The organism is Vibrio sp. SCSIO 43133, from assembly GCF_023716845.1.
Lineage (GTDB): Bacteria > Pseudomonadota > Gammaproteobacteria > Enterobacterales > Vibrionaceae > Vibrio > Vibrio mediterranei.
The window spans coordinates 690,501-748,171 of sequence record NZ_CP068025.1 but is presented as its reverse complement, the minus strand read 5'-3'; the positions used below and the strand labels follow the sequence as shown (position 1 = coordinate 748,171).

General features: G+C 44.1%; 50 protein-coding genes (1 of these 50 only partly in view). 30 read left to right on the top strand and 20 right to left on the bottom strand.

The window, feature by feature from the left end; translation table 11 throughout:
- Positions 1-252: 252 nt before the first annotated feature.
- Complete coding sequence (locus tag JKJ11_RS20210; protein WP_198559035.1) at positions 253-732, bottom strand: YehS family protein; 480 nt, start codon at positions 730-732, stop codon at positions 253-255.
- Positions 733-1,294: 562 nt separating this feature from the next.
- On the opposite strand from JKJ11_RS20210, the gene JKJ11_RS20205 reads away from it, so the two are divergent.
- Positions 1,295-1,564: a hypothetical protein gene (locus tag JKJ11_RS20205; RefSeq protein WP_006069509.1), complete on the top strand. Its 270-nt coding sequence runs from the start codon at positions 1,295-1,297 to the stop codon at positions 1,562-1,564.
- 84 nt (positions 1,565-1,648) lie between these two features.
- Here JKJ11_RS20205 and JKJ11_RS20200 read toward each other — a convergent pair whose 3' ends face one another.
- Positions 1,649-3,430 (bottom strand): ABC transporter ATP-binding protein/permease, encoded by a 1,782-nt coding sequence (locus JKJ11_RS20200; RefSeq protein WP_252039882.1) that lies wholly within the window; start codon positions 3,428-3,430, stop codon positions 1,649-1,651.
- Positions 3,431-3,785: 355 nt separating this feature from the next.
- Between JKJ11_RS20200 and JKJ11_RS20195 the strand changes: the two genes are divergently transcribed.
- From JKJ11_RS20195 to JKJ11_RS20170, 6 genes are all read left to right on the top strand, one after another.
- Positions 3,786-5,441 (top strand): ABC transporter substrate-binding protein, encoded by a 1,656-nt coding sequence (locus JKJ11_RS20195; protein WP_062461093.1) that lies wholly within the window; start codon positions 3,786-3,788, stop codon positions 5,439-5,441.
- Positions 5,442-5,557: 116 nt separating this feature from the next.
- Positions 5,558-6,547: an ABC transporter permease gene (locus JKJ11_RS20190; RefSeq protein ID WP_063606824.1), complete on the top strand. Its 990-nt coding sequence runs from the start codon at positions 5,558-5,560 to the stop codon at positions 6,545-6,547.
- A gap of 13 nt (positions 6,548-6,560) precedes the next feature.
- Positions 6,561-7,499 (top strand): ABC transporter permease, encoded by a 939-nt coding sequence (locus JKJ11_RS20185; RefSeq protein WP_063606825.1) that lies wholly within the window; start codon positions 6,561-6,563, stop codon positions 7,497-7,499.
- Entirely contained in the window at positions 7,492-8,499 is a 1,008-nt protein-coding gene (locus tag JKJ11_RS20180; RefSeq protein WP_062461101.1) for an ABC transporter ATP-binding protein, read from the top strand. Before JKJ11_RS20185 ends, JKJ11_RS20180 begins: the two co-directional genes overlap by 8 nt.
- Positions 8,500-8,501: 2 nt before the next feature.
- A complete protein-coding gene (locus JKJ11_RS20175; RefSeq protein ID WP_006069516.1) occupies positions 8,502-9,530 on the top strand; it encodes an ABC transporter ATP-binding protein in 1,029 nt (342 codons plus the stop codon).
- Between the two features lie 21 nt (positions 9,531-9,551).
- Positions 9,552-12,119 (top strand): glycoside hydrolase family 3 protein, encoded by a 2,568-nt coding sequence (locus JKJ11_RS20170; RefSeq protein ID WP_252039881.1) that lies wholly within the window; start codon positions 9,552-9,554, stop codon positions 12,117-12,119.
- 71 nt (positions 12,120-12,190) lie between these two features.
- Here the strand turns inward: JKJ11_RS20170 and JKJ11_RS20165 are convergent, their stop codons facing one another.
- The gene (locus tag JKJ11_RS20165) at positions 12,191-13,090 is read right to left on the bottom strand and encodes a LysR family transcriptional regulator (protein ID WP_252040017.1); all 900 of its coding nucleotides are present in this window, start codon (positions 13,088-13,090) and stop codon (positions 12,191-12,193) included.
- Positions 13,091-13,232: 142 nt separating this feature from the next.
- Here JKJ11_RS20165 and JKJ11_RS20160 point away from each other — a divergent pair, with 142 nt between their 5' ends.
- Complete coding sequence (locus tag JKJ11_RS20160) at positions 13,233-13,871, top strand: NAD(P)-dependent oxidoreductase (RefSeq protein WP_252039880.1); 639 nt, start codon at positions 13,233-13,235, stop codon at positions 13,869-13,871.
- Between the two features lie 68 nt (positions 13,872-13,939).
- Here JKJ11_RS20160 and JKJ11_RS20155 read toward each other — a convergent pair whose 3' ends face one another.
- Complete coding sequence (locus JKJ11_RS20155) at positions 13,940-14,836, bottom strand: LysR family transcriptional regulator (protein ID WP_171392289.1); 897 nt, start codon at positions 14,834-14,836, stop codon at positions 13,940-13,942.
- Between the two features lie 135 nt (positions 14,837-14,971).
- Here JKJ11_RS20155 and JKJ11_RS20150 point away from each other — a divergent pair, with 135 nt between their 5' ends.
- From JKJ11_RS20150 to JKJ11_RS20125, 6 genes are all read left to right on the top strand, one after another.
- A complete protein-coding gene (locus JKJ11_RS20150) occupies positions 14,972-15,400 on the top strand; it encodes a PACE efflux transporter (protein ID WP_006069521.1) in 429 nt (142 codons plus the stop codon).
- Between the two features lie 234 nt (positions 15,401-15,634).
- Complete coding sequence (locus tag JKJ11_RS20145) at positions 15,635-16,591, top strand: sensor domain-containing diguanylate cyclase (protein ID WP_252039878.1); 957 nt, start codon at positions 15,635-15,637, stop codon at positions 16,589-16,591.
- Positions 16,592-16,788: 197 nt separating this feature from the next.
- On the top strand, positions 16,789-18,585 hold the full coding sequence (locus tag JKJ11_RS20140; RefSeq protein ID WP_252040016.1) for an extracellular solute-binding protein: 1,797 nt from the start codon (positions 16,789-16,791) through the stop codon (positions 18,583-18,585).
- Between the two features lie 9 nt (positions 18,586-18,594).
- Positions 18,595-19,683, top strand: a complete 1,089-nt coding sequence (locus JKJ11_RS20135) for a microcin C ABC transporter permease YejB (RefSeq protein ID WP_006069524.1) — start codon at positions 18,595-18,597, stop codon at positions 19,681-19,683.
- Positions 19,684-20,706, top strand: coding sequence for an ABC transporter permease (locus JKJ11_RS20130; protein ID WP_006069525.1), 1,023 nt, complete (start codon positions 19,684-19,686; stop codon positions 20,704-20,706).
- Positions 20,707-20,716: 10 nt separating this feature from the next.
- The gene (locus tag JKJ11_RS20125; protein WP_252039876.1) at positions 20,717-22,321 is read left to right on the top strand and encodes an ABC transporter ATP-binding protein; all 1,605 of its coding nucleotides are present in this window, start codon (positions 20,717-20,719) and stop codon (positions 22,319-22,321) included.
- 72 nt (positions 22,322-22,393) lie between these two features.
- Here JKJ11_RS20125 and JKJ11_RS20120 read toward each other — a convergent pair whose 3' ends face one another.
- Together JKJ11_RS20120 and JKJ11_RS20115 are read right to left on the bottom strand one after the other, a co-directional pair.
- Positions 22,394-22,933 (bottom strand): hypothetical protein, encoded by a 540-nt coding sequence (locus JKJ11_RS20120; RefSeq protein WP_252039875.1) that lies wholly within the window; start codon positions 22,931-22,933, stop codon positions 22,394-22,396.
- A 363-nt stretch (positions 22,934-23,296) separates the two neighbouring features.
- Positions 23,297-24,214 (bottom strand): LysR family transcriptional regulator, encoded by a 918-nt coding sequence (locus JKJ11_RS20115; protein ID WP_006069528.1) that lies wholly within the window; start codon positions 24,212-24,214, stop codon positions 23,297-23,299.
- Between the two features lie 157 nt (positions 24,215-24,371).
- Here JKJ11_RS20115 and JKJ11_RS20110 point away from each other — a divergent pair, with 157 nt between their 5' ends.
- Complete coding sequence (locus tag JKJ11_RS20110) at positions 24,372-26,369, top strand: methyl-accepting chemotaxis protein (protein ID WP_252039874.1); 1,998 nt, start codon at positions 24,372-24,374, stop codon at positions 26,367-26,369.
- 61 nt (positions 26,370-26,430) lie between these two features.
- Here the strand turns inward: JKJ11_RS20110 and JKJ11_RS20105 are convergent, their stop codons facing one another.
- The gene (locus JKJ11_RS20105) at positions 26,431-26,898 is read right to left on the bottom strand and encodes a YjiG family protein (protein WP_006069530.1); all 468 of its coding nucleotides are present in this window, start codon (positions 26,896-26,898) and stop codon (positions 26,431-26,433) included.
- The gene (locus tag JKJ11_RS20100) at positions 26,895-27,632 is read right to left on the bottom strand and encodes a nucleoside recognition domain-containing protein (protein ID WP_006069531.1); all 738 of its coding nucleotides are present in this window, start codon (positions 27,630-27,632) and stop codon (positions 26,895-26,897) included. Before JKJ11_RS20100 ends, JKJ11_RS20105 begins: the two co-directional genes overlap by 4 nt.
- Positions 27,633-27,957: 325 nt before the next feature.
- On the opposite strand from JKJ11_RS20100, the gene JKJ11_RS20095 reads away from it, so the two are divergent.
- Positions 27,958-29,133 carry an MFS transporter gene (locus JKJ11_RS20095; protein ID WP_252039872.1) on the top strand — a complete coding sequence of 392 codons (1,176 nt, stop codon included), beginning with the start codon at positions 27,958-27,960 and terminating at the stop codon, positions 29,131-29,133.
- 49 nt (positions 29,134-29,182) lie between these two features.
- On the opposite strand, the gene JKJ11_RS20090 is transcribed toward JKJ11_RS20095, so the two are convergent.
- On the bottom strand, positions 29,183-30,328 hold the full coding sequence (locus tag JKJ11_RS20090) for a ribosomal protein uL16 3-hydroxylase (RefSeq protein ID WP_252039871.1): 1,146 nt from the start codon (positions 30,326-30,328) through the stop codon (positions 29,183-29,185).
- A 158-nt stretch (positions 30,329-30,486) separates the two neighbouring features.
- Here JKJ11_RS20090 and JKJ11_RS20085 point away from each other — a divergent pair, with 158 nt between their 5' ends.
- Positions 30,487-31,146 carry a DUF3313 family protein gene (locus tag JKJ11_RS20085; protein ID WP_252039870.1) on the top strand — a complete coding sequence of 220 codons (660 nt, stop codon included), beginning with the start codon at positions 30,487-30,489 and terminating at the stop codon, positions 31,144-31,146.
- Positions 31,147-31,195: 49 nt separating this feature from the next.
- On the opposite strand, the gene pstB is transcribed toward JKJ11_RS20085, so the two are convergent.
- The 4 genes from pstB to pstS form a co-directional block, all read right to left on the bottom strand.
- Positions 31,196-31,942: a phosphate ABC transporter ATP-binding protein PstB gene (gene pstB, locus JKJ11_RS20080; protein WP_327196417.1), complete on the bottom strand. Its 747-nt coding sequence runs from the start codon at positions 31,940-31,942 to the stop codon at positions 31,196-31,198.
- 116 nt (positions 31,943-32,058) lie between these two features.
- Positions 32,059-32,895 carry a phosphate ABC transporter permease PstA gene (gene pstA / locus JKJ11_RS20075; protein WP_062461158.1) on the bottom strand — a complete coding sequence of 279 codons (837 nt, stop codon included), beginning with the start codon at positions 32,893-32,895 and terminating at the stop codon, positions 32,059-32,061.
- Positions 32,892-33,821: a phosphate ABC transporter permease subunit PstC gene (gene pstC / locus JKJ11_RS20070; RefSeq protein ID WP_252039868.1), complete on the bottom strand. Its 930-nt coding sequence runs from the start codon at positions 33,819-33,821 to the stop codon at positions 32,892-32,894. The genes pstA and pstC overlap by 4 nt, the downstream gene beginning before the upstream one ends.
- 53 nt (positions 33,822-33,874) lie before the next feature.
- A complete protein-coding gene (gene pstS / locus JKJ11_RS20065) occupies positions 33,875-34,918 on the bottom strand; it encodes a phosphate ABC transporter substrate-binding protein PstS (RefSeq protein ID WP_236110220.1) in 1,044 nt (347 codons plus the stop codon).
- A 332-nt stretch (positions 34,919-35,250) separates the two neighbouring features.
- Here pstS and JKJ11_RS20060 point away from each other — a divergent pair, with 332 nt between their 5' ends.
- Positions 35,251-36,630: a sensor histidine kinase gene (locus JKJ11_RS20060; protein ID WP_252039866.1), complete on the top strand. Its 1,380-nt coding sequence runs from the start codon at positions 35,251-35,253 to the stop codon at positions 36,628-36,630.
- Positions 36,627-37,259 (top strand): response regulator, encoded by a 633-nt coding sequence (locus tag JKJ11_RS20055; protein ID WP_031496042.1) that lies wholly within the window; start codon positions 36,627-36,629, stop codon positions 37,257-37,259. Before JKJ11_RS20060 ends, JKJ11_RS20055 begins: the two co-directional genes overlap by 4 nt.
- A 159-nt stretch (positions 37,260-37,418) precedes the next feature.
- On the opposite strand, the gene JKJ11_RS20050 is transcribed toward JKJ11_RS20055, so the two are convergent.
- The gene (locus tag JKJ11_RS20050; RefSeq protein ID WP_252039865.1) at positions 37,419-38,696 is read right to left on the bottom strand and encodes an NAD(P)/FAD-dependent oxidoreductase; all 1,278 of its coding nucleotides are present in this window, start codon (positions 38,694-38,696) and stop codon (positions 37,419-37,421) included.
- 13 nt (positions 38,697-38,709) lie between these two features.
- Positions 38,710-40,122, bottom strand: a complete 1,413-nt coding sequence (locus JKJ11_RS20045; RefSeq protein WP_503061276.1) for a glutamine synthetase family protein — start codon at positions 40,120-40,122, stop codon at positions 38,710-38,712.
- A gap of 236 nt (positions 40,123-40,358) precedes the next feature.
- Between JKJ11_RS20045 and JKJ11_RS20040 the strand changes: the two genes are divergently transcribed.
- Genes JKJ11_RS20040 through JKJ11_RS20010 form a run of 7 tightly spaced genes read left to right on the top strand, consistent with a single transcriptional unit; the run spans position 40,359 to position 47,827 of the window.
- Positions 40,359-41,690 (top strand): glutamine synthetase family protein, encoded by a 1,332-nt coding sequence (locus JKJ11_RS20040; protein WP_006069543.1) that lies wholly within the window; start codon positions 40,359-40,361, stop codon positions 41,688-41,690.
- Positions 41,691-41,750: 60 nt separating this feature from the next.
- Positions 41,751-43,115, top strand: coding sequence for an aspartate aminotransferase family protein (locus tag JKJ11_RS20035; RefSeq protein ID WP_006069544.1), 1,365 nt, complete (start codon positions 41,751-41,753; stop codon positions 43,113-43,115).
- Positions 43,116-43,173: 58 nt separating this feature from the next.
- Complete coding sequence (locus JKJ11_RS20030) at positions 43,174-44,283, top strand: polyamine ABC transporter substrate-binding protein (RefSeq protein WP_006069545.1); 1,110 nt, start codon at positions 43,174-43,176, stop codon at positions 44,281-44,283.
- Between the two features lie 55 nt (positions 44,284-44,338).
- Entirely contained in the window at positions 44,339-45,481 is a 1,143-nt protein-coding gene (gene potG, locus JKJ11_RS20025) for a putrescine ABC transporter ATP-binding subunit PotG (RefSeq protein WP_031494535.1), read from the top strand.
- Positions 45,478-46,395 carry a putrescine ABC transporter permease PotH gene (potH, locus tag JKJ11_RS20020; RefSeq protein ID WP_006069547.1) on the top strand — a complete coding sequence of 306 codons (918 nt, stop codon included), beginning with the start codon at positions 45,478-45,480 and terminating at the stop codon, positions 46,393-46,395. The genes potG and potH overlap by 4 nt, the downstream gene beginning before the upstream one ends.
- Complete coding sequence (locus tag JKJ11_RS20015) at positions 46,392-47,234, top strand: ABC transporter permease subunit (protein ID WP_006069548.1); 843 nt, start codon at positions 46,392-46,394, stop codon at positions 47,232-47,234. The genes potH and JKJ11_RS20015 overlap by 4 nt, the downstream gene beginning before the upstream one ends.
- Before the next feature lie 50 nt (positions 47,235-47,284).
- The gene (locus JKJ11_RS20010) at positions 47,285-47,827 is read left to right on the top strand and encodes a cupin domain-containing protein (RefSeq protein WP_006069549.1); all 543 of its coding nucleotides are present in this window, start codon (positions 47,285-47,287) and stop codon (positions 47,825-47,827) included.
- A 64-nt stretch (positions 47,828-47,891) separates the two neighbouring features.
- On the opposite strand, the gene JKJ11_RS20005 is transcribed toward JKJ11_RS20010, so the two are convergent.
- Together JKJ11_RS20005 and JKJ11_RS20000 are read right to left on the bottom strand one after the other, a co-directional pair.
- The gene (locus tag JKJ11_RS20005) at positions 47,892-49,379 is read right to left on the bottom strand and encodes an aldehyde dehydrogenase (protein WP_252039861.1); all 1,488 of its coding nucleotides are present in this window, start codon (positions 49,377-49,379) and stop codon (positions 47,892-47,894) included.
- Positions 49,380-49,396: 17 nt separating this feature from the next.
- Positions 49,397-49,945, bottom strand: coding sequence for a cupin domain-containing protein (locus tag JKJ11_RS20000; RefSeq protein ID WP_038227041.1), 549 nt, complete (start codon positions 49,943-49,945; stop codon positions 49,397-49,399).
- Between the two features lie 237 nt (positions 49,946-50,182).
- Between JKJ11_RS20000 and aptA the strand changes: the two genes are divergently transcribed.
- The 3 genes from aptA to JKJ11_RS19985 are packed head-to-tail and all read left to right on the top strand — an operon-like array spanning position 50,183 to position 53,778.
- Positions 50,183-51,529 (top strand): omega-aminotransferase AptA, encoded by a 1,347-nt coding sequence (gene aptA, locus JKJ11_RS19995; protein WP_006069552.1) that lies wholly within the window; start codon positions 50,183-50,185, stop codon positions 51,527-51,529.
- Positions 51,530-51,533: 4 nt separating this feature from the next.
- Positions 51,534-53,030, top strand: a complete 1,497-nt coding sequence (locus tag JKJ11_RS19990; RefSeq protein ID WP_252039860.1) for a CoA-acylating methylmalonate-semialdehyde dehydrogenase — start codon at positions 51,534-51,536, stop codon at positions 53,028-53,030.
- A gap of 7 nt (positions 53,031-53,037) precedes the next feature.
- Positions 53,038-53,778, top strand: a complete 741-nt coding sequence (locus JKJ11_RS19985; protein ID WP_038227038.1) for a type 1 glutamine amidotransferase — start codon at positions 53,038-53,040, stop codon at positions 53,776-53,778.
- A gap of 194 nt (positions 53,779-53,972) precedes the next feature.
- Here JKJ11_RS19985 and JKJ11_RS19980 read toward each other — a convergent pair whose 3' ends face one another.
- A complete protein-coding gene (locus JKJ11_RS19980; RefSeq protein ID WP_088878657.1) occupies positions 53,973-54,332 on the bottom strand; it encodes a glutaredoxin family protein in 360 nt (119 codons plus the stop codon).
- Positions 54,333-54,439: 107 nt separating this feature from the next.
- Positions 54,440-56,023: a nitric oxide reductase transcriptional regulator NorR gene (gene norR, locus JKJ11_RS19975; RefSeq protein WP_006069556.1), complete on the bottom strand. Its 1,584-nt coding sequence runs from the start codon at positions 56,021-56,023 to the stop codon at positions 54,440-54,442.
- A 303-nt stretch (positions 56,024-56,326) separates the two neighbouring features.
- Here norR and hmpA point away from each other — a divergent pair, with 303 nt between their 5' ends.
- The gene (gene hmpA, locus JKJ11_RS19970) at positions 56,327-57,526 is read left to right on the top strand and encodes an NO-inducible flavohemoprotein (RefSeq protein ID WP_171390959.1); all 1,200 of its coding nucleotides are present in this window, start codon (positions 56,327-56,329) and stop codon (positions 57,524-57,526) included.
- A gap of 27 nt (positions 57,527-57,553) precedes the next feature.
- On the opposite strand, the gene JKJ11_RS19965 is transcribed toward hmpA, so the two are convergent.
- Positions 57,554-57,671 carry the end of a hypothetical protein gene (locus tag JKJ11_RS19965; protein WP_252039859.1) on the bottom strand. The gene runs 422 nt beyond the window's last position, so 118 of the gene's 540 nt are visible here — the last part of the coding sequence; its start codon lies off the right edge, out of view — the gene reads right to left on this strand; it ends in the stop codon at positions 57,554-57,556.

The window sequence follows — 57,671 nt, the reverse complement described above, 5'->3', positions numbered from 1 at the left end:
ATAGAGGCCCCTAACTGGCTTAAGGTTTTAGCTTGGGTTTATCTTGGTAGGGTCATAGGGGTCGGTGTGTGTCTTGATTCTAAAAGCTGACCAGATTTCAGCGTGGTTTGATAGGTATCTACTGAAGAAAGACAAGGAGTAGACGTTATTGTGAAGCTCTAGTATTGGTCCTTAACATGATAAAAGCGAGTAGCCAAAATGAAATGGTTCTCGCTTTTTGAATCAATTACCGCGTTCGATTCGAGATAAAAATTACCCAGTAAACTCTTCAGAATCGGGACGATTGGTAAACTGCACACCATTTAAGAAGTCGCACAGCAATTGGTCTTCACACTGTTTGTAGTTTTTGTTGTTTGGCTTGCGGAAATACGCACCAATTTCGTATTTACTTAAACTAATACCAACCACTTCTAACACGTCCAACACATCTTCTGCTTTCATGTCTAGCGCAATGCGCAGCTTCATGAGAATCATGTTGTTGGTCAACGCGACTTCTGGCTTAGGTTGCTCGCCGTCTTTTTTTCCTCGCTTGAGGTTAATAAAGCCATTTAAGAATACCGCCAACTCTTGATCCTTCATCTTAACGCAAGATTTGTCGCTTTCATCTCTTAACCAGTTTGCCACTTTATCGTGAGCCACAGTGACTTCGGCCTGCCCGAAAGCTTTCATTATCTGTGCGTTTTTAAGGTTTAACGCGTGTTGGATACGACGTAAAATTTCGTTGTTAGTCACTAGGGATTCCTAAAATGAGTTCTAAGGGTGAATAAAAATCCATCAATTACATGCGATCTGTGGGTGTCTTTATTCAATAGCGTAGTTGACGGTGACTCTAACAGAGAACACGTTTCTTCGGTAGGTTAAAAAATGGAAATAAGACGGCCTATTCGAACTAGTTGGCTAAGTTGGTAAGAGCCCATTTTCATAGACACTATGCTGATTAGAAGAAGTTGGTCAAACCACCTCACAGTGATTTGTGAGGTTGATGTTACTGGCAAGGAATAGGGTAATAATAAGCTAGCCTCGTCACTCAGTTTGCGAAGTGGACCATACGATTCAGTGGTGCTGTCAGTAGATTCCTGCCTTCGCAGGAATGACAGGGTTTGAGTTTGGGTATTTTTCTTTGGAAATTTGCCCATCCTGAAATGCGCAGGGGAGTCGAAGAGTTACAGTGACGGGTGTTGTAAATGTCAGCGTATTAATGAGTGATCACTCAAGATTTGACAGTTTGTGTTGGCGAAATGACCAGACTTGGCTAGCTTCATAGAGTGACTACATTAACGACAAGGAGAATGCGATGGATTGTAGCTCGCTTGCGGTTTGCATGAATATTAACGGAACGGATTTGACGTTAGCATGGGGACCTAACAAAACTAAACAGCAGTGTCTTGACGAATACCACAGTATAACGGCCGACCTTAATGCTAAAACCTATACGCTCAACCTGAAAGATCATGCTGGCTCAACGCTGGTTAAACCGATTTCACACCGAAAAGCCTCTGAGTTAATGGACGAGTGGGGTGATATACAAAACAACTTGAACCAAGATCTAGATATCCACTGGTAGCGGCTCGAATAGAAACTTCTATGCCCTTGTTTGGATTTGACCAAACAAGGGCTTTTACATTAATGATTTGTACAACTGCCGCTATTATCTCACGACAGGCTGTTTAAACTGTAACTCCACCAAACGCTTATATAGTTCGCAATTTTCTAGCAACGAATGATGATCGCCAATATCGACCAAACGACCATGGTCTAACACCGCAATTTGGTCTGCGTGCTGAATGGTTGAAAGACGGTGCGCGATGATGATAGTGGTTCTTCCGACCATTAACTCTTCTAATGCTTGTTGTACATGATGTTCACTCTCGCTATCGAGGGCGCTTGTGGCTTCATCAAGCAGAAGGATTTTTGGATCTTTGAGGATAGCGCGCGCAATAGCGATGCGTTGGCGTTGCCCTCCAGAAAGTCGCACGCCCCTTTCTCCTAAGAAGCTGTGGTAGCCATCTGGCAACTGCATGATGAAATCATGGGCATGGGCTTTTTTCGCCGCTTCAATCACTTGCTCATCGGTCGCTTCTGGATTGCCGTAACGGATATTGTGAAAGACGTCGTGACTAAACAAAGCGGGTTGTTGTGGAACTAGGGCCATTTGCTTGCGAAGTTCGTGAGGGTCAAACTCTCGAATATCGACGTTACCTAACTTCACTTGTCCGGCTTGAGGGTCGTAGAAACGCTGCAAAAGCTCAAATACCGTTGTTTTACCTGCTCCAGACGGCCCAACGAGTGCAAGTACTTTACCTTCGTCTGCTTTGAGGGTTAACCGTTCAGTGGCAGATTGAGAAGGTCGGGAAGGGTAGTGGAAGGTTACATCGTCAAACGTAACTTCAGATCGCAGCGTATTGGTAGCATTGAAAATGCTATCAGGCGCCTTGATATGGCTGTCAACTTGCAGGATTTCTACCAAGCGCTCGGTTGCGCCAGCAGCGCGTTGCAACTCACCTAAGACTTCTGAAATGGTCGCTAAAGAAGAAGCCACCATAATTGCGTAGAATACAAAAGCACCAAGGTCACCGGCTGACATGGTGCCGTGGATCACGTCGCTGCCCCCAACCCAAAGCATGCCAGCAATGGCAGTAAAAACAATGACGATAACGCCAGAAATCAAGATAGCGCGCTGCTTAACGCGCCTACGTCCAATATCATAAGCTCGTTCTACTTCCTCAGCAAAAGCCGCACGCTCTTGCGCCTCAAAACTGTAACTTTGGACCGTTTTGATATGTTCAATCGCTTCGCCTGCGTAGCTGCCTACGTCCGCCATAGAGTCTTGGCTTTGACGTGAGAGTGCTCTTACACGACGCCCGTAGAACAAGATGGGAATCAAAATAAACGGAACCGATGCTAACACAATGAGCGTCAACTTAATGTTGGTGGCAAACAGCATGATAATCGCACCAATACACATTAGCGCACTGCGCATTGCCATAGAAAAAGAAGAACCAATGATACTTTGCAATAGCGTCGTATCCGTGGTGATTCGAGACATGATATCGCCGCTGCCGTTGGTCTCAAAATAACTCGGATGCAGGGTAATGATGTGATTGAATACCGCGAGGCGAATATCTGCGCTGACGCGTTCACCAACAGAAGAAACTAAATAGAATCTAAAAAAGGTGCCAATGGAAATGCACACGGTGACCAACATGATAAATTGAATCGCATTACCCAAGTCTTGCAGTGATTGCTGAGCAAAGCCTTGGTCAATTAAGATTCGAACCCCATGACCAACAGACAGAGTGAGGCCTGCGGTGAAGATGAGTGCTACCAGAGCGGCAAATACTTTGGCTTGGTAAGGGCGAATGAAGTTAACCAGTTCTAATAGAATACCTAAGTTTTTGCTCTTAGCTCTGGATTGATCTTGTTGTTGCATTGATGTGCCTAATCGTTCGCTTTATTACTTAAGGTTATGGGGGTGGATTAACAAATAGCAACACTATTGCCTATTTCTGATCCCAAAAGCGTGAGCTTGAATAGCCAGAGAATGAATTTTCATGAAATATTTCAACCTAAGTCAATGATTAATATAAGTTAAATTATGCAAATTATAGAAAAGTTTCATGAGTGAGAAGGTTTCTGTGCAACGCTTTTTAGTTTTAACAAATAGGCAACCCATTGCCGATCCAATGTGGTTTTAGTCACGTTTATAAACCGAATTCCTCGCTAGTATCCTTGAAAAACAACGATAACGAACTTCGCCTACACAGTTCATAAACAAGGATAGATAGATGAAAAAAACGCTGCTTCTTACTTCTGCAATTGCTGCATCAATGGTTATCCCCGCTCACGCTGAAGAATCGTCTTCCATGCCGAACTTGAAGATTCTCAATGAATTCTCAACTGGCTGGGTGCGTAACTTTAACCCTTGGTTTGGTGGTCGTTCAGACTTTGCTTATGAATCGCTATACATCTTCGATATCTTAGACTCGAAAAACGTCCATCCTTGGCTCGCAACAGGTTATGAACTGAGCGATGATTTGACGGTACTGACTGTCGATCTTCGTGAGGGTGTTCTTTGGTCTGATGGGAAACCGTTCACGGCTGATGATGTTGTGTTTACTTACGAGTATCCGAAAGCACATCCAGAGATCGATACCGGCGGTGTCAGCGGTAAAGTCGACAAAGTCGAGAAGGTTAATGACCTGCAAGTTAAAATCTATCTAAAAGAACCGAATGCGTTTGCAGCGCGCGATGTTCTTGGTGAAACGGTTCGTATCGTCCCTAAACATATTTGGGAAGGTAATGATTCGCCAGCCCAAAGCACGAATGATAACCCAGTGGGCACGGGCCCATTCACAGAAATCCAGCGTTTTACACCACAAGTTTATGTTCAGTGTCGTAACCCAAATTATTGGAATAAAGACCTCAAAATTGACTGTTTGGAGTTCCCGCAATTCTCAAGTAACGATGCAGCGCTAGAGATGCTTTCAAAAGGAATCGTGGACTGGGCAGGTATCTTTATTCCTGATATCGAGCGTACGTTTGTTTCTAAACATCCAAATAACAAGTACTGGTTCCCATCAAACGATGGTGTTCGAATCACATTCAACTACAAAACAGAGAATGAAGGCGCAAATAAAGCCTTCCATGATGTGAACTTCCGTAAAGCTGTAAGCCTATCAATGGACCGTGAAGCCATGATGATGATTGGTTCTTATGGTTACGTTGTCGGTGGAAACCCAGCAACAAACTTACCAAAAGGTATGTGGAATTGGCGTGACGAACAAGCCGACAAAACTTGGGCTGAAGTGAACCAGTACGACATTAACAAAGCTAAGCAGTTATTAGCAGACGGCGGTTACAAAGATACTAATGGAGACGGCTTTGTTGAGAACCCAGATGGCAGCAAGTTAACCTTTAAGATCCAGGTACCAAGTGGTTGGAGTGATTGGGTAAACAACACTTCTATTGCGGTAGAAGGTCTGCGCATGGCAGGTATCGATGCAACGGTAATTACTCCAGAAGCTAATGCGTATGCGAAAAACTGGGAAACAGCGAACTTCGATGCCACATTCGGTGCTGGTTCGATGCAATCTTCAGTATGGAAGTTCTACGATTTCACTATGGGTTCTGAATACGTACAAAGTCCAGTGTGGTGGTCTACTACCGTTAGTAACTATGTTGACCCACAACTTGACCAGTGGATCTCAGAGCTAGGTTTGACTAAAGACGAAGATCAACAGAAGAAAATTGCGGCTAACGTAGAACGTTACTTTGCCGAAAATGTGATTCAAATTCCTCTTTACTACAACGGTATCTGGTACGCATATAACGACTCTCGCTTCGAAGGTTGGGCTAATGAAGATAATCAAATTGGTCACCCTGCACCTTGGAATGGCATGAGCCGTCTCGTTCACCTAATGAACCTAAAACCGAAAGGTTAATCCAGTTTAGCGTGGTCTCTTGAGCGAGGGAGGCTGCGCTTTTTTCTCTCACTTCTCTTACTTGTCGGCTCCCCATAAGGTGGAGCTGAGGGGAAAGTCTAATTGGAATTTAGGTTATGAGATATTTATTAAGCCGATTTGGCTTCTATTTGTTGGCTTTTGTCGCCGCAGTAACCATTAACTTTTTCTTGCCAAGATTAATGCCTGGTGACCCAATTCAATCATTTTTGGGGCGTCTTGCACAAAATGGCGGGCAAATTACGCCAGAGACCATCGCTTCTCTTGAAGCTCTTTACGGTTATTCCACCAATACACCTCTGTTTCAACAGTTTTTAACTTACCTACAAAGTATCATGACGGGTGAGTGGGGAACATCGACACGTTTCTTCCAACCTGTATTTGATGTTCTTGGCCGTGGCATGTTGTGGACGTTGTTGTTGGTTGGTTCTTACCTTGTCGTGTCTTATACCATCACAACGTTGCTCGGTATTTGGGTGGCTTGGAAGCGAGGCACGTGGGTCGATTCTGTCATCACTGTGGGTTCGGTAGTGATATCGTCGATTCCTGCCGTAGTAATGGCTCTACTTATGTACTTTATCTTTGCATCAGATCTCGGCTGGTTTCCGACGAGTTATGCTTACGACCCATCGCTCGATCCTGCAATGAGTTTTGAATTTGTCAGCAGCGTGGCTTATCACTTAGCACTGCCATTGCTCAGCATGGTACTGCTTGGAATGGGCAACGTTATGGGCATGCGTTCCAACATGATCAACCAGCTTGGTGAAGACTTTATTGTCATGGGCTGGGCTAAAGGTGTGAAAGACAAAAAAGTGATGCTGCAATACGGTGCGCGCAACGCAGTGCTACCAATGATCACTACATTTGCTATGTCGGTTGGTGCCATCTTTGCGGGCTCGCTGATTATCGAAATCATATTCAATTACCCGGGATTAGGACAGGTCATGTTCCAAGCCATGCTTGCGCGTGATTACCCGTTGATTCAAGGCTACCTGCTTATCATGACCATCATGGTATTAGGCGCTAACTTTATCGCAGATTTACTGCTGTTCGTGCTTGACCCACGTCTTCGCACTGAGTTGGGTTAAAGGAGTTAAGAGCATGAAATACTTTAAAATGGCTAAACAATTTTTCTTGGATAACCCCAAAGCTGCGGTTGGGATCTTCTTAGTCGCAACAGTGGTGTTGATGTGTGTTTTTGCACCGCTGCTTACTGATGTATTGCCGGGAGCCCGTGTTGGTCGACCACATCAAGCTCCAAACCCAGACAATATTCTAGGTACGACGCGTATGGGGCGTGATGTCTGGTCTCAGCTTCTTTATGGTGGTCGCGTTTCGCTTATGGTTGGCTTCGTCGCTGGCACGTTTGTGATTGTAATGGCGATGGTGATAGGTATTGCTTCTGGTTACTTCGGTGGTGTGATTGATAACGTATTGTCATTCTTTACTAACTTAGTGATGGTTATTCCAAGCCTACCGTTAATGCTGGTATTGGCTGCGTTCTTGGATCAAGTGTCGCCTCTGGTTATCGCGATAATAATTGGTGCAACGTCATGGCCGTGGGGAGCTCGCGTACTACGTGCTCAGACCTTAGCGATTCGAAATAAGGACTTTGTTCACGCCGCTGAAGTGATGGGTGAAACCAAACCGAGAATGCTGTTTGCTGAAATTATGCCAAATATGATGTCGATACTGGCGAGTAGTTTTATTGGTACGGTCATCTACGCCATTATGACGCAAGCGACCTTAGAGTTTATTGGGTTGGGCGACCCTCTTGCGGTGACGTGGGGCGGCATGTTGTACAACGCCGACCAAACTTCTGCGATACGTATCGGTGCGTGGTGGGAAATTATGGCTCCTTCTGTTGCGTTAGCGTCGGTTGCCATTGGTCTAGCGCTTATCAACTTCTCGATTGATGAAATATCAAACCCGAAACTGAAAGCTCAACGAATCATGGCCCGTTATCGTCGTGAAGAGAAGAAAGCAGCGAAACAAGCTGCGAAGCAACAGCGCTTAGAAATGGAGAGTGCCAATGGTTAATTTCACACATACAGAAACGTCTAAGTTGGTGGATGTCCGAAATCTCTGCGTCGACTACGTGACTTTTGATGGCAAAGTTCGTGCAGTGAATAACGTCAGCTTTCACATTAACCGTGGCGAGATTTTAGGGCTAGCGGGCGAGTCAGGTTGCGGTAAGTCAACTATTGCTTACTCGCTAATGCGTTTGCACAGACCGCCTGCATTGATCTCTGAAGGTGAAATCCTATTCGAAGGTCAAGATGTACTGAAAATGGACGACGATGAGTTAAGAAACTTCCGCTGGAAGGATACGTCGATGGTTTTCCAAAGCGCAATGAACTGTTTAAACCCAGTGAAAACCATTGAATATCAGTTCTTTGATATTTTCGATGCTCATGGTTTGGTATCTAGCCGAGAGGAATCCATTGAGAAAGCGAAAGAGTTGCTCCGTATCGTAGATATTCCAACAGAGCGTCTGTTTGACTACCCACACCAGTTTTCTGGTGGTATGAGACAACGAGTTGTCATTGCTATGGCGTTAGCTCTAAATCCAAAGCTACTTATTATGGATGAACCTACTACTGCACTTGATGTGGTGGTACAACGCGAAATTCTGCAAAAAGTGTATGAGCTTAAAGAGCGTTTTGGTTTCTCTATTTTGTTTATTACCCATGACCTCAGTTTGATGGTGGAGCTATGTGACCGTATTGGCATCATGTACTCAGGTCAACTGGTGGAACTCGCACCATCGAAGATCATTTTGCAGCAACCAAACCATCCTTATGCACATGGCTTGGGTGACTCATTCCCGACGTTAAAAGGTGAGTTACAAGAGATGAAAGGAATTCCAGGTTCGCCTCTCGATCTAAAAAATGTGCCTTCAGGCTGTCGTTTTGCGCCTCGCTGTTTTAAAGCTACTGCACAGTGCCGAACACAAGAACCCAATTTGGTCAGCTTAGGAGAGTCGCGTTGGGTGGCTTGTCATACTCCACTACAACTTGAAGCCGAAGGAGTGGCGTAATTATGAATGCAAGAAGTCCTCATATTGAACAAGCGGCATTGGATGCAAAGCATCCGGTTATTTTGGAAGCCAAAGACCTTTGCATCGACTTTCGCAAAAAAGGTGACTCTATTTTTTCACCAAAGCAGTACTTACGTGCTGTTAATGGACTCAATTTCCAACTACGTGAAGCGCGTTGTGTAGCAGTGGTTGGGGAGTCTGGGTGTGGCAAAAGTACCAGTGCAAAAATAGCGACTAAGATTCACAAGGCCACAGAAGGTGGTATCTATTATCACGGCACCAACATCGATGAATTCACCTCTGGAGAAGAGCTAGATGCATATCGACGCGATGTACAGATGGTATTCCAAGACCCGTTCAGTTCGTTAAATCCGCTGCATACGATTCGCTATCACCTGATGCGTCCAATGCAGATTTACCACGGATTAAAACCGGGTAAAGAAATGGAATATCGCCTAATAAAAATCCTAACCCAAGTGGGTTTAACACCGCCGCAAGAAGTGTTGGATAAGTTTCCACATCAGTTGTCAGGCGGTCAACGTCAGCGTGTTTTCTTGGCAAAAACACTGGCTATAGGTGCGAAAGTGATTCTGGCGGATGAGCCAACGTCAATGTTGGATGTCTCGATTCGAATTGGTGTGCTTAACTTAATGAATCGCATGAAGCATGAGATGGGCAAGTCATTTATGTATATCACCCATGATATTGCTACGGCACGCTATTTTGCAGAAGACACCATAGTGTTGTACTGCGGTCATATGGTCGAGTGGGGAGACACAGAGCAAATCACGCAAAACCCACAACACCCGTATACCCAGTTATTGCTTGCGGCGGTGCCGGATCCGAGCCGCAGCATTCACGAGAAACTACCAACGCACCGCTCGATGGAAACACCAATGTGGTCACCTGAAAAGAAAGGTTGCCCGTACGCAGGGCGTTGCCCACAGGCGAAAGCGGAATGTTCGCAGTATTTGCCTGAACCGGTAGAAATTTCAGCTAATCACTTTACTCGTTGTCATTTATTCACATAGTTTTGTATTTAGGAATTCAAGATGTCTTATCAAACACCTTACTTTAAAGAATGGCCACAAATTAAATCTGCAATCGCTAAAGACGCTGCAATAGAAAACGAAGTCGCAAGCATTGTGGCTCAGATGACTACCGAAGAGAAACTGGGTCAGATGATTCAGCCGGATCTTCGCGGTGTAAGCCCAGAAGAGGCTAAGCAATACAAGCTAGGCTCAATATTGAATGGCGGCGGAGCATGGCCAAACGAGAATAAGCACTCTAGCGCTCAAGATTGGAGCGATAAAGCGGATGAGTTCTGGCATGCGATTGAAGAAGCCTATGCAGATAGGCCATTCCGTATTCCATTTATGTGGGCGACTGATGCAGTGCATGGTCACAACAATGTATTTAGCGCGACAGTCTTCCCGCACAACATTGGTTTAGGCGCAGCACGCGACCCTGAGTTGATTCAACGAATTGGCAAAATTACGGCGGTTGAAGTTGCAGCAACAGGATTAGACTGGACCTTTGCTCCAACAGTAGCAACGCCACGTGATTTACGTTGGGGACGTGTTTACGAGGGTTACTCTGAAGATCCTGAAATCACCTTCGCTTATGCCGCTAAAATGGTCACGGGCCTTCAAGGTACGGCGGATGATCTGAAAGGTGAGCATCATGTTATTTCTAACGTGAAACACTGGGTTGGAGATGGCGGTACGCTCACTGGGGTAGACAGAGGTAAAAATGGCTACTCAGAAGATCTACTCAGAAATATCCATGCAATGGGCTATTTCAGCGGTCTAGAGGCCGGTGCTCAAGTAGTCATGTCTTCATTCAATACATGGGAAAATGAAGCGAATTATGACCACAATCCCGAAGTGGGTGAACGCTATAACTATAAGATTCATGGTAGTAAATATCTTCTAAATGATGTGCTCAAAGGCAAAATGGGCTTCGATGGTCTTATTGTCACGGATTGGCATGGGCATGCGGAAGTTAGCAAATGTACCGACGGCGATGCAACGTATGCGATTAATGCAGGCAACGATGTGTTAATGGTTCCGGTGCATGAGCACTGGATAGCGGTGTACCACAAAGCGCTAGAAGACATTAAGTCAGGTGTAATTCCAATGGAGCGTATCGACGATGCGGTTACTCGTATTCTCCGCGTCAAAATGCGTGCTGGTTTATGGGATAAGCCTTCACCGAAAAAGAGAGCGCTAGCAGGCAAGCAATCTTTATTGGGTGCGCCAGAGCATCGAGAAGTAGCACGAGAAGCGGTACGCAAATCTTTGGTGTTATTAAAAAACAAAGATCAGTTATTACCTCTGAATCCAAATCAAAAAGTATTGCTTACGGGTAGTGCTGCAGACGACCTACAAAAGCAGTCTGGTGGTTGGAACTTAACGTGGCAGGGTGATGAGAATACACTTGATGATTTCCCGGGAGCAACGACGTTCAAAATGGCTCTTGTCAATGAACTGGGTTGTGACAATGTCACTTACGATCCGCAACTAGAGTCGACTATTCAAGCAGGCGATGTTGCAATTGTAGTCATTGGTGAAGATCCTTACGCTGAAATGATGGGTGATATCAAGGCCTGGCAAACACTTGAGTTTGGCAAGCTTAAACGTAGCTACAAGGCTGATGTAGAGAAAATTCACAAGTTACACAAGCTGGGTGCTAAAGTGATTACCGTATTCTACAGCGGTCGTCCTTTGTACTTAAATGAAGAGATAGCTAAGTCGAATGCCTTTGTCGCTGCTTGGCTTCCAGGAAGTGAAGGTGAGGGCATCACAGATGTGTTGATTGCTGACGCTCAAGGTAACGCTCGTTATGACTTCCAAGGTAAGCTGTCATACAGTTGGCCAAATAAAAAACGAAGTGCAACGGTCAGCCGTATTCCGCCACATATTCCAGATTATCAGGTGCCTGAGTTGGAGCAATCTCCATTGGGTGAGAACGCTCCGTTATTTGAATACGGCTACGGACTCAACTATTCAGATACGCTTCAACAGGCCGACCTTGACCAGATCGAGTTGGATGAGGCTGGTACTCAGGGCGAAGGTGTCGCCGATAGTGCGACAGAGATATACGGTATCAAATCGACAATTGGTGATTTCCAACTGAAAGTCGCCGATTTTGTTCATTGGATCGGCAGCGATGTATCGCGCAACAATCCTATGTCTCTGAGAACGATAGATACCAAACCGTATAACTATCAGCAGCAGCAAGATGCGGTAGAGTTGACGTTCAAAGGTGGGTTTGCTGCTGCGTACATCCAAACTGGTGATGGCGGTATCGAGAACTTATCAGGTTATAACTCTGCCAAGGGAATGCTGAGTTTTGAGGTTAAGGTTTCTAAAGCACCTAAGCAGCCAGTTTATTTGTCTCTGCAAAAGTGGACGGAGAATAAGCTTCCAGATGACGTAGCTAAAATTGATATTGCCGATAAGCTGCAGTCTATTGACGAGTTTGTGACTATTGATATTCCAGTCTCACTTTTTGTCGCTCAAGATGTGGACCTCGCATTTTTGGATACGCCGTTCATGCTATTTAGTGAAGGAGAGTTCAAAACGGTACTCGCTAATATCCGTTGGCATAATGACTAACCAGTGACGTTCAAATTGTTTAATCAAAGGCTCCTAAATAAGGAGCCTTTTTTGTTTGTGTAACGGATGCACTAGTTAGAGGTATCCGCTTTAATATCAATACTCCAAAAATTGGCAAGAAAATCTATAAACTGTCGAACGATAGGTAATTGGTAACTCCTTGAGAGATATACTGCCCAAAGTGTACTGGTTGGAATAGCGTAGTCTTTTAGAATTGGGGTAAGTGAACCCGATTCGATTAGCGGATTTGCCAAGTCACAAGGCAGTAAGACGATTCCCTTATCTCTTTGCGCTGCTTTTACTAATACGCCTAGATCATTTGCCTTTATGTTTCCACTAACGTTAACTGACACTGTCTCACCACCTTTGACTCCCTCCCAAGAAGCACGCTCCAAATGGAGAAAGCAGTTGTGATTGCTAAGATCGTCAAACCGCGTTGGCTCGCCATGTTTTTCGATATAGTTTTTTGAGGCACATATCAGTGAGTCGATAGACATGAGTTTACGAGCAATAAGATTGTCTGCTGGTTTGTTGGTATAACGAAGTGCGATGTCGATACGCTCGTCAACTAATTCAGCAAAACTGTCCGAGGCAAAAAGCTGGATAACAACGTTGGGGTGCTGTTCTGTGAACTGCTCAACAGCATCCAGTAAGATGTTTTGTGTTAAGCCAATAGGCGCCGCAACACGAACCGTACCGGAGAGATAAGGGGTTTGTGGCTGAGATGACAGTTCTAACTGTGATGTTTCGTGCAAAATGCTTTCACATCGCGCCAGTGCTTGTTCACCAGCTGTCGTTAGACTGACTTTGCGTGTGGTTCGGTGAAGCAACCGTTGCTCCAACCACTGTTCTACTTCGTTAACGTGCCGAGAAACTTGTAAGCGACTTAAACCAAGGCGTTCGGAGGCCTTAGTGAAACTGGCACAGTGAGCTACCTCGACAAAACTGCGCATCGCTGTAAGTCTATCCATCATCGGCTCCTGTTAGATATGAAGCTAATTAGTAACTCAATTAGATACAAACTGCATCAATTTTATGAATTTATCTCGAAAAAAGGTTCTATTAGACTGTCGACGTCATCAAGAAAACACCAAACAAGACGGAGAGATAATTATGAAAGTAGCAGTAGTAGGCGCAACAGGTTGGATTGGTAGCCATATTTTAAACGAAGCTAAACAGCGTGGTCATGAAGTTGTAGCACTGGTTAGAGAAGTGAATCGAGTTGAAGATTCAGATATTGAAGCTAGAGCGTTTGACCTCACAGCGCCTATCGGCGAGATGGTCGACTCATTATCCGGTGTCGATGCCGTGATTGCTTCCATCGGCGGACGTGCGAAAGGTAATCACGATATTGTGAAACAGGCAGCTAAAAAGCTACTCACGTCAGTCTCGGAAGCGAAAATAGGGCGTTTGTTGTGGGTAGGTGGTGCTGGCTCTCTGGAAGTTGCACCGGGAGTGACTTTGATTTCAACTCCAGAGTTCCCTGAAGAATATAAAGCTGAAGCCATCGCACAGGGGGAAGCGCTTGATGTGTTCAAACATACAGCCAACGGCGTGAATTGGACATTTGTATCACCAGCTGCGGAGATTTTTCCGGGAGAAACGCTATCAAAATACCGTACTGGTAGTGAACAACTATTGCTTGATGAACAAGGCAACAGCCGAATTTCAGTAAGCGACTACGCTAAGGCTATGATTGATGAGTTAGAGTCTAATCAACACCCAAACCAGCGAATTGGTGTGGCTTATTAGTAATCTGATATTTATTAACAGGTGATTTGGCCAAAGATGACAAACCATCTTTGGCCCTGTTTTCAGTGTTACTGCCATTGATTATCAGCAAATTGATGTTGTTGTAATAGTTCAATAAGAGCGTTTAGTACCGGGCCATTAGTACGACTTCGTGACACAAGACAACCAACCGTCGTCACCCAGCCACTTTTTTCATGAGCCACAGGTAATGCAACCATTCTCCCTTCAGCCATAGGCTTCTTAACTAACATTTCAGGTAAGTTAGACCACCCCAATCCTTCTGAGACCATATCAACGAGCGTTTTGTGGTCGTTTGCGTACCAAATATTAGAGCTAATGCCGTAGGTAAACCATAGCTCCTGTTTTTCAACACTTCGGTGGACACATTGCCGAAAATGCTTTAAGTCGGAGTCCTTGACCACTGGCAATCGTGTGAGTTCGTGGTTTGGAGCGACGACGGTTAAGAAACGAGCTTGACCGAGGATGAAAATATCCATGTCTACTTTTAACTCTCCGTCGGCATAAACAATACCTATCTGTGCTTTGTCTTGCCGAATGAGTTCTTCGATATCAAACGTTGAGGCGCAGATAAGCTCGAAGTTAGTAATAGGGAACTGAGCCGCCAATGGGGACAATAGTTTAATAAACTCCTGACTCATCAAGCTATCGTCGACAGCGATGGTCAGTTCGTGTTCTGAGTCATTGGAAAGAGCTTCGATCTTTTGGTCGAAGTATTTTTGCTGATGCAATATAGAGCGAGCAATAGGAAGAAGTGCTTTGCCATTTTCGGTGAGCTCGGGTGTGTTTTTTTCTCGACTAAATAAGGTTTGATCAATGGCGATCTCCAAATTAGAAATGGCTTGGCTTACCCCTGATTGGGCTCTTTTAAGCTTACGGGCTGCGGCGGAAAATGAACCGTGCTCGCAAACCGCTACAAACACTTTAAGCTGCTCAAAACTGTACATTGTGATACCCCAAAAAGTCGAAATGCCAATTTAGGCTATCACGATGTGTGATGGTTGTTAACTTTCTATATTGCTGAGAATACCGATAATCACCGCATACGATGTCCCTAAACAAAAAATAGTGAGGAATTTATAATGGGAATAGTAGAGCGTGTCTTTCACTCAGTGCTTTTTGAAGCGTTGGCAGTGACGTTTTCAGTTATCGGATTAGCGTTGTTTACCAACCATGATGTTGCTGCATTATCAGGAACTATGATAGTTATTGCCACCATGGCGATGTGTTGGAATTATCTATTTAACATGATGTTTGACTCTTTTGTTCAAGGAGAAAAGACACTGCGTTCTTTGAAGACGAGGATAGTTCATGTTGTTCTTTTTGAAGCAGGTCTATTGCTGGTTACTATTCCTGCAATGGCTTACTTACTTAACGTTTCTTTACTAGAGGCGTTTGTGATGGATATTGGTGTCACGATTTTTATTACCATCTACGCTTTCTTGTTCAACCTGATCTATGACTATGCTCGTGTTTGGATAGTTACCAGCCGTATAGAAATGGCGAAATAACCTATGAAGACAAGACAGAGTGAACTTTAAAAACGCTCTGTCTGAAAACACGGATAGTCTGCACGAAAGTTGACCTGTGTAGCTCTAATCATGTGATGTTGGTTCAAAAATGTGGAGCGTCTACCAAATTTAAACTTTTGGCTTAAAAAAAGGGATATCGTCGAAGCAATATCGCTAACTAGGGTTTAGACTCTATTATTCGATATTCAACGTTATGCACTTTTTTTACGATTTATGCTTGAACTTATATTGTCAGCACATCAAGGTTCCTCCGAAGAATTACTAGGCTTATCCGAAGTCTTTGATGCGGTGGATGCTTATATCTTCATTAAAGACAATAAAGGGAAGTACCAGTATGTGAATCGTAAAGTACTCGACAACTTTGATGTCACAATGAAAGGGATAAAAGGCAAAACGGATTGGCACCTGTTCAACTTCAGTGTTGCCAAAAAAATGCGTATCAATGACAAAAAGGTGATTGCAACTAAGAAGCCGACGCAGCAAAAAATCCCTTTCAATATCGATAATCAGGAGTTGTACCACTTAACGGTTTCGTCACCCATTATCAAGAACGGCAAAGTGCTTGGAGTTATTGGGTTTGCTGTTGATGTCTCAAAGGATATGGAAGAACGTCAGACCCTGCTAGAAGAAGCTAACACCGACGGCCTTACCGGATGTTTCAATCGACGTTACCTGCATTTAGCCTTAGAACAGCAAAAACAGAACTTCGCTCAGAGCCAAACGCCAAGTTCACTGCTTATTATTGATGTAGATCGCTTTAAACCAATTAATGATAAATATGGGCACTCTATAGGAGATAGAGTATTAATTGATGTCGTTAAGGTTATTAAACGCTTTACGCGTGAAGAAGATATGCTGTGCCGATATGGCGGTGATGAGTTTGTACTTTTGTTACCGGGCAGCAATATCGATCAAGCCTATGCATTAGCGGTACGTTTGTCCGAAAAAATAGACAAGCTAACCTTTAAGAGCAGTGGCGGTAAGTCGTTCAATGTTTCTTGCTCCATCGGGGTAGCGACTCATACGGTCGACGATGCGAACATCATTGAGCTGGCTGATAAAGCTTTGTATGTCTCGAAGAAAGGCTGTTCAGAAAAAGTACATATGCATTGTCCTGAAACTCAACAAATCCTTCATTGTCACTATTGTGATGCAGAAGTGAGCGCCTAGCTCCAACTGTTGCAAAGATTAACCGTTTATTAGCACGCTAGAGCCTTCCTCCCCTTGAAAACCCCGTGAAATACAGCTATTTATATCAGTATAAATACGTTTAAGCATCACGATGATGATAAGAAGAGAAAGGACGTTTCAACTCGGCCTTTCTCTATTTTGGGGAGAAAGGAATGGCGCTATTGAAGAGAGCAGCAATGGCTGTGGGAGTTGGTTTATTCACGAGTAGCGTATGGGCTGCCAATGTAATAGAGACGACAACCTTGGTGGGTTTTGGAACCGCAAAATACCCCGCAGACTTTAAACACTTCGATTATGTCAATCCTGACGCACCCAAATACGGAAAAGTAACCTACGGCCAAAACGGCACGTTTGATAACTTCAACCGATACGCCTCTCGCGGACAACCTGCTGCCGCTACTGGTAACCTCTACGATACGCTTATGTTCTCTCCAAGCGATGAGATCGATGCATTTTATCCTCTGATTGCTGAGAAAGTGCGTTACTCAGACGATTATTCGTGGCTTGAAGTCGATATCAATCCTAAAGCGAAATTTAACGATGGTGTTCCTATTACCGCCAAAGACGTTGAGTTTACTTATGCCAAGTTTGTAAAAGAGGGGGTACCGCAATTTCGTGCATACTATAAAGACGTTAAAAGCGTAAAAGCAATTTCTGATCTCACTGTGCGTATCGAAATGTCGGTTCCAAATAAGGAAAAGTTATTCAGTTTAGCGCAAAGCACTCGTGTGTTGCCTGAGCACTACTGGAAAGATAAGAACTTTTCGGAGCCGTTAAATGAACCTCCTGTTGGCAGTGGTGCTTATAAGATCGTCGATTATAAGATGGGACAATCTCTAACTTACCAACTCGATGAAAACTATTGGGCAAAAGATCTTCCGGTGAATGTCGGACGCAATAACTTCAAAACGATTCAGTACGATTACTATCGTGATGACACTGTTATGTTAGAAGCATTCAAAGCAGGGGAGTTTGATTTTAGGGAAGAGTCCAGTGCTAAGTTTTGGGCTAGTTCCTATAACGGTGTGAATTTTGATAAAGGTTATATCAAGAAAGAAGAGATTGAGCACCACAAACCAATGGCTACTCAAGCATTTGTGTTTAACACAGAGCGTCCTGTATTTAGCGACCCCAAAGTGCGCGAAGCTCTAAACTACGCCATGGATTTTGAGTGGATGAACAAGAATATGTTCTATAACCAGTACACTCGAACTCGTAGTTATTTCCAAAACACCGACTATGAAGCGAAGGGTCTACCATCTGAAGCAGAACTTGAGGTCTTAAATAAATATAAAGGTAAGATCCCAGAGCGCGTCTTCACCGATGAATATAATCCACCGGTCACAGACGGATCAGGTCGCATCAGACCACAAATGCGCAAGGCCTTTGCACTGCTAAAAGAAGCCGGCTGGCAGTTAAAGAATAAAGTCATGACTAACGTGGAAACGGGTGAGCCGCTAAGCTTTGAACTATTGATTTATAGCCCAACTTCCGAACGATTCGCGATTCCGGTGCAAAAGAACATGCGTGCGATGGGTATCGATATGCGTATTCGTACTGTCGACACTACACAATACTTGAAACGTTGGCGTGATCGAGACTTTGACATGGTCTCATCTCGTTACACAGCACATCCATATCCAAGCTCTGACTTGAAGATTGTTTGGAACTCTAATTTCATCGATTCGACCTATAACCAAGCGGGCGTTAAGGATCCTGTTATTGATGATCTGACTGACTTGATTGAACAAAATCAGCAAAACCCTGAAAACTTATTAGCGTTGGGAAGGTCTTTAGATAGAGTACTTCAGTGGAACTTTTATATTATCCCTCAGTGGTATATTAAAAAATACCGCGTAGCCACTTGGGATAAATTTGAGCGCCCTGATGTCTTACCTACTTACGACTTAGGTGTCGATACTTGGTGGGTGTCTAAAGAGAAAGCTGAAAAGCTTCCTGCAAAACGTCGATAAGAGGGATAGATGGCGGCTTATATATTCCGGCGCTTGTTGCTGGTGATTCCAACACTTTGGGCAATTATAACCATTAACTTCTTCATTATTCAGATTGCACCTGGTGGGCCTGTAGAACAGGCTCTTGCTCAAATGCAAGGTCTGGAATCTGGAGTCATGGAGCGCTTTAGTGGCGGCGGGAGCGAGGTTGATCTTGATTCAGGCCCTAGTGATGAAGCAACGGGATACAAAGGTTCTCGTGGGCTGGATCCTGAAGTTGTAGAGGCAATTAAAAAGCAGTTTGGTTTTGATAAACCAATGCATGAACGCTATTTTGATATGCTCAAAAACTACGCGATGTTCAACTTTGGAGACAGTTTGTTTCGTGGCGGTAATGTCATAGATCTCATTAAAGAGCGGCTGCCAGTATCGATATCATTGGGGTTATGGAGTACCCTGATTATCTACTTGATATCGATACCATTAGGCATTCTTAAAGCGATACATCATGGATCTCGCTTCGATATTTGGTCGAGCGCCGTTGTCATTGTCGGTTATGCTATCCCGGGTTTTTTGTTCGCCATTATCCTAATCATCTTTTTTGCCAGCGGCAATTATTTCAGTTGGTTCCCATTAAGAGGTTTGGTGTCGAGCAACTTTGATCAATTGACTTGGTATCAGCAAATCGTTGACTATTTTTGGCATTTAACCTTGCCGATTCTTGCTATGGTTATTGGCGGTTTTGCTACGCTCAGTATGCTGACCAAAAACTCTTTCCTAGATGAAATTAACAAGCAATATGTGGTGACAGCTAGAGCGAAAGGGCTTGATGAAAGCAGTATTCTCTACAAGCATGTATTCCGAAATGCAATGCTGATCATCATTGCCGGTTTCCCTAGTGCTTTTATCAGCATTTTCTTCACCGGCTCTATGTTGATAGAGGTAATGTTCTCGCTTGAGGGGATAGGGTTACTCGGTTTTGAATCTACTATTCAACGTGATTACCCCGTGGTATTCAGTTCTCTCTACATTATGACGTTACTAGGTCTGATCTTGAGTATTATTTCTGACTTAACTTATACGTGGGTTGACCCTCGTATCGACTTCGAGGCGCGTTAAATGGCAATGAATCCTCTTACAAGAGCTCGTTGGCAGCGCTTTAAAGCCAATAAACGTGGGTACTGGTCAACATGGGTATTCTTCGTTCTTTTTTTCTTGAGTCTGTTTGCTGAGTTTATCGCCAATGATAAGCCGCTACTGGTGGAATACGACAACCAATGGTATTACCCAATTTTCACACAGTATGCAGAAACCAAGTTTGGTGGGGAGTTTGAAACAGAAGCTGATTATACTGACCCATATGTTATTGACCTTATTGAGGAAAAGGGCTTTATCATTTGGCCGTTAATCCGCTTTAGCTACGATACCATCAATTACGATATAGTGGCGTCAGTTCCGTCTGCACCGGATAACGTCAACTGGCTGGGTACAGATGATAAAGGTCGGGATGTGTTAGCTCGGATTATTTATGGCTTTCGAATATCTGTATTGTTCGGTTTTATACTAACCATAGTATCCAGTGTGATTGGTGTTGCAGTGGGTGCGACACAAGGTTATTACGGCGGTTGGATAGATTTATTCGGTCAACGCTTTATTGAGGTGTGGTCTGGCATGCCGACTCTTTTCTTATTGATTATCTTATCGAGTTTTGTTGAACCAAACTTCTGGTGGCTACTGGGTATTATGGTGCTATTCAGTTGGATGAGTTTGGTTGGTGTCGTTCGGGCTGAATTTCTAAGATGCCGAAATTTCGATTACGTGAAGGCGGCTCACGCCATGGGTGTAGACGACAAGCGAATCATGCTTAGGCATATGCTACCCAATGCGATGGTTGCGTCACTGACGATGATGCCATTCATCCTCTCTGGCTCAGTGACTACGCTAACGTCGCTAGACTTCTTAGGGTTTGGTTTACCCGCAGGGTCGCCGTCGCTAGGTGAATTGCTTGCGCAAGGTAAAGCTAACCTACAAGCGCCTTGGCTTGGTTTATCGGCGTTTGCCGTTCTATCGATAATGTTAACGCTACTTGTATTTGCTGGTGAAGCGGTACGAGACGCATTTGACCCTCACCAGCAAGGTTAATAGGCAACGTATGACGAAAGATGATCCAAAACACGTACTTGCTATTGAGGACCTTTCCGTTGGGTTTGGTAGAGGTAAGCAAGTAGAACAAGTGACCTATGATGTTTCCCTAAAAATCCGCAAAGGGGAAACTTTAGCATTAGTAGGAGAGAGTGGTTCAGGTAAATCGGTAACAGCCAACGCGATCCTTAAGCTGCTGCCGAAAGGCTCTAGCCACTATCTAAACGGTCACATTACGTTTGATGATATTGATATGCTTAATTGCTCCGAGCGGCAACTTCGAGGTATTCGAGGTGGTCGCATCGGAATGATTTTCCAAGAGCCGATGGTGTCATTGAACCCGCTGCATAAAATAGGCAAACAGCTGGTAGAAACTTTAGCGATTCACCGAGGTATGAGAACCAATAAAGCAGAGTCGCTGGCGATTTCATGGCTAAAGAAAGTTGGCATTCGATATCCAGAACAGAAGATCTTAGCCTACCCACATGAGCTTTCCGGTGGAGAGCGTCAACGTGTCATGATTGCCATGGCGCTGATTAACGAGCCTGAACTCCTAATCGCTGATGAACCTACCACAGCACTAGATGTGTCGGTCCAAGCACAGATTTTAGACCTTCTGAAAGATCTACAACAAGAACTCGGTATGGCGATGCTTTTTATTACTCATGATTTGAGTATTGTACGGCGTATTGCCGATAGAGTGGCGGTCATGCAACAAGGGCGTTTGGTTGAGGTTGGCGAGTGTCATCAAGTGTTTAATGCACCTGAACATCCTTATACACAAAAACTGATCAACTCCGACCCTAGAGGCTTACCCGTTGAGGTCTCTGCCTCCGCGAAACCACTGCTTGCTGTTGATGATTTGAAAGTTTGGTTTCCTATCACGGGTGGCTTGTTCAAACGCGTTGTCAGTCATGTCAAAGCAGTAACCAATATGCAGTTTGAACTTAAGCAGGGTTACTCGATTGGCCTAGTTGGAGAGAGCGGTTCAGGCAAATCAACGACGGGCATGGCGATTCTTAAGTTAGTTCAAAGTGAAGGTATCATTGAGTTTGATGGCCAAGACATTCAGACGTTGGACCGCAAAGGTATGTTGCCTTTTAGAAGCCGAATGCAGGTTGTGTTTCAAGATCCTTTCTCAGCACTAAACCCAAGAATGTCTGTGGCACAGGTCATAGGAGAAGGATTAAGAGTTCATTTTGAGCACGACGAGGCGACTCTAGACAAGATGATTTGTGACGTGATGCAAGAAGTGGACTTAGACCCTGAAACAAGACACCGATATCCAAATGAGTTCTCTGGAGGACAAAGGCAGCGTATTGCGATTGCAAGGGCATTGATTCTCAAACCAGAATTTATCTTGCTAGATGAGCCTACGTCTTCTTTAGATAGAACGGTGCAAGCACAAGTTCTTGATTTGCTCAAAGAGCTACAAATAAAACATGGGCTGACTTATTTATTTATCAGTCACGATTTGAATGTTGTAAAGTCACTTTGCCATTACACCATCGTAATGAAAGATGGCGAAATTGTAGAGCAGGGCGATACACAAACGCTGTTCGCAACGCCTCAGAAAGACTACACCAAAACCTTGGTTTCTTTATCGGCATTCTAGAATTGCTGCAAAAAATCCCCCTACCAAAACAGAGTGATAGGGGGTGAGCTACCGATGAAATTTGGTAAAAACCTAAAAGCTCCAGCCGATTCGTGTAATTAAATGAGTGAGCTGCCCATTGTGAGAGTCCACCAAGCTGGTTTCAAAACCTCCTGACAGAGTTAAACCAAAATCGAAACTAGCAAGTACTCCGGTGCCGAGTGCAAGAGCTTTGTTGTCCTCATCTTTATAACGATAATCACCCACACCGCCTGAGAAATAGAACGCGACGTTATCAGTAAATCCGTAAGAAGCACCGAGCATATAGGTTTGAAGTGACGGCTTTTCTCCACGTATCTCAGAGTATTTTAAGTGTTGGTAACTCAATAGCGGCGCCCAGCCATCCTTACTAGGCATTTTTCCAGCCATTGCACCGATATTGTGTTGTAGAGAGTTGCTCCACGTGTCACTCCAGGCAAAGCCAACGGACACGAAGAGTTTGTTTTTGTCGTCACTGTTAACAGTGTCTTCTTGCTTCGCTTCCGCAAATGAAAGCCCGCCTAAGAAAAGGAATATCGTCGCAACTAATTTGGATACCCAAGACGGCTTAGCTTGCTCTAATTGCATATTCATATTGTCACTTCTATTGAAAGTTGAGGTTGAAACCAAGTTCGTAAGTACCTTCTATGATTTGATACTCACTAAGACGAACACGGTGTTGTCCGTATCGATACTTCGCAAGTGTTCAAAGTATTTAGGTTCAAAAGTAAGAGTTAAGTCGACGTGATAGCTGCTAGGTTACAGTGAGGCATCCAACATAATTTGCTCGTGGCTTCATACATTCGAAGTTGACTCTGTTTAAGCGCACAATAGACCTCTCTTACAAGGAGGCGAGTTTACGCTGGATGCTAAGGTATTCTAATGAAAGGGTGGAATAAGGCTGATTACCCATAGTTATTAATAATCAAAGGTAGTGGAAGTAATAGTTAAATGGAATTACTCCAGTAATATGTCGAGGAGTTTGTTGTGCAGCCAGCGAGTCGTGGCATTATTGCGGTTTTTATAATGATAGAAGGCATTAATGTCAGTATTGACGGTCTCACTAGCAAACAATATTTCTAGTGAACGAAGTCCGGGGTGGGCGTCAAGGTTTAGGTATCTTGAGCCAGGGAAAAGCACGTCACTATTTTTCACGATATCAATTATTGCTGAAGGGAGCTCAGATCTAAAAACGATGTTGGCTTCAATTCCTCGTAGCTTCATCATTTTTTCAGAATTAGAAATATTTGAGTTCCAATCTGCCGCTATTAAAGTTGCGATTTCAAAATTACCACCCTCAAGCAGATCTACTTGGTTTCTATCAAAAGGGTGTTCATTCCTTACGTAGGCACGAAAATCATCAGAAACCATAAATTTCTGAATGAGTTCTTTTGGTGCGTGCGAAATACTGTAGTTAAGTCCGATATGAATGTCATCATTAACAATATCTTGCAGAGTAGTCTTACTCCAGTTCAAAAACTGTATTTGTACTGATGGTGCCTCTCGACGCAATGAATGAAACAGCTTGGTAGCAATACCTGAAAGGAAAAATGGGGAAATAGCGATCTTAATTGTTCCTTCAAGTTTAGCCGGGTCAAACTTTGAGGAGTGGTTTAGGGCGTTCGCCAGTTCATCCATTAGAGGAGAAATAGATTCAGCCAACTGTGAAGCTTTTTCAGTAGCTCTAAGGCCATGATGCGTTTTCACAAATAGTTCATCATCGAAATGGTCACGAAGCCTTTGAAGTGCTTTACTAATGGCGGGTTGCGACACAAATAATCTTTCAGATGCCTTACGCATATTTCGTTCTTGATTAAGAATGATAAAGGTTCTTAAAAGATTTAAGTCGAGGTTGGCGAACAAGTCTTTTGCCATTAAAGGTCCCCACACACTGCCTAGCTTTTATTCAATACTAAGTACAAACACTTACCTTCGCAAAGAGTTGGTAACAAATCGTAAAACAAAACATTGAATTTTTGAGATAGATGCCGATATAGTGATGAATTAATCAGGATTTTATAGAGGTTTAAGGATGAAGCTCTCGATATCGGGTAAGCTCAGAACAAGTTTTCTGGCGCTTGGCGTACTTTTTATCGTCTCATCACTTTTTGTGTATCGCAGTGTAGAAAGCGTGCAAGCAGACACCCAGTCTTTGTTATTACATGACCTTCCAACGGTCGATGCCAGTCGGCAACTTGGTCAGTCTATTCAAGAAACGGTTTCAGAATTGCGAGGTTTTCTGCTCTTAGTGGGCTCTGAAGAGCAAGTCGAAGGCTATCGTGGAGAGGTTCTCTCAAAAATAGATCTAGTTGATATCCAGTTGATTAGCTTGGAGTCATTGATTTCTTCTCAGCAATACCAAGTCATCAATGATGAATGGAGCACTATTAAAGCAACTTCAGCTGATATTTTAGCAATAAGCCATACCGATGAAAATTTACCAGCGCACTCTCTATTTATTAATGAAGCCGCTCCTATTGCCGAAGTGGCTCTCGATCAGTTGCAAGGACTGATCAATGATGAAGCCGGAAAAACGGAAGGTGGAGAGAGAAAGCGACTCTTTAAGCTTTATGCCGATGGTTATAATTCTCTCGCAAATGCATTAGCGGCGCTACGTGACTACTTGCAATATGGTGCTCAAGATTATCTAGATAAGTATGCGGACTTGATGAAATTCCACGATCAAGTCGTGACCCAAATTGGTTACAAGCAGTCGTTCATGAGTGATAGTGACCAGAGCTTATGGTCTCTATTTAACGAAATGAAAGCGTTGTATGTTCCGCTAGCAAAGCAAGTTATTGAGATACGACAATCGGATGGTTGGAATCGCTCGAATAGTCTGATGTCTGACACTTTGCTGCCTGCGATTAATGTGGTTCAAAATGAACTGAATGGCATCGTTAGTGCACAACAACAAAAAGCGTCATCGACAGAGCAAAGTATCAGTAGTAGCGTGACCGCACTTATTACCGTGCTAGGCATCAGCTGTATTGCGGTACTTGTCGCAGCGTTTGTCATTTCTCATATTATGGGACGCCAAATAGGAGGGCGTATTTCCCTTATTGTCAAACGAGCTCAAATTATCGCGGAAGGTAACGTCTCCAGTGAACCACTGGCGGTGTCTGGCAGTGATGAGCTTGCTGATTTGACCAAATCTATTAACGCTATGAATCATGCGCTGGCAACATTAGTTGGTCAAGTGACCAATAGTGTAGAAGCTGTTGAACTGAGGATGGGCGATTTAACTCAAAACAGCCGTGAAAGTTTGACTAAAGTTGAACAGCAGTCACAACATGTCGATGAAATAGGTCACTCTTTGTCTGAGGTTGCGGTAGGGTCTGAGCAAACGGCCAGTCAAGTACAGTTGTCGTCCTCTGCATTGGTTGATGCGAAACAAGAACTGATTTCTGGTGAGGATGTGTTGACCGAAAACCATACCAACATGACTTCGTTAGTCACGACCATTGAAACAACTCAGCAGTTAGTTGAACAATTAAGTAACGAGAGTCAAGCGATCGGTAAAGTGACTGAGGTCATCGAAGGGCTAGCAGAGCAAACCAACTTACTGGCACTGAACGCAGCGATAGAAGCAGCGAGGGCTGGAGAACAAGGGCGAGGCTTTGCCGTTGTTGCTGACGAGGTGCGAATGCTGGCTAGTAGAACGACGGAATCGACAACGGAAATCAACACTATCATTCAAGCTATTCGAACTTCCACAAGTAAAGTTGTAGAGCAAATCAATGTCGGCACCACCATAGCATCCGAAGCTATGGAACAAACTAGTGGTGCATTGAGTCGAATTCAATCATCTGGCGAACAGGTAGAGCTCGTAAATGACCAGATGGCAAGCTTGGCGGCAACCGCGGAGCAGCAGGCGGTGGCCACTCAGTCTATTTCGAAGCTTGTTAACGAGATTAATGAATCGCTTAAATTAGTAGCGGAACAATCTCGCACAACAAACCATGTGACGGAGCAAGTCACCAGCAACGTAGGGGAGTTGCACGCTCAAGTCGCTAAATTCAAGGTCTAGCAAACAAAAAATGCCCTTCATATGAAGGGCATTTTCTTTACATATGTTAAGCGCTGCTGAGTTAAACCAAAATGTTCATTAGGAACATAGCGCCAAACGCGTTCAAGACAGAAATTGCAATCATTACTGGGATATAACGACCCTCTGTACCGATTGGTCCCATGATACGCCCCATATATTGAATTTGAGAACCCATCAAATAGATGGCTGGAGCTAGGATGGCAATATGAGTGCCGTTTAGAATGCCTTGGTCGAATAAAGTGATTACCACACCGACGGCACCGCCCATAGACATCCAAGCACCGATAAGTACAGCGGCAGCTTCACCCGGTAGGCCAAATACAGCCATCACAGGAGAGAATAAAGCGCCCATTGCATCTAATGCCCCCGTTATCTGCAGCGCTTTAATAATGACAAACGCCATTAGAACGTTAGGGACTGTAGATGTGGTTGCAATAACCCAACCTTTCTTAGCACCCTCAACAAAGATGTCCGTCACCATAGGTTTTTTCGCTTTTACTTCACTCATGATGTCGCCTCTTGTTTAGTCATAGTTTCGTCGTCTTTATTCGACTTGTCTTCTTTACCTTCAGTGATATTTAGGTAAACACGGAATAGATTGGCACCAACAAACTTAAATAAGAACATAACGGCTACCGCTAAACCGATTGAGGAAGAAACAGCTAGTGAGCCGTCCATCATCGTTAACGTAAACAGCACCGCGCCAGAAGAGAAGAAGTTAACAATTGCTGCGCCAGCAGTGAACTGGAACATAGTGAAGACATCCGTTTCGCGTTTGGTCAAATGACCTTCGTCTTTCAACTGTCGAGTCATCGCAGCACCCGCATCAGTACTTTGAAGTGAAGCGATAAGTGCCAAGCCAGAGTTTCCTGGGATACCCATTAAAGGACGGAGAAGAGGAGAAAGAAGTTTGCGAGCCGCATCAAGTGCTCCGTAGTGCTCTAAAACATTGATCATGCCCAGTGCAAACATAACGGTTGGAATTAGTGTTAGTGCAAAAATGAAACCGTCACGAGCACCGCTACCACCAACACCTCGAAACGAAGTGGTAGCAGCTTGTACGCCAGCTTCCGTTTCAGTTACGTTGTGGGCAACTTGTCCGAATGCGCCGTTGAGTGTTGTAAAGTCAAATACCCCATACCATTCGTTGGATTGGAGTAACCCAGAGAAAAACACAATAGCAAAAGCTAGCGCAATGTAGCTTCCTATCGTTACCTTACGTTCTTTAGTTGAATCAGTCATATGACAGCCTTGAGATAGTGGAACAGTGTGCATATTTTGAGGAGTTTGATGTGCTAGAGAGATGATCGCGGTCAATTAGAATATGTATTTATATGAAGCGACTGTAACAAAATATATATCTGTGAATCAGCTTTGAAATTAGATATAGCTCTGCTAATCCCAAGGTTAAATTTTCTAATGAGAGGGCGGAATATGTATTCAATTTGGTTAAGGAACAGAGTGGGCACTAGTCATAGTATGTTACTTAACTATCCCGTGTTTTACTTATTTCGCAGCAGCATAATTGGGACACTTTGGGATACTTTTAGACATTAGGTTCCTAATTATGATGGAAAAACATGGTATTTCGTATTGGTACGCAGCAGCGTTTATGTTTGGTGCGGTGCAGTTGGTGGCGTTACCGATTTTGATTCCAAGTCATATATTTGAAGTAACAGGGTCGATGGCACATACTGGCGCGGCTCTAGCCTTTGTGGGGCTGAGTGGTTTTGTTGCGCCAATCATAGGCAGTGTGATAGATCGTTTGCGAGCTCATGCCTTAGCGCAGAAGCTCGCCTTGTTGAGTCACGTTGTTGCGATGGTTATTTTTGCGTTTGTCCCTCAAACATTGGCAATGTATTTGGCGACGTTTCTTGTCGGCTTGGGCTCAATCACTTTAATGACGGTTAATCCTACATTTATCGTGGCTGCGGGTTACAACGACGAACAGCAAGCTCTGCGTCTTACTCGAATGAACCAAAGTATTTTTGTTGGTGCAGTGATGATGGGAGCAATACTCCCCCTGAGTATAAACCTGAGCTCTCAAGTAGCATTTCTTGTCGTCGCTATTACCGCGGCACTCTCATTAATGATCAGTGGAATTGACAGCAAGAAAGCGGCATCACGTTTGGTACTAGAAGAGACGACTGAGTCAGAAACAACGGAAAAAGGTCATTGGAATGCCACGTTCGTGACGTTTTTATTAGCGGTGTTCATCGCTATGATTGCGAGTTCCAATCAGGTGGCGCAAGGTCCTAATCTATTTGAAAGCTTATTCTCAATCGATAAGTCGGCAACTTCATTATTACTGGCATTCTCCTCTGTAATTAGTTTACTAACGTTGGATATCGCAGGTCGAGCGTTAACCAAATTTGGTGCAGGGAAGGTATGGATAGTCGGTTTAATCGGTTATGTTGTCGTCGGTTTGGTATTGTCTTTACTGGCGACAGGGCACGCGCGATTTTTCTACTTGCCGTTAGTCATGCATTTGTTGTTTATGCAATGCTTATCTATGGTCGACATGGTTAAACCGGCTATTGTCGCCAAAGTAACCACTCTGCCTCCGGCTTCTACACAAGGCTTGCTACTATTTGCTATCGCGGGCGGTTATGCAACTGGTACAACGATGGGTGGAATCACCGCAGAATGGTTTGGATTAGCGAGTATCTTTAGTTTAGTTACAGGCGCTTCAGCGATAGCTGGGCTGTTTGCTGTACTTACGTTATCAAGAATCAAATCTTAGAAGAAAAATTGGCGTGTTAACGGTAAACGCAGACACGCCATTATGCTAGTTATTCAGCAAACCAATAGCCTTTATTGACTAGTTCAGTGATTAACGAAATCGCAGCGGAGTTTTGTGTTAACGATTCTCCGCTGTTTTCAAGACAAATAGTATCTTGGTTAGAGAGCAATTCTGCGAAGCTACTTAACTCTTCAGGGATCTTGAACATTTCACCGTTTACATAAATCATGTTCGGCTCGGCTTCGTGTGAAAGTGTTCTTAATCCAGCGACTTTGAATATAGCGCCACCACTTTCTAGGTGCTGATACACATCCTCGCAACTCCACTTTGAACTAGGTTCAATAATATTAAGTTGGTGTCGAGATTGGCTCAGCATGCATCCCATGAAATCTTTGATAGTGTCTTCGTCATCCAGTTTCGCTTTTAGCATGCTGACAAGGGAATCTAAGTCGCTTGTTGAAATCTTACCAAAGTTATCTTGTGTGCGAAGATCGGGCTTGTGGAGATGCTCATCACCATAATCGTGAGCCAAAATGTAATCTGCGAAGTTACTAATAAGTTCTTGTTCTTTTGGAGAGCGGAATCCAACAGAGTAGCTCATTGAAGGTTCAAGGGCGTATCCATCGTGTGGGAAACCAGGTGGAATGTAAAGAATGTCACCTGGTTCCAAAATGTCATCAATTTCTGCTTCGAAAGATTCGATTTGGCGTAGCGCTTCATGGCGCTGCGTTTCTTTATACTGTCCAACGTCTTTTGCGCCAACTCGCCAGTGACGTTTTCCCATGCCCTGAATAATGAATACATCATATTGATCGATATGAGGACCAACACCACCACCCTCGACAGAGTAGCTAATCATTAGATCATCAAATAGCCATTGCGGCATAGTTTGAAAAGGTTTAACAAGTTGCGCTGCGCCGTCATGCCAATGGTTCGCCGCCTGAACGATAAAAGACCAATTACTCTGAGGTAGAGAGGCGAACTTATCATCACCAAAAGGACCGTGTTCGGCTAGCCAATTATTATCAAGATTAGATACAAAACGTGAGTCGACCACTTCTTCCATCGTTAATCCTGCAAGTTCTTCGGGAGTGAGAGGATCTTGGAATTCAGCGAATCCCCCCTTGATGATTGTTGGCTGTTTTTGCCAATAATTGCGTAAGAACTCGTCGAGAGAGATGGTCAATTTATACATGGTTTTACCTAGTCTTCGTTTGATTGCGGAGGGATTCTAACAAAAACAGCTAGCAACACCCACGATAATCACGATGGCTCACGTTTTTCACTCTCGACACTGTTTATTAAGTGAGTGGCGCCTATGCTTGAAAGGTGACAATTGAGGAGGTCCGGAGCTTGAAAGTAAAAATCTTGGTGTTATCGATGATGTTAGCTGTGACGGGATGTACAAATACGCTTCCAACGCAATCAGACTATAAGCCGCAAGACAGTTATCGACACTTTGCGGTGGAAACCATAGGTACGTATGATGGCGTTTCTTGGTATGAACAAGGCTTTAGTCTCAATAACTACGCTGCTCTAGAATTAGGAACCGTCACCGCGGAGCGTAAAGCAAACCAAGCGTATGTGTCACAGAGTGTCGTTGATACATTGCGCTCTGAACTTGAGCAATCGCTACGAAAGCGAATAGAAAATCACTCTGTGAAATCATCGATGAATAGCAAACAAACTCTGGAAGTGGCTGTTGATGTACAGAACATTGAAGGAGTTTCCGGTGCAGTGAAGCCAACGGATTTCATTCCTATTGGTGCGGTTATCGATTTAGCTAAGGTTGTTTCAGGCACACGTGATCGTAACCTGCGATTGATTGTGTCCGTCGAACTTGTTGAGAGCGAGAGCAAACAAGTAGTAGGAAAGAGATTATTCGTTATCACTGATAAAGGGGTATTGGAGAATCGAAACTCAGAAATAACAGTAAAGTTACTTGAGCCAGATGTTAAAGAAATCTCTGATAACGTTTCTGGTTTCATCGAATATTTGAGTCAGAGAAGTTAGCCCACTCGATAAGAGCGGGCCATGAAGATGAGTCGTTGGTTGCGTAATACTAACCAAAGTCCCCTGAAATATAGCGCCTTGTGCGCTCGTTTGCCGGGTTATGGAAGATGGTCTCAGTAAGGGAAAACTCTTCGAGTTCTCCCAAATACATAAAGCCTGTGTAGTCAGAGATACGCATTGCTTGTTGCATATTATGTGTGACGATAACGATCGTGTATTTCTCTCGTAACTCTGTGATTAAGGTTTCTATTGCGGCAGTCGCAATAGGATCAAGCGCCGAAGTCGGTTCATCCATCAAGATAACTTCAGGCTCAAGGGCAATCGTACGTGCAATACATAGCCGTTGTTGCTGCCCACCTGAAAGGCCATTCGCATCGTGATGCAACTTATCTTTCACTTCTTCCCATAGGTGCGCTCGTTTAAGTGCCGATTGAATACGAGCGTCAATCTCTGCTTTTGATAGCTCACCTTGTATCTTTAACCCAAACGCCATGTTGTCGTAAATAGACATTGGGAATGGTGTGGGTTTTTGAAATACCATCCCGACTTTAGAACGCAGTTCATTTACATCGGTATTAGAAAATATGGATTCGCCATCAAGAAGAATCTCACCTTCTGCGTACTGGTTACCATAAAGATCATAAATGCGATTTAAGGTGCGCAGTAGCGTGGATTTTCCGCAGCCTGACGGTCCAATTAGTGCCGTTACTCGGTTTTTATATATCGGCATCGACACATTCTTCAATGCAGGATTTAGCCCTTTAGCATAGAAAAAGTTTAGATTTTGAATATCCATACGGTGTGTCAGATTAGACACGTCGTTGGCGTTGTTTGTCTCACAATCAAGGGTAGAAATGCAGCTTCCAAGAATGGATTGTTCGCTATTTTGAATTATGTTTGCAGTAGCCATACTTATGCCTTTCTCGCTTTTAGAAGTTTCGGCAAAGCTGTTGCCGTGATATTAACAATCAAAATAAAGGTGGTAACGATGAGAGCGCCCGCCCATGCCAGTTCTTGCCAAGAGGCGAAAGGACTCATAGCAAATTGATATATGGTGACAGGCAAGTTAGCCATTGGTTTGCTCAAATCAGTCGTTAAGAAACTGCTGTTCAATGAAGTGAAAAGCAGAGGAGCCGTTTCGCCAGAAATACGTGCGACAGACAGTAATACGGCAGTCATAATTCCGGGTCCAGCGGCTCGATATCCAAGCTGGGTGATGACTCGCCACTTCGGAGCGCCTAGGCCACTTCCTGCTTCTTTCAATGTTGGTGGGACCAAGCGCAGCATCTCTTCTGTCGACGCTACGATCACAGGCAACGCCAATATTGCTAATGCAATTGCACCTGCCCAGCCTGAATAACCTCCGGTTGGAACCACGATAACCGCATAAACAAACAAGCCAACTAGGATTGAAGGCGCACTCATAAGCATACCGTTTAGGAAGCGAATTGATTCGGCAACTTTATTGCCAGGCTGAGCCTCTGCTAACCATGTTCCAGCAAGTACCCCGATAGGTGTAGCTATGAGGATACCGATAGTGGTGAGCATTAAGCTCCCTAATAGAGCATTTTTGAGTCCACCATGACTGCCAGGACCTGGAGTAATCTCAGTAAAGACTGCCCACGTGATGCCTTTGATTCCTTCACCCACTAGGGTATACAGTACGCAAGCCAATACAAACACACCACATGCTGCAGAGAAGGTACAGAATGCGAGAAACAGCTGATTCTTTAGCTTTCTTATTTTCATGATGCTTTCCCTACTAGACGACGAGCAAATCCCATCACGAAGAACGTAATAAAGAAAAGTACAACGCCAAGCGCAATCAGTGATGCAATATGCGTTGGGTCGGTGGCTTCATTAAACTGCTGAGCGATTGTCGATGAGATTGATGCAGCAGGCATAAAGAAAGAAGTTTCAATACGGTTTGCACCCCCAATCACAAATGCGACCGCCATGGTTTCGCCTAGTGCGCGACCCAAACCCAAGATACCAGCGCTCACGGTTGCATTTTTCACTTTAGGAATCAGTACCTTGGTAATCACCTCAAAAGGTGTCGCTCCGGTACCATAAGCTGCTTCTCTCAACACATTGGGGATAGACTTTAGTGCATCTCGTGTAAGTGACGTCATGATTGGTAAAATCATGAAGGACAGAATAATGCCCGCAGTAAGAAGTCCGATGCCAATAGGCGGACCATTAAACCAAGGTCCGATGATGGGGATTTCAATAAGGTGTTGACCAGCCCAGGTTTGGAAGCCATTTGAGAACCAAGGAGAAAAGACAAAAAGACCCCACATACCATAAATAATGCTTGGAATAGCCGCTAGCAATTCGATCGCTTTACTTACCGGTACGCTGACCCATTTAGGCGCTAACTCGGCGAGAAATATTGCTGTACCTAAGGCAATAGGGACGGCAATAATAATGGCAATTAGTGATGTCACTAGAGTACCGTAGATGGCTGACGCAGCGCCGAACTGACCTCGAATCGGATCCCACACGTTATGGAATACAAAGCCCGGTCCGAATTCTTTAAATGCAGGCCATCCTCCATCAATGAGTGACAGTAAGATTCCAGAAAGAATAACAAGAATAAGTAGGGCACTAGTAAAGCTCAATCGTTCGAAAATTGAGTCGCCATTTACTTTGTTGGATAAAGTTAAAGTAGTCATAATACTGGGAATACGAGCCAGAGCCTCGAGAGGTTAGGCTCGTTAATAGTGAATTATTTAATAATGGCTTGATTGTTGGTTTTTAGACTTTGTTTCCAAGTGTCATTAACCATGCTAACGACTTTCTTCGGCATTGGAATATAGTCGAGTTCTTCAGCAGCTTTGCCTTGGGTATAGCTCCATTCAAAGAACTTAATAATCTCTTGTGCTTTCTTGGCGTCAGGTTGATCCTTATGCATTAAGATGAAAGTTGCGGCGGTCATCGGCCACGAATCAGCTCCCGGTTGGTTGTTAAGAAGTAAATGATATCCTGGAGCGTCTTCCCAATCGGCATTTGCGGCAGCGGCTTGGAAGGTTTTCATGGTTGGCATTAGATATGCGCCATCGCGAGCCTGCATTTGTGTGTACGCTAAATCATTTTGTTTAGCGAATGCATATTCTACGTAGCCGATAGCACCACGAGTGCGCGTAACGAAGTTGGCGACACCAGCGTTACCGTTTCCACCAATTGCCGTCGCTGCCGAAGGCAATGCGATGTCTTTACTTGCACCGATTTTTTCGTGCCATTCGGGGCTAACTTGATCAAGATATTCAGTGAAATTGAATGTAGTACCTGACCCATCCGAGCGGTGGACAACATAAATAGGTTGGTTCGGGAGCACTATATCTGGGTTAAGTCCCGTAATAGCTTTATCGTTCCAGTTCTTGATATTTCCTAAGTAGATATCAGCTAATACTTTGCCTGTCAGTTTTAATTGACCTGCCTTGATACCTGGGAGGTTGATTACAGGGACAATCGCGCCCATGACCATAGGAAATTGAATCATGTCTTCTTTGTTCAACTCTTCGATGGTAAGCGGTGCATCTGTCGCGCCAAAGTCTACCGTTTTTGCTGTGATCTGACGAATGCCACCACCAGAACCGATAGCTTGATAGTTGATCTGGATACCCGTTTCCTTTTGGTATTGCTCAGCCCACTTTGCATAAATTGGATGAGGGAAAGTCGCGCCCGCACCGTTAATAGTGGTCTTTGCTGCCAAGCCGAATGATGCAGTGACTAACACAGAAGACAAGAGAGCTGATCTGATAAATTTCACAATATATCTCCGATATAATTCGTTTAGTGTGGGCCATTAAAAAGGAGTAATACTTTTTAATGGCCCGGTTTAGTTTTGTGTTCAAATAAAACTAAGGTGATTGAAACTACTCAATCCATTAATCGGTATGTACCAATCAACAAAGCGGAGATTAAGAACCAAATATTACAGTTATATTAAGCGAGTACGTGACAGTGCTATTTAACGCAAAGGTTTATATAAAGTGATGCCTATCTGATAATAAAACTTCACAACATTTTACTTGGTTGTTTTAGCATGTAATACTTCTATTAATAGGTAACTTAACGATGTGAATTAAAATATTACAAAGTATGGATGAATTACTTACTTTTTCAGTTTATTTGGTTTATGGACTCGCTTTCTTTGCGATCTTTTTCGCTATATTGTTCCGAGACCTGAGTCAAAGTCGTATTTCAATGGCATCGGCACTACCGACGCTTGCTGCGTTCGGTTTATTACATGGTCTGCATGAGTGGTCTGAGCTTTATCTTGTTATTTACGCTGACGACCTAGAAAGTGTCACGGGCTTAGCAACGTTCAAGGTCGCCAAGTTGTGGCTGTCGTATATTGCATTGGGTGCTTTTGCGTGGCAGTTGCTTTCAGTAACCACTTGGCGGCAGATAAGATGGATAAAAGCATTAGGTTGCGCTGCGTTTATCTATTTCATGTTCAGTGTGGTTATCCAGTACTGGGCGTTAAGCTATAGCGATTACCTGCAACTGATTGCCAATCAAGTTCGCTTGATTTTTGGCTTTGGTGCTGCTTGTTCAGCAGGTTTAGTGATGTACGTTTACGCGAATGAGCTTGAACACGAAGGGCATGGTGCTTCAAAACCGTTTAAATTAACTGGACTCGCATTAGTTTTATATGGCATTTCAGCAGGAGTACTTACTGCCGAGTTTGGCATCTGGGTAATAATACTGCGAACGGTTAGCGCAATACTCATACTCATCTTCATTTGGAGAGCTTTGCGAGTCTTTGATCGTGAACGAGATATACAGTTAGAAACTCGGCTTCAGCAGTCACTGCATGACGTGAAGCTTCGTGAATTGGGAGAGCTATCGTCAGCCGTTGCCCACGAGATCAAGACACCACTCTCAAGTGCAACGATGGGCTGTGATATTCTTGAGCGTCAGCTACCTGAAAACGATGTATATCAACGCCAGTTGACGCGAATTCGTACTGGGCTTGAACGAGCTGCAGATATCAGTCAAGAAGTCCTAAATTACGCACATAAAAAGCCCGTATTACGAGAACGAGTGAACGTACAAGACGTGATTTACAATACATTTGAGCTTAATCGATTTCGACTTGACGGCACTGACTGGCAAGTAGATTGTCAACATGGTTTAGAGGTAGTTGGTGATGCTCAAGCTTTGCAAGATGTAATTTCTAACCTGATATCGAATGCTTGTGATGCTAGAAAAGATGGGATAATTATAACCTTTAAGGCCTATCAAGAGCAGTTGAACGCAGTCCTAGTGTTTAAAGATAATGCTGGCGGTATGAGTAAAGAGATCATTGCGAATGCTTGTAAGCCATTTTTCACAACGAAACCAAAAGGTGAAGGGACAGGGATGGGGCTTGCTATAGTGAATCAATTGGTAATGCAGCACAATGGGTCAATGAACCTCTACAACGAAGGTTGTGGTTTGACCGTAGAAATAAAACTTCCGAGATATTTGAAATGACACTGAGATTGTTACTAGCTGAAGATGACAAAGAACTGCAAGAAGCACTGATTGAAGCACTTAGCCTCGAGTCATTTGATGTCGTTGCATTTGATAATGCCGAAGATGCCATTGAGGCTGCATTGGTACAACACTTTGATGTTGCGTTACTCGATGTGGTGATGCCTGGTATAACAGGCATAGAAGCGTTATCAAGTCTTCGTCGAATTCACCCGAACATTGGCATAGTGATTTCTACGGCATTTGCGACGGTAGATGTTGCTGTGGATGCGATGAAAAAGGGAGCGGACGAGTTTCTTACTAAACCTTTTAACCTCACTACGGTGTCGACAACCTTGAAACGAATTCATGCTCAGCGATCTCCTAAGTCCCCTAAGCTAGAGCGGGATGATGATTTAGTGTTTAGCGCTCTGTCGAATCCTATTCGACGACAAGTGCTTAAACAATTGCGACTGCATCGTAAAATGAAGTTCATGGATCTATGTCGAGTAGTGGGGGTAGAAGATCACACCAAATTCAATTTTCATTTGCGTCAATTAGTTAAAGCCGGGCTGGTGTTTAAGGGTGAAGGGAAAATTTATTCTTTGACCCAAATGGGGCTGCAAGTCCATTCAGGGTTATTAAAATAATGATGGAGGATTTAATTGATATAACATTTAAATCCCTAAGAAAAGCGTTATACATTATCTATCAAACTATGACGTTAATATAACTCAATAGGTTGTGGGTTAATTCAATATTTAAAAATCTAAAAAAAGGAGCTACTATCAGCTCCTTTTTTATCTACTTTATAAAAGGTCTCGAACTCTAAAATAAGACATGGCTAGAACCAACGCTGGGGTTCTAAACATTCGACCACCCGGGAAGGGCATGTGTTTGATTTTATCAAATATAGAGAATCGCTCTGCTGTGGTTGCAATACACTCCGCCATTAATGTACCTGCCATACCTGTCGCGGCGATACCATGGCCTGAAAAACCTTGCGCAAAATAGACGTTTGGTTTTAGCCGGCCAAAGTGGGGGGCTCGATTCATAGTGATGGCGACATTTCCGCCCCAAGCGTATTCGATTTTTGTGTCTTTAAGCTGTGGGAATATATCAAGCATCCGCGCGCGCATGGCTTTTTCTAAGTTAAATGGTGCGACGCCTGAATAACTCACCCTTCCACCAAATAGCATACGGTGATCACCGGAACATCGGTAGTAATCGAGAACGAAGTTGATATCGCAAGCTGAGATATGATCTTGCATCAGCGATCCTGTTGCTTCCTCGCCTAATGGCTCGGTCGCGCAAATATAAGTACCAACCGGCATTACTTTATTTTCGAGTTTCGATTCCAGCCCTTCCATATAGGCATTACAAGCAAGAATGACGTGATTTGCTTTTACTTTTCCATCTCTAGTAAACAGCGTTGCCGGATCACCATGTTCAATCTTGTTTACTGCGCTATCTTCATAAAATTCTGCCCCAGCGAGTTTGGCTGCATTAACCAAACCTAAGGTATAGTTGAGCGGGTGTAAGTGGCCACTGTTACTATCAAACATTCCAGAGGTATACTTGGTACTTGCAATGCGACTGGCAACTTCATCTTTGTCCCACATTTCTAATGATTCATAACCATAGTTTTCAGTTAAATCGTCATACCATGCTTTTAACTCTTTATCGTGGCGTGGTTTCATACCCACATGAACCATGCCATCACGCCAGTCGCAATCAATGTTGTATTTGTTGATGTTCGATTTCGTTAACGCCAGCGCTTCGACAGAGATGTCCCAAAGCTTTTTGGCATCGGATTTACCGACTAATTTCTCAAGTGTGTCCTGCTCTGATGCCCAACCGAAAATGGCTTGGCCTCCACTGCGACCAGATGCCCCCCAGCCCACGCGGTTAGCTTCTAACACAATGACTTTAAAGCCTTTGTTAGCCAGCTCTAATGCAGCGGTGGCTCCGGTGATTCCGGAGCCTATCACACAGACGTCGGCAACATGTTCTCCCATAAGTTTGGGGAAATCGAAATGCTGATTTCTTGATGCTGCATAGTAAGAGTCTGTGTGTTTGACTTTCATTTTGTATCCTTACTTATTTGTACCACTGGTATTCTAATGGAGAGACTTGTGCTGAAAAGCGCGCCTGTTCATGTTTTTTATTGGCAAGATAGACTTTACAAAACTCTTCACCAAAACTGCTTTTCATAAACTGACTGTTTTCAAACTCATGGAGAGACATATCCCATGAAATAGGAAGCATAGGCAGTTCTAGTAGGGTCGCATCCCCTTCAATTGGTGCTGGTGGAGTCAGTTTGTTCTCTATTCCGTCGATTATTGATGCTAGCAATACTGCTACGGTGAGATAAGGGTTTACGTCCGCGCCGGAGAGTCGATGTTCAATTCTTTTGTCTTCGGTACCGCTCGCTGGAATTCTTACCGCTACAGTACGATTGTCCCACCCCCATGTAGCGTGAAGTGGTACAAACATATTGGGTTGAAGTCGACGATAGGAGTTTGCATTGGGCGCAAATATTGCCATGCTATCCTCTAAATGAGCGAGAACGCCCGCGATGGCATTGAGTAGTAGTTCTTCATTTTCACCAAATACGTTGTTGCCGACGTCGTCTTGCAGACTAATGTGGACATGGCAGCCGTTACCAGCATACTCGGTGTAGGGTTTGGCCATAAAGTTTGCGTAGAAGCCGTGTTTCTTTGCCACCGCTCGCACTACACGTTTTAGCAGCATAGCTTGGTCACAAGCCAGAAGTACGTCGCTCGTATGTTTGAGGTTGACCTCGAACTGTCCAGGTGCGTATTCGGCGGTGATATTGTCGGCAGGGATATTTTGAGCGTTGCAGGTCTCAATCACTTCATCTAGAAACGCTTTAAACTCATCGAGCTCTTCGAGTGAGTAGACTTGCGTTTGTGTCATCCTTTCACCGCTTATCGGCATCAATGGTGGTTGCGGGTTACCCGCTTTATCGGGCTCAAGGTCTTGTAAGTAAAACTCGAGCTCAACGGCTATACAAGGCTTAAAGCCTTTCGTAGCTAATTTGTTTAGCTGTACTTCTAGTACGTGGCGAGGGTCGGCAAAAAACGGTTGATTGGATGTGGGTTCAAACATAGTCACAATGGCTTGAGCACTGTTTTCCTGCCATGGTGTAGTAACCAAAGAACTTGTGACCATACGACAAATTCTGTCACCATCGCCTTTTTCGAAACCTAAACCAGTTTCTTCTACGGTTTCTCCACAAATATCTAAGGCAAATACGGAAGCCGGAAGACAGATACCTTGCTCTAGTACCTTATTTAGTTGTGATAAAGGAACGCGCTTACCTCTCACTACGCCGTTCATATCGAACAATATGAGATCCAACGTTGTCACGTCAGGGTGGTGTTCAATAAATCGTTCAATTGTTAGCTTATCGTGACTAACCTGTATTGGTTCTATGTTGTCAGCACTGTTTGAAAGTTGACTTGTTCCCACTGTGGCTCCTCCACTTATCTCCAACCTATCCATGTATAGCAAGCCTTTGTTTTGAATCTTGCGCCACTGGTTGCTTTTTAACCATAGACATAATGTTCAGTAAAAGACAACACAAATGTATATAAAATGTTAATCAGTATCTCAAAAGTTACAAAATAATTAACATATTTGTTTGACAATTGTACAGCTTGCTGCCAATCCTAAATGGAGCTTATTGATAAATTCGTTGAGCAATTTTTGAAAAAGAAGGATTTATGGAAACGATTAGGAAATGGATAGAAGAGAACCGTATTACTGAAGTTGAGTGCCTGATCCCCGATATTACAGGCAACGCGCGAGGCAAGATTATGCCTGCGAAAAAATTCCTTCGAGAAGGGGGCATGCGTCTTCCCGAAGTGGTTTTTTTCCAGACTGTAACCGGAGACTGGCCAGACGATGAAAGTATGATCGACCTGACAGAGAAGGATATGACTCTGGAGCCTGACCAAAATACCATTCGTTTTGTTCCATGGACAAAAGAGCCTACCGCTCAGGTTATCCATGATTGTTTTACCGTCGATGGAGACCCGGTAGATATCTCACCGAGAGCCGTGCTACGTCGAGTGCTAAACCTCTATGCAAAAGAGGGGTGGCAACCTGTTGTTGCCCCTGAACTTGAGTTCTTTCTGGTACAGAAGAATCTAGATTGGGACTATCCATTAGAGCCGCCAATTGGTCGAAATGGACGCCCTGAAACAGCTCGTCAGTCTTTTAGTATTGATGCAGTGAATGAGTTCGATCCTATTTTTGAAGACATGTACGACTACTGTGAAGCTCAAGAATTGGACGTCGATACTTTGGTGCATGAATCTGGCGCTGCACAAATGGAGCTGAACTTTGACCACGGTGAGCCGCTCGATAGAGCTGACCAAGTGTTCTTATTTAAACGCACTGTACGTGAAGCAGCTTTAAGACATGATGTGTATGCCACCTTTATGGCAAAACCAATGGAAGATGAGCCTGGTAGTGCAATGCATATTCACCAGAGTTTGGTGGATAAAAACGGAAAAAACCTGTTTGCCAATGAAGATGGTACTAACAGTGACCTTTTCTTGAATTATATCGGCGGTATGCAGAAATACACGCCAGCGGCTATTGCGTTCTTCGCGCCTAACGTGAACTCCTATCGCCGTTTAGTATTTGGTGACTCTGCACCAACGAACGTGGCTTGGGGTGAAGATAATCGTACTGTTGGATTACGTGTGCCTATCTCTGATAAAGAGTCTCGCCGTCTTGAAAACCGCTACGCCGGCGCGGATGCAAACCCTTATCTCGCCATGGCATTGACGTTGGCATGTGGCTACTTAGGTATGAAAGAGAAGCTTACACCAACGGAAAAAAGCACAGGTGATATGACCACTGAGCCATACTCACTTCCTCATAACCTAGAAGACGCTTTGGTGTTGTTAGAAAACAGTGACGAGCTGAGAGAAATTTTAGGTGACCGATTCGTATCTGCTTACGTAGCCATCAAACGTAAGGAGTACAGAACGTATTTCCAAGTCATCAGTTCTTGGGAAAGAGAGTTCTTATTATTGAACGTTTAATACAGGCAACGCTATAGAGAAAAGCAAACCCGTTAATACAGCGAGAAATGGAATTAAGTTATGTCAAAACAAACTGGGTCTAAATGGATTGAACAAGATAGTGCACACTGCTTGCACCCATTTACCAACTTTAAAGCACTCAACGATAAAGGCTCACGCGTTATTACCCGAGCGGAAGGCATTTATATTTACGACGAAGATGACAACAAAATCCTAGATGGAATGGCAGGGTTATGGTGCGTCAATATGGGCTATAACTGCCAGCCACTTATCGAGGCTGCGACGAATCAACTTCAAGAGTTGCCTTACTACAATTTGTTTTTCCAAACCACTCATCCACCAGCTGTAGAGCTTTCAACTTTGCTTGCCGAAGTAGCGCCTGAAGGCATGAACCACGTGTTCTTTACTGGTTCAGGCTCAGAGTGCAACGACACCGTGGTTAGAATGGTGCGCCATTACTGGGCAAGCTTAGATAAGCCAAATAAACAAACCATTATTAGTCGCAAGAATGCATATCACGGCAGTACGATGGCAGGGGCAAGTCTAGGTGGCATGGCATTTATGCATGCCCAAGGTGGTCTACCACTACCGAATATTGTTCATATTGATCAACCTTATCATTTTGGTGAAGGACAAGGGATCGACGCGAATGAATTTGGTCTAGAACGTGCGCAGCAGCTTGAAGCCAAAATTCTAGAACTGGGTGAAGACAATGTCGCTGCGTTTATTGCGGAACCCATTCAGGGTGCAGGTGGCGTTATTATTCCGCCTGACAGTTATTGGCCTGAAATTCAACGTATCTGTGACAAGTATGAAGTCTTACTTATTGCTGATGAAGTCATTTGCGGCTTTGGGCGCACCGGTGAGTGGTTCGCAAGCCAAACATTCAACATCAAACCTGATCTGATGTGTATGGCGAAAGGCATTACTTCTGGGTATTTACCACTTGGCGGTGTAATGGTTCGAGACCATGTCGCACAAGTGTTGACAGACGCAGATACTGAATTCGCTCATGGCTTTACCTATTCGGGTCACCCAGCGGCATGTGCAGTTGCTATCGCCAACATTAAAGAGATGCAAAAACACAATATTGTTAATCGTGTGCGTGAAGATATTGCTCCGTATTTTGCTTCTCGTTGGAATGAACTTCTTGAACACCCAATGGTGGCAGAAGCTAGAACGAAAGGACTGGTCGGGGCTATTGAATTAGTCAAAGACAAGACCACCAATGAGCGTTTTGACAAAGAACTTGATGTCGGTACTCGATGTCGTGAACACTGCTTTGCCGCGGGTGTCGTGTTACGAGCTGTTGGCGACACCATGATCTGTTCACCACCGCTTATCATTACACGTGCAGAAATTGATGAGTTTATCGACAAGGCAAAAATAGCCTTAGACAACACACTCGCCGACGTTTCGCAGTAGCCGACGAGATTTATACCCAAAGGTATTAACCAAAGAGCAAACAGGAACGGAGATCCAAATGGAGAAAACAAAAGCATGCTTCGGTATCGCGTTAGGGATGACGATAGGACTTAGCTCAATGACATCCTATGCGGCTGAGGAAAAAGTGCTCAATATCTATAACTGGTCAGACTATATCGCGGAAGATACGATTAAAAAGTTTGAGGAAGAGACAGGCATCAAGGTGGTTTACGATGTATTCGACTCAAATGAAGTATTAGAGGCGAAGATATTATCTGGTAATACAGGCTTTGACTTAGTTGTGCCAAGTAATGATTTTCTGGGACGTCAAGCCAAAGCTGGCGCGTTCCAAAAGCTGGATAAGTCAAAGCTAACTAACTACAGTAACCTAGACCCTAAATTAATGGGGATTCTGGCGGACACTGTCGACCCCGACAACGCTTACTCTGTGCCATATCTTTGGGGCACAACGGGCATCGGTTACAACGTTGCTAAAGTGAAAGAGGTCTTGGGTGAAGACGCGCCAGTTGATAGCTGGGATTTAGTATTCAAACCAGAAAACATGGAGAAACTTTCTAAGTGTGGTGTTGGTTTCCTGAATGCACCGACAGAGATCATGGCAGCGGCGCTGAACTATATCGGCAAAGATCCAAACAGTACTGATCCTAACGCTTATAAAAAAGATGCGCTTGCACTGCTTAAGCAAGTTCGTCCTTATGTAACCTATTTCCATTCATCACAATACATCAATGACCTAGCTAACGGCGATGTATGTGTAGCAATTGGTTGGTCAGGCGATGTGCTGCAAGCGGCAGATCGTGCAGCTGAAGCAGATAATGGCGTAGAAGTGGCGTACTCGATTCCAAAAGAGGGAGCGCTTGCCTGGTTTGATTTAATGGCGATTCCAAAAGAAGCGAAGCACCCAGAAAACGCTCACTTGTTTATCAACTATCTACTTCGTCCAGAAGTGATTGCTGAAATCAGTAACTATGTTTGGTATGCGAATCCAAACCCACCATCACGTGAGTTTATTGACGCAGAAATCTTGGAAGATCCAGGAATCTACCCAACAGAAGAAGCGCAAGCGAAGTTATATAGCTCAAAGATGTTACCGCATAAGACATCACGTGCTATGACTCGCGCTTGGACGGATTTCATTAAGAACTGATCAAACCCTAATTTGGCGACTCGCTTTGAGTCGCCAATTTTGCTTGGAGACTACCATGACAGTGATGTCACTTGATACAGAACTCAATCACCAACATGTTTCGCCGGTGCCACCAAAACCATTATTAGAGATCCGAGGACTGACGAAGGACTTCGGCGGCCATCTTGCGGTAGATAACATCGATCTTACGATCAACCAAGGTGAACTGTTTGCGCTATTAGGCGCGTCGGGGTGCGGAAAATCAACCTTGCTACGAATGCTCGCTGGATTTGAACAACCAAGCGCAGGACAGATTATTCTTGATGGTGAAGATCTTGCCGATATCCCTCCATACAAACGACCTGTCAATATGATGTTTCAGTCCTATGCACTGTTTCCTCACATGACCGTAGAAAAGAACATTGCGTTTGGGTTGAAGCAAGACGGTATGCCAAGCCAAGAAATTGCTAGTACCGTTAAGCATATGCTTGAGCTGGTCAGAATGACAGATTTCGCGAAGCGTAAACCGCACCAATTATCTGGCGGTCAAAAACAACGTGTTGCACTCGCCAGAAGCCTAGCTAAAAAACCAAAGCTACTTTTGCTAGATGAGCCAATGGGTGCACTGGATAAAAACTTACGCGAAAAAATGCAGCTTGAGGTGGTCGACATACTGGAAAGTGTGGGTGTTACCTGTGTGATGGTCACGCATGACCAAGAAGAAGCGATGACCATGGCAACACGTATCGCCATTATGAACAAAGGCCAGTTTGTGCAAATTGGTTCTCCAGAAGCTATTTACGAGCATCCGAACTCGAAGTTTGCCGCGAAATTCATCGGCTCGGTCAATATTTTTGAGGGTGTTCTAGAAACCAATCTTAGCGATAAATCGACGGTTCGAACCCCAGACCTATCGAATGTGATTACTATTAATCATGGTATTTCAGGTGCTCCGGGTATCCCTTTGATGATAGCTGTTCGACCAGAAAAAATGACGCTATGTGACCATACCCATCACTCTAGTAATTCTTGTAGTGGGGTGGTGGAAGATATCGCCTATATGGGCAACCAATCCATTTACCATGTTCGTTTGGATTCCGGCAAGTTGGTCACTGCAACGCTACAAAACACGAGCCGTGTGAGAAAAGGTATGCCAACGTGGGAGCAAAGAGTCAATCTTTGCTGGGACATGGAAAGCTGCGTGGTACTGAAACTATGAAGAAACAAGCCAAACTCAATATTTGGCGTATTGTTCCCACGCCAAAGTGCTTATTGCTTGCTGTTCCCTACGGATGGTTACTGCTGTTCTTTCTATTGCCGTTTCTAATCGTATTCAAAATCAGTTTTGCTGAAGCTCAAATATCGATTCCACCTTATTCTGAATTGCTTAGTTATGCTGAGCAGCAGTTGCAGCTATTACTCAACGTCGGCAACTATCAATATCTGATAGAAGATGACTTATACGCTTCGTCGTATTTACAGTCGATTCGTATTGCACTTATCTCTACATTACTTTGCTTAGTGATTGGTTTTCCGATTGCCTGGGCTATTGTTCATTCGAAGCCGTCAACTCGAAATGTGTTATTAATGCTGATCATATTGCCATCGTGGACCAGCTTTTTGATTCGTGTTTATGCTTGGATAGGAATCCTCAAGAATAACGGCCTTCTGAACAATATGTTGATGACCTTCGGTGTTATTGAGGAACCGCTCAAGATATTACACACAGATACTGCAGTTTATATTGGTATTATCTATACCTATTTACCCTTTATGGTTCTGCCTCTTTATACCGCATTGATGCGAGTGGATTACTCCTTACTGGAAGCGGCAAGTGATCTCGGGGCGAAACCAGTAACGACACTATTCACGGTTCTCGTACCATTGACTCGTGCCGGTATTATCGCAGGGTCGATGTTAGTGTTCATCCCTGCTGTGGGTGAGTTTGTTATCCCGGAACTACTTGGCGGGCCTGATACAGTATTGATTGGTAAAGTCTTGTGGCAAGAGTTCTTTAACAACCGAGATTGGCCAGTCGCTTCGGCGGTAGCTATCGTAATGTTGCTTATTTTGATGTTGCCTATCTTATGGTTCCATCGTTATCAAAAACGTGAACTGGAGGCGCAAGCATGAACGACATTCCGGTCTATAACAGTAAACTGAAGTGGTGTATTTTGGCGGCGGGTTTTACCTTTCTTTATCTGCCAATTCTGATTCTGATTGTTTATTCATTTAACGAAAACCGATTGGTTACGGTATGGTCCGGTTTTTCGTTTAAATGGTATTTTGAGCTACTAGAAGATGATTTGCTCATGGGCGGTGTGAAGCTGAGTCTGATGATAGGCTTTTTATCAGCCAGCGCGGCTGTTGTTCTAGGTACTATTGCTGCATTTGTATTGAACCGCTTTGGGAAATTTAAAGGGGAAACTGGGTTTGCCTTTATGATCACGGCACCCTTGGTTATGCCAGAGGTTATTACAGGTCTTTCTCTACTATTGTTATTCATTGCGATGGGACAAGTGTTTGACCTGTTTAGCCAGCGAGGCATGATGACCATTTGGATTGCCCATGTAACTTTCTGTACGGCTTATGTCACGGTAGTAGTGAGTTCTCGACTTCAAGAAGTCGATCGCTCTATCGAAGAAGCTGCTATGGACTTGGGCGCACCACCTTGGAAAGTGTTCTTACAGATAACGCTGCCTTCGATTGCACCCGCTATTTTGGCGGGATGGTTATTAGCGTTTACCTTGTCATTAGATGACTTAGTGATTGCGAGCTTCGTATCTGGTCCAAGTGCGACAACATTACCTATGGTGGTATTCTCAAGTGTCCGTTTAGGTGTTAGCCCTAAAATCAATGCATTAGCAACACTGACCATATTAGCAGTGTCTTGTGCCACGTTTATTGCGTGGTGGTTGATGGCGAAGGCGGAAAAGCGTAGGCTGCTTGAAATGAAAATGAGTCAACAATAGTTCAGCAAGTGGTTGATGCTAAGTAATCGGTTCTAATTTGGGAGAAAGACATGGATGTAGGTAAGCAACTAAAAACAATTCGTACCATGCGTGGGATGTCACAGCGTGAACTTGCTAAACGAAGTGGTGTAACCAACTCCATGATCTCTCAAATAGAACAGAACTTAGTAAACCCGTCCGTTGGCTCTTTGAAAAAGATCCTCGATGCTATACCAATCTCAATGGGAGAGTTCTTCACCCTCGACGTTGAGCCTAAAGATGACATCTTCTTTAGTGCAGAACAGATGGCGGATTTAGGGGATGGACAGATAAAAATGTTGCTAGTTGGTGCAAAGCGAGAAGGGCGTCAACTAGCAGTCTTGAGAGAGATTTATCCGCCAGGCTCAGATACGGGGACTGACTTCATCGAGCATGATGGAGAAGAGGGCGGTGTCATTATTCGAGGAGAAATTGAGATTACGGTTGGCAGCCATACTAGAGTATTAAAGGCAGGTGACTCGTATTACTTTGAAACTCGCAAACCACATCGCTTTCGTAATAAAGGAAAGGTCGAATGTGAGCTTATTAGTGCGGCGACACCTCCAACTTTCTAAAGTCTTTGAATAAAAAAATAGCGAAGCATGAGCTTCGCTATTTTTCTTGTGTTGAAAGAGAACTCTAGTCTAATTCAATCCACGTCGATTTCACTTCAGTGTATTTATGCAGAGCATGCAGCGACTTATCACGACCGTTACCACTTTGCTTGTATCCACCAAACGGCATAGTCATGTCACCGCCATCCCAGTTGTTCACGAATACCGTTCCCGCTCTTAATGCACGAGAGCATTTAATGGCTGTTGACATGTCAGATGTCCAAATACCTGCCGCCAACCCGTATTCGCTATCGTTAGCAAGTTGGATCGCTTCATCAATCGAGTCAAAACTAGTAACACATAGAACGGGCCCAAAAATCTCTTCTTTATAGATGCGCATATCGGGTGTGACATCAGTAAACAAAGCGGGTTGAATAAAGAAACCATCGGTGTTGCCCATTGCAGGCTTACCACCGTAAGCTAGTGTTGCTCCTTCTGTCTGACCAATGTCGATGTAACTTAATACACGCTCATACTGTGCAGCATCTACTATCGCACCGACCCGAGTATCACTCTCAAGAGGATCGGCAGGCTGCCAATTCGACATGTATTTCTTAACCAGTTCAATAAACTCATCTTTAATAGAGGAATGAACCAGAAGTCGTGAACCTGCTGTACACACTTCCCCTTGGTTGTAACAGATAGCAGAGGCGGCTGTTGCAGCAGCTTTTTCTATATCTTTAACGTCGTGATGTACAATGTGGGGGCTCTTGCCGCCACATTCCATAAATGCACGTTTTAGGTTGGATTCACCCGCGAAAGATAACAGCTTTTTACCTACGGCGGTTGAACCAGTAAAAGTGATACAATCGACATCGTTGTGAAGCGCTAATGCTTGTCCTGCCTCATGGCCAAAGCCAGGGAGCACTTGAAACACTCCGTCTGGAATACCTGCTTGTTTGGCCAAGTCGGCGAGCAAAATAGCGGTGAGAGGTGATTTCTCAGAAGGCTTCACAATAACTGAATTACCGGTTGCTAATGCGGGCCCAATCTTCCAAGCCGCCATAACAGTAGGGAAGTTCCAAGGTACGATTGCCGCAACGACACCTAGTGCTTCGTGAGTCACAAGTGCTAATGCTCCTTCTGTTACTGGGGCAACTTCATCATAGACTTTGTCTATGGCTTCTGCGTTCCATTGAATGCAGCGCGCGGTAGCCGGCGCGTCATATCCCATTGCATCTGATATCGGCTTACCCATATCGAGTGATTCGAGAAGGGCAAACTCTTCTTTATGTTCGTCAATGAGCTTAGCGTAGTTAAGTAGGATCGCTTTACGCTCTGCCGGTGGTAGACCACACCAGACACGGCTCTCAAACGCTTGACGAGCAGCATTTACTGCAAGCTCGACATCTTTATCTGTGCAGCGGGCGACATGCGCCAATAGGTGACCTGTTGCTGGGTTGATGATTTCAAACGTATCGCCGGAGACTGAATCAACAAAGTGTCCGTTGATAAAGGCCTGAGTACGAAAACTCAACGCTTCGGCTTTATCATGCCAAGTCATAGTGTCCATATTGTTTACCTTCTTCCTTAAAAACTGGCTGGTGAGTTTGCACTGACAATGATGCAATCAATATCAGAAGTATTTCTAAATCGGTGAGTACGTGTACTGTCGAAATAATAGCTGTCGCCTTCATGTAGAACGACGACTTCACTGTCGACCGTGAGCTCCAACTCGCCTTGGACAATAACACCGCACTCTTGACCTTCGTGAGCGAGCATCTCATCTCCGGTGTCTGCACCTGGAGCGAGTGTTTCTCTCAACATGCCAATTTGCCTGTCGTCGTGATAGTGACCTATCTGGCGATAGCTGATCTTTCCTCGGCCTATTTCTGGTTGTTGCTGTTTGCGTGAAAAAAACTGATCAGGCTTTGGTTCATCAACCGCAAAAAACTCCGCCATAGATGAAGGGATCTTGCTAAGTAGTTTACTCAGCGACGCGACAGACGGGCTTACGGCGTTACTTTCAATCTGAGAAATGAATCCATTGGTCACGCCGGCTCTTTTGGCTAACTCACGCTGTGATAAGCCTGCACGTTCTCTTAGTGCTTTAAACCTTGGTCCTATTTCTGTTTCCATTGGGCGAAATCTCCAACTCTTCCCTTTGTGATTAGTAAACTAAACACAATCCTAGCTCACTAAACAGAAAAAACCAGCAAATGTTTATAATTTAATCATTGAATAGGCAAATAAAACGTTCTATAGTCAATTTTGTTCATTATTTAATAACATTGCATTTACATGCTGTAGTTCGAGTGTTTAGCGGTGTTTAGTAAAAGAAACAATGCTGTTCAGTATTTTTAGTTGGAGTGCACGATGCAAGGTATAAACAAGCAAGGTACAACTAGTTCAGGAAATATGGATGCTTTTTGGATGCCGTTTACTGCTAACTCGCAGTTTAAATCAGCGCCACGCATGTTAGTTTCAGCTGAAGGGATGTACTACACGTCAGAAGATAAACGCAAGATACTCGACGGTACAGCAGGTCTATGGTGCTGTAATGCAGGACACGGGCGTCATGAAATCAGTGAAGCGGTGGCGAGTCAGATTCACAATCTAGACTTTGCGCCAACATTTCAAATGGGTCATCCATTGCCATTTGAATTTGCTGAGTCACTCTCAGAAATCGCTCCATCAGGTTTGAATCGCGTATTTTTCACTAACTCAGGTTCTGAATCTGTTGATACCGCACTAAAAATTGCGTTGGCTTATCAGAGATGTATCGGACAAGGGACTCGTACGCGCCTAATTGGTCGAGAGCGTGGTTATCACGGCGTCGGGTTTGGTGGTATTTCGGTAGGTGGAATTGTTAATAACCGCAAGACATTTGGCAGTCTGTTAACTGGTGTCGACCACCTTCCGCATACATTGAGCATTGAAAATAGCGGCTTTAGCAAAGGGCTACCTGATTACGATCCCGGCTGGGCGGAAAGCCTAAACAATATCGTTACTCTGCATGATGCGAGCAACATTGCTGCGGTTATTGTTGAGCCGATTGCGGGATCTACGGGGGTAATTCTTCCTCCTAAAGGTTACCTGAAACGTCTTCGTGAAATCTGTACCCAACATGGCATTCTATTGATATTCGATGAGGTTATTACAGGATTTGGTCGCATCGGTAGTCCTTTTGCAGCGCAAGAATTCGACGTCAAGCCTGACATTATTACTACCGCTAAAGGCTTAACTAATGGTGCTATTCCTATGGGAGCCGTTTTTGTCAGCGACGAAATTTACCAAGCGATGGTGGCTCCAGATAGTCAAGCTATCGAGTTGTTCCATGGCTACACCTATTCCGGCCACCCAGTAGCCGCAGCGGCTGGTTTAGCGACACTAGATATTTATCGCAATGAGAATCTCTATACACGAGCGGCTGAGCTCTCAGATTATTGGGAGCAAGCGGTCCATAGCTTGAAAGGGCTACCTCACGTAAAAGACCTTCGCAATTATGGTTTGATTGCTGGTATTGAGTTAGAAGGAATTGCGGGTAAGCCAGGATCTAGAGCGTTCCAAGTCTTTACCAAGTGTTTCGAGAAGGGCGCTCTGATTCGTGTCACTGGGGACATCATCGCGCTATCTCCGCCGCTGATTATTGAGAAGCAGCATATCGACGATTTATTTACTCTGATTGCAGACGTTTTGCAGAATATTGATTACAAGGAATAAGACTATGTCAGTTTTGGTATCTAATTTTATCAACGGCCGAATGGTAGAGAGCCACAGCGGAAGAAACGCAGACTTGTTTAACCCAGCAAATGGTGAGTTGCGAGGGCAAGTTCAGCTATCAAGTGTTAGTGAAGCGCTAGAAGCTGTGGCTGTCGCGAAACAGGCGCAAGAAGCTTGGCAAGCAACACCACCACTGCAACGTGCTCGAGTCATGTTCAGATTCAAAGCTTTGCTTGAAGAGAACGCGGATGAGCTCGCTACGTTAATTTCTACCGAGCACGGCAAAGTACACAGTGATGCATTAGGAGAATTGACACGTGGATTAGAAGTGGTTGAGTTTTCTTGTGGTATCCCACATCTGCTAAAAGGTGAACATTCACTTAATGTTGGACGCGAGATAGATAGCTATTCTTTAATGCAGCCAGTTGGTGTCTGCGTTGGTATTACACCATTTAACTTCCCTGTGATGGTACCGCTATGGATGATCCCAGTAGCGCTTGCCTGCGGAAACAGCTTTATCCTTAAACCATCTGAAAAAGATCCGAGTGCGTCTTTGAAGCTGGCTGAGTTATTGAAACAAGCAGGTCTTCCTGATGGCGTTTTTAATGTTGTCCAAGGTGATAAAGAAGTGGTTGATGCGCTTCTTGAGTCACCAGACGTTGCAGCCGTGAGTTTCGTAGGTTCAACGCCGATCGCTGAAGCTATCTACAGCAAAGGAAGTGCAAATGGCAAACGAGTTCAAGCGTTAGGCGGTGCTAAGAACCACTTAGTTGTTATGCCAGATGCAGACCTTGAAGGGGCGACAAATGCTATTATGGGAGCGGCATATGGTGCGGCGGGAGAGCGTTGTATGGCTATCTCAGTGGCGGTTGCTGTCGGTGATGAAACTGCCGATCGATTAGTGGCACAGTTGAAACAAAAAGTGGAAGCACTGCGCGTAGGCCCAGGGCTGGGAGTATCACCTGAAAACGAAATGGGTCCATTGGTGAGCGAGCCTCACATGAACAAGGTAACGGAGTATATTCAAAGTGGTGTTGACCAAGGCGCAACGCTTGTAGTGGACGGGCGTGGCATCAATACCTCTACTCCTGGTTACTTTGTCGGCGGGACGTTATTTGACAATGTTACTCCAGATATGACCATTTATAACGAAGAGATTTTTGGTCCCGTTTTGTCGGTAGTACGTGCCAAAGATTATCAAGAAGCACTGCAACTTATTAATGAGCACGAATTCGGTAATGGTACTGCAATTTTCACTCGTGATGGTGATACCGCGCGAGACTTCTCAGAAAAAGTAGAAATCGGTATGGTAGGGGTGAACGTGCCAATTCCAGTGCCAATGGCATTTCATAGCTTTGGTGGTTGGAAGCGCTCAATCTTTGGACCTCTCAATGTTCATGGCAATGATGGCGTGCGCTTCTATACTCGTATGAAGACGGTTACTGCTCGATGGCCTAAAGGGCAAAGAGAAAGTGAATTTGTAATGCCAACAATGAAGTAGGTGATAAATGAAGATAGGGATATTAACGTGCGGCCATGTGGACTCGCCACTATCAGATGACCATGGTCAATACGCAGACATGATTGAGGCCTCTCTCTATGAGGTCAACAATGAGTTCACTTTTCAGAACTACGATGCGACAAAAGGAGAGTTACCTCATCATGATGAATGCCATGGGTTTATAATCACAGGTAGTGTACACAATGCTTACGATAATCATCCCTGGATTCTCAAACTCATAGACTGGATAACGCGCTGTGAAGCTCGTCGACGTCCACTAGTAGGCATCTGTTTTGGACATCAGATTATTGCGAGAGCTCTCGGCGGCAAGGTGCAAAAATCGGAAAAAGGGTGGGGACTTGGCAGCTATGAAGTTCAAATTACCGCTCAGAAGAAATGGATGAATCTGTCTGTAGACTCTGCGCGACTATTAGTGAGTCATCAAGACCAAGTGATTATTGTTCCTGGCGGCGTGAAAGTTATTGCTACTAATGATTTTTGTCCTAACTTTATGCTTGTGAAAGATAATCATATATTCACAGTCCAAGGACATCCTGAGTTTAGCTCCAGCTTCACAGAAAAATTGGTGGAGAAGCGTAAGCATCTCCTAACGCCTCAGCATTATGACCAAGCGTTTATTGAAATAAACAAAGCACAAGACTCTGCGTTAATACTGCATTGGATTGATAATTTCTTTGTAATGGCGCAGCAAGGTAAATATGCTGAAAACTTGCAACAAGCCGTGTAGCGGCAATTAGGAAACAAAAAAAGAGCTCATAATGAGCTCTTTTTTAGGTAAGTTATAAAAAATAGTTTTAGACTCCGCCGCTGAAGCAACCGTCATCCCTTCGCAGGCGAGGAGCTACTTACAACTCGCTTCAAGTCCTGAACATTCTTACCTTAATTACTAAACGTACTGTGAAATAACGGTTTCCATAACGCCTAAGCAAACTCTTTTTGCAGATAAGAAACTATGTCGGAAGACTCATACATCCATTTCTCTTCACCACCTTGAGTGATCTTCAGACAAGGTACTTTTACTTTACCGCCACCCGCTAGCAGTTCGTCGCGCGCAACTGAGTCATTTTTAGCATCTTTCAATGCAATGTTGACTGATTGACGTTTCATTTCTCTACGTACTTTCACACAAAAGGGACACGCTTCAAATTGATAGAGCTGCATAGTTTGCGCTTTTTGATCGGCTTGTTGCTGTGCTTCAGGCGTGCGTTTAACGCCACGCGGAGAGAAAACGAAATTTAATAGCAGTATGATTTTACCAAGAATAATACGGATGAACTTCATAAATAACCTGTTGAGCAGTCTTGTTGTTTTTAGAAAATTATAATGACGGTATGCGAGACATACCGTCGAATATTAACATCTTATTTACGATTCTGGTACGGTTAACATTAACTGCGAGAAAGGGTATGGCTTTTGGTCACACTAATTCCCAACCGTTTCGATAAGCGAATCAAGTTAGCTCGATCAGTTTTAAGGACTCTGCTTGCTTTAGCCCAGTTATACTCGCATTCAATTAAGGCATTGGATATCAAGCTTCTTTGATATTCTTCGGTGGACTCTCGAATGCCTTTCGAGTGGTCAATCATTGGAGCGCTTGTTTTACTTTGCTTGGTCGGAGTGATGCGGCTTTCATCGTCAAAATGACCACAGTCGTCAATGCTTACGGTGACCACCTTCTTATCAAACAGCCTTGCTTTCGCTTTCAGAGCTGCTCGGTTAATAACATGTTCTAGCTCTCGAACATTACCGGGCCATGAATAGCGGTTCAAATGAGATACGACATTTGGACTTAGCTTGATTTGGTTAATGCCAAGCTTACGTCGAGCTTGCTCCAGAAAGAAGCCTGCCAGTAACTCTATATCGCCGTTTCTTTCACGCAATGGCGGTACAGAAATTGGGTAAACACTGAGTCGGTGATAAAGGTCTGCGCGGAACTTACCTTGTTCAACTTCTTCCTTGAGTTCACGGTTGGTTGCGGCGAGGACTCTAACATTGATCTTTTGAATCTCATCCTTACCAACGGGTTGTATTTCGTTATTCTGTAATGCTCGTAAAAGCTTACTCTGTGCTGCAAGTGGTAGCTCGCCAATTTCATCCAAAAATAGTGTCCCGCCATCGGCTAGCGCAAACTTACCCATGCGATTTTTATCTGCACCCGTGAACGCCCCTTTTACATGACCAAATAACTCACTCTCGATGAGGTTTTCAGGAATTGCCGCACAGTTAACATAGACTAACGGATTCTGTCGGCGAGTTGATTGGTAATGTAGATTACGTGCCACCAACTCTTTACCAACACCGGTCTCACCATGAATTAAGATATTAAAATCTGATGGCGCGACAATTTCGATATCGGATTTCAACACGCGCATTAACTCACTATCACCGATCATATCGCTGCCATCTCGTTCCCAAGCTTCGACGTTGAGTTCTTCAAGCAGCTGTTTGGATTGTTTGGCTTGGTATTCCAGCTGAGAGAAAGTTAGTGCCATTTTTAATGTGGATGCAGCAATGGCAGATAATACTTCTAGGCTGCGCGTTGGAATGTGGTCAAAAGCATTAGTCCCTAGGCTATCGAGGGTGAGGGCTCCCAACATCTTGTCGCCAAAAATCAAAGGCAAACCCATACAAGAGTGCATTGGAAGATCGCCATGGTGGTCAATGAGCAAGCCGTCAAATGGGTCAGGCAACTCAGAATCGGCGTCAAAGATAACCGGAGATGTGGATGCGCAAATCTGAGCGAATCTTGGATGTTCACTAATAACGAACCTGCGCCCTAGAGTATCGCGGCCTAAGCCCTGCATTGCGAGAGGAACAAGCGTATCACCTTGAAGTGATAACAAGGCAACACAGTCACACATGATGGTTTTTCTGATGGTATTGATAAGCGAATCGAAGCGTTCTTGGTCGTTATTGCTGCTGGCTAGGCCAATAGTCAGCTCCATTAAGTTGGAAGGAGAAATGTCTTGCATAGGAGATTACAACTTATGGTAATGAGTATGCTAGGCATTATAGAGTCATATTGACCTAAATTAAAGCAGTCATTTTGACTGATATTTAATAGTTAACTCTTGAATAAGTGAGAGTTTTTAAGGATTTCAAAATTGGCACGCTCTGTGCTTTGTAGGTATTCGTTGAAAAACAAATAAGTGTGATTCTCAACTCGCACTATACCCGAGAGAAATATCTCAAGGGATACAACTAAAACTATAAAAAAACAATATGAGACAGTCGAAGTTCGTACTGTAAAAGTCTAAGCCTTCTAGGGAGCGTATATGCTAAATAACAACCATATCGAAATCATCAAGAGCACAATTCCATTACTTGAGTCTGCAGGCCCTGCTTTAACTCAGCATTTCTATCAAAGAATGTTCTCTCACAACCCTGAGCTGAAGGACATCTTCAATATGACGCACCAAAAGACAGGGCGTCAAAGTGTTGCTCTATTCGAAGCTGTTGCTGCGTATGCTAAAAATATTGAAAACTTAGCGGCGCTTACTACAGCCGTTGAACGTATCGCGCACAAACATACTAGTTTTAATATCAAAGCAGAACACTATCAAATCGTTGGTCACCACCTCATTGAGACCTTAAGAGAGCTGGCGCCAGATGCGTTTACCAAAGAAGTTGAAGAAGCTTGGACTGAAGCTTACCTATTCTTAGCGCAAATCTTTATTGATCGTGAGGAAGAGCTATACCAGTTGCGTGAAAAGGCGACCGGTGGATGGCGCGGTACTCGCCGATTTGTGGTAACTGATAAAAAGCCTGAATCTGAGTTGGTTATGAGTTTTGTCCTTACTCCAGAAGATGGCGGCAAAGTCCTTGATTATGAAGTAGGGCAGTACCTAGGTGTACAGGTCACACCTTCAAAAGGTGAGAATGTAGAAATTCGCCAGTATTCACTTTCCCAAGCTCCAAATGGTGAAAATTACCGAATTTCTGTCAAGAAGGAAGGTAATAACAGCGACCAGTTAGGTTTGGTATCTCACTATTTGCATGATGAAGTGGAAGTAGGTGCGGTGATCGAAATACTGCCTCCTGCAGGGGACTTCTTCTACAAAGAAGTTAATAAGCCGGTCGTTCTGATTTCTGCAGGTGTTGGCTGTACGCCAATGCAAGCAATGCTTCAACAGTTGGCAAAGGATGGCAAGTCCGATCCTGTTACCTATTTGCATGCCTGTGAAAACGAACAGCAACATTCTTTCATTGATGAGGTAGATACCATCGTATCAGCAAAAGGTTGGAACCATAGAGTGTGGTATCGTGAACCACTTAATGCAGAGGGTATCAATAATTCGAGCACAGGTTTAATGGATCTAGCACAAATCAAAGATTCTCTTCCAACGAACTTTGGTCACTTCTATACCTGCGGCCCAGTAGTCTTTATGGACCATGTTGTGAAGCAACTTGAATCGATTGGCGTTGAGCGAGACAGAATTCACTACGAGGTATTCGGACCTCACGCCAACCTTTAATCGCCGCTAACGAGCTGATTCAGCTCGCTAGTTGAACCATTTCTCAAACCACCGTTTCCATCCAGAAGACGGTGGTTTGTTTGCTTCAAATTCTCGAAAACCAAGATAATAGCTTTGGTTAAAGTCGGTACGTAGAGCATCAGCG

What these genes read in the sequence shown, in the direction of transcription:
- JKJ11_RS20205 (WP_006069509.1), top strand. Translation starts at nt 1,295, where the DNA reads ATGGATTGTAGCTCGCTTGCGGTTTGCATGAATATTAACGGAACGGAT.
- JKJ11_RS20200 (WP_252039882.1), bottom strand. Translation starts at nt 3,430, where the DNA reads ATGCAACAACAAGATCAATCCAGAGCTAAGAGCAAAAACTTAGGTATT.
- JKJ11_RS20195 (WP_062461093.1), top strand. Translation starts at nt 3,786, where the DNA reads ATGAAAAAAACGCTGCTTCTTACTTCTGCAATTGCTGCATCAATGGTT.
- JKJ11_RS20190 (WP_063606824.1), top strand. Translation starts at nt 5,558, where the DNA reads ATGAGATATTTATTAAGCCGATTTGGCTTCTATTTGTTGGCTTTTGTC.
- JKJ11_RS20185 (WP_063606825.1), top strand. Translation starts at nt 6,561, where the DNA reads ATGAAATACTTTAAAATGGCTAAACAATTTTTCTTGGATAACCCCAAA.
- JKJ11_RS20180 (WP_062461101.1), top strand. Translation starts at nt 7,492, where the DNA reads ATGGTTAATTTCACACATACAGAAACGTCTAAGTTGGTGGATGTCCGA.
- JKJ11_RS20175 (WP_006069516.1), top strand. Translation starts at nt 8,502, where the DNA reads ATGAATGCAAGAAGTCCTCATATTGAACAAGCGGCATTGGATGCAAAG.
- JKJ11_RS20170 (WP_252039881.1), top strand. Translation starts at nt 9,552, where the DNA reads ATGTCTTATCAAACACCTTACTTTAAAGAATGGCCACAAATTAAATCT.
- JKJ11_RS20165 (WP_252040017.1), bottom strand. Translation starts at nt 13,090, where the DNA reads ATGGATAGACTTACAGCGATGCGCAGTTTTGTCGAGGTAGCTCACTGT.
- JKJ11_RS20160 (WP_252039880.1), top strand. Translation starts at nt 13,233, where the DNA reads ATGAAAGTAGCAGTAGTAGGCGCAACAGGTTGGATTGGTAGCCATATT.
- JKJ11_RS20155 (WP_171392289.1), bottom strand. Translation starts at nt 14,836, where the DNA reads ATGTACAGTTTTGAGCAGCTTAAAGTGTTTGTAGCGGTTTGCGAGCAC.
- JKJ11_RS20150 (WP_006069521.1), top strand. Translation starts at nt 14,972, where the DNA reads ATGGGAATAGTAGAGCGTGTCTTTCACTCAGTGCTTTTTGAAGCGTTG.
- JKJ11_RS20145 (WP_252039878.1), top strand. Translation starts at nt 15,635, where the DNA reads ATGCTTGAACTTATATTGTCAGCACATCAAGGTTCCTCCGAAGAATTA.
- JKJ11_RS20140 (WP_252040016.1), top strand. Translation starts at nt 16,789, where the DNA reads ATGGCTGTGGGAGTTGGTTTATTCACGAGTAGCGTATGGGCTGCCAAT.
- JKJ11_RS20135 (WP_006069524.1), top strand. Translation starts at nt 18,595, where the DNA reads ATGGCGGCTTATATATTCCGGCGCTTGTTGCTGGTGATTCCAACACTT.
- JKJ11_RS20130 (WP_006069525.1), top strand. Translation starts at nt 19,684, where the DNA reads ATGGCAATGAATCCTCTTACAAGAGCTCGTTGGCAGCGCTTTAAAGCC.
- JKJ11_RS20125 (WP_252039876.1), top strand. Translation starts at nt 20,717, where the DNA reads ATGACGAAAGATGATCCAAAACACGTACTTGCTATTGAGGACCTTTCC.
- JKJ11_RS20120 (WP_252039875.1), bottom strand. Translation starts at nt 22,933, where the DNA reads ATGAATATGCAATTAGAGCAAGCTAAGCCGTCTTGGGTATCCAAATTA.
- JKJ11_RS20115 (WP_006069528.1), bottom strand. Translation starts at nt 24,214, where the DNA reads ATGGCAAAAGACTTGTTCGCCAACCTCGACTTAAATCTTTTAAGAACC.
- JKJ11_RS20110 (WP_252039874.1), top strand. Translation starts at nt 24,372, where the DNA reads ATGAAGCTCTCGATATCGGGTAAGCTCAGAACAAGTTTTCTGGCGCTT.
- JKJ11_RS20105 (WP_006069530.1), bottom strand. Translation starts at nt 26,898, where the DNA reads ATGAGTGAAGTAAAAGCGAAAAAACCTATGGTGACGGACATCTTTGTT.
- JKJ11_RS20100 (WP_006069531.1), bottom strand. Translation starts at nt 27,632, where the DNA reads ATGACTGATTCAACTAAAGAACGTAAGGTAACGATAGGAAGCTACATT.
- JKJ11_RS20095 (WP_252039872.1), top strand. Translation starts at nt 27,958, where the DNA reads ATGATGGAAAAACATGGTATTTCGTATTGGTACGCAGCAGCGTTTATG.
- JKJ11_RS20090 (WP_252039871.1), bottom strand. Translation starts at nt 30,328, where the DNA reads ATGTATAAATTGACCATCTCTCTCGACGAGTTCTTACGCAATTATTGG.
- pstB (WP_327196417.1), bottom strand. Translation starts at nt 31,942, where the DNA reads ATGGATATTCAAAATCTAAACTTTTTCTATGCTAAAGGGCTAAATCCT.
- pstA (WP_062461158.1), bottom strand. Translation starts at nt 32,895, where the DNA reads ATGAAAATAAGAAAGCTAAAGAATCAGCTGTTTCTCGCATTCTGTACC.
- pstC (WP_252039868.1), bottom strand. Translation starts at nt 33,821, where the DNA reads ATGACTACTTTAACTTTATCCAACAAAGTAAATGGCGACTCAATTTTC.
- JKJ11_RS20060 (WP_252039866.1), top strand. Translation starts at nt 35,251, where the DNA reads ATGGATGAATTACTTACTTTTTCAGTTTATTTGGTTTATGGACTCGCT.
- JKJ11_RS20055 (WP_031496042.1), top strand. Translation starts at nt 36,627, where the DNA reads ATGACACTGAGATTGTTACTAGCTGAAGATGACAAAGAACTGCAAGAA.
- JKJ11_RS20050 (WP_252039865.1), bottom strand. Translation starts at nt 38,696, where the DNA reads ATGAAAGTCAAACACACAGACTCTTACTATGCAGCATCAAGAAATCAG.
- JKJ11_RS20040 (WP_006069543.1), top strand. Translation starts at nt 40,359, where the DNA reads ATGGAAACGATTAGGAAATGGATAGAAGAGAACCGTATTACTGAAGTT.
- JKJ11_RS20035 (WP_006069544.1), top strand. Translation starts at nt 41,751, where the DNA reads ATGTCAAAACAAACTGGGTCTAAATGGATTGAACAAGATAGTGCACAC.
- JKJ11_RS20030 (WP_006069545.1), top strand. Translation starts at nt 43,174, where the DNA reads ATGGAGAAAACAAAAGCATGCTTCGGTATCGCGTTAGGGATGACGATA.
- potG (WP_031494535.1), top strand. Translation starts at nt 44,339, where the DNA reads ATGACAGTGATGTCACTTGATACAGAACTCAATCACCAACATGTTTCG.
- potH (WP_006069547.1), top strand. Translation starts at nt 45,478, where the DNA reads ATGAAGAAACAAGCCAAACTCAATATTTGGCGTATTGTTCCCACGCCA.
- JKJ11_RS20015 (WP_006069548.1), top strand. Translation starts at nt 46,392, where the DNA reads ATGAACGACATTCCGGTCTATAACAGTAAACTGAAGTGGTGTATTTTG.
- JKJ11_RS20010 (WP_006069549.1), top strand. Translation starts at nt 47,285, where the DNA reads ATGGATGTAGGTAAGCAACTAAAAACAATTCGTACCATGCGTGGGATG.
- JKJ11_RS20005 (WP_252039861.1), bottom strand. Translation starts at nt 49,379, where the DNA reads ATGGACACTATGACTTGGCATGATAAAGCCGAAGCGTTGAGTTTTCGT.
- JKJ11_RS20000 (WP_038227041.1), bottom strand. Translation starts at nt 49,945, where the DNA reads ATGGAAACAGAAATAGGACCAAGGTTTAAAGCACTAAGAGAACGTGCA.
- aptA (WP_006069552.1), top strand. Translation starts at nt 50,183, where the DNA reads ATGCAAGGTATAAACAAGCAAGGTACAACTAGTTCAGGAAATATGGAT.
- JKJ11_RS19990 (WP_252039860.1), top strand. Translation starts at nt 51,534, where the DNA reads ATGTCAGTTTTGGTATCTAATTTTATCAACGGCCGAATGGTAGAGAGC.
- JKJ11_RS19985 (WP_038227038.1), top strand. Translation starts at nt 53,038, where the DNA reads ATGAAGATAGGGATATTAACGTGCGGCCATGTGGACTCGCCACTATCA.
- JKJ11_RS19980 (WP_088878657.1), bottom strand. Translation starts at nt 54,332, where the DNA reads ATGAAGTTCATCCGTATTATTCTTGGTAAAATCATACTGCTATTAAAT.
- norR (WP_006069556.1), bottom strand. Translation starts at nt 56,023, where the DNA reads ATGCAAGACATTTCTCCTTCCAACTTAATGGAGCTGACTATTGGCCTA.
- hmpA (WP_171390959.1), top strand. Translation starts at nt 56,327, where the DNA reads ATGCTAAATAACAACCATATCGAAATCATCAAGAGCACAATTCCATTA.